The organism is Vibrio sp. 1751 (assembly GCF_033339895.1).
Lineage (GTDB): Bacteria > Pseudomonadota > Gammaproteobacteria > Enterobacterales > Vibrionaceae > Vibrio > Vibrio alginolyticus.
This window is the reverse complement of sequence record NZ_JAWOVM010000001.1, coordinates 173,014-230,684: the sequence shown is the minus strand read 5'-3', so window position 1 is coordinate 230,684 and position 57,671 is coordinate 173,014. Positions and strand designations below refer to the sequence as shown.

The following is a 57,671-nucleotide window of genomic DNA, read 5'->3' as shown; positions in this document are numbered from 1 at the left end:
GAACGAAGACGGTGAACTGGTTTACGGCTTTGAAGATCTCTACGGTGGCGGCGATGCCGATTATAGTGACTTCAACTTCACCATTGATGTAGGTGAAGTGAACAGCCAGATCTACAGCGGTGAAGTTACAGTCGGTCCAGATGGTTCTGTAACGCTTCCAACCACAGCAATTGAACAAGAGCTACAGATTCAATTGCCAGAAGACTTTAACCAACAGCTAGAAATCAATGTAACGGCAACGGCAACAGAGCTATCAAATAATGATTCTGAAACCGTTTCTCAAACCATCTACGTCAATGCAACAGGTGCCCACATTGAACATGCACCTGAAGCATTGCCTGTTTCAGCGATGGTTGAAGAAGATGGTTCAATCCTAATTACGCAAGAAGATTTGCTCGCTAATGCGCGTGACTTGGATGGAGACCAACTGATAGCGCTGAACTTAGCAACGGATGATGAAAACATCACCATCACAGACAATGGCGACGGTACTTACACCTTAACGCCAGATGCGGACTTTAATGGTGATATCACCTTTACGTTCGATGTGTCTGACGGCGATGATGTTGTCTCAACCAACCTTGAGTTATTGGTGTCACCAGTTAATGATGCGCCTGAACCACAAGATCAAGCGTTCACTGTTGGTGAAGATGGTGTGCTGACCTTTACTGATGCGGATCTGCTAACAGGCGCTACCGATATTGAAGGGGATGACCTATCTGTTGAGGGCGTCACTTACACAGGCGCAGACGGTGTTCTTACTGACAATGGTGATGGCACTTACAGCTTCGCACCAAACGAGAACTTCAATGGCGACGTGAACTTCACTTTCGATGTTTCCGATGGCACAGATACCGTGACGGCAAATATCGATGTAACAGTGACGCCAGAGAACGATCCACCGGTGGCAGGCAGCACGGCTTACACCGTTCATGAAGACAATTCGATTACCATCAGTGACGAACAGCTATTAGCGAACTCATCGGATATTGAAGGCGATGTGTTGATTGATAGCGTGAGCTACAGCGGTAACGATGGTGTGCTGGAAATCAACGGTGATGGTACTTACACCTTCTCACCAAACGAGAACTTCAGCGGCGAGGTGAGCCTAGATGTTGTCGTTGTCGATGAAGAGGGTGCAACGGACTCTACCACTGCTGGCATTACTGTGATTGAGGTAAATGACCCACCAATCGCAGGTCCTACTGCATACACTATCGATGAAGACCAAGTTCTGACCTTTAGTGAGTCGCAAGTGCTACTGAATGCTTCGGATGTTGAAGGTGATGTTGAGCTAGTAGGCATCAGCTACGACGGTCCAGATGGTATCTTCTCAGTAAACGGTGATGGTACTTGTAGCTTTGCACCGAATGAAAACTTCAACGGTCAAGTACAGTTGGATGTGACCATTCGTGATGAAGACGGCGCAGAGGTTGATACTTACATCACAGTCGATGTCTTACCAATCAATGATGCACCTGTATCGGGTAACTTGGCTTACAGCGTCGACGAAGACAACTCAATCACACTTAGCCAAGAGCAACTTCTTGCTCTAGCATCGGATGTAGAAGGTGATGCGCTGACTGCGTCTAACCTAGTGGTTGATGGCGATGCAACGGTTACGGCAAACGACGATGGTAGCTTCACTATCACGCCAGATGCGAACTTCAATGGCGACATTGATATCACGTTCGACATCAATGATGGCAGCGACACTATTGTTGCAACGGCGGACCTAACCGTTAACCCAGTTAATGACTTGCCGCAGCCAGAAGATCAAGCGTTCACCATTGGTGAAGATGGTGTGTTGACCTTCACTGATCAAGACCTGCTGGATGGTGCAACGGACATCGATGGCGATGACCTATCGGTAGAAGGTGTCACTTACACAGGCGCAGATGGTGTCCTAACTGACAATGGAGATGGTACGTATAGCTTCGCTCCGAATGAGAACTTCAATGGCGACGTGAACTTTACCTTCGATGTTTCCGATGGCACGGACACCGTGACCGCGAATATCGATGTGAGTGTGATGCCAGAGAACGATCTACCGGTGGCAGGCAGCACGTCTTACACAGTGCATGAAGATAACTCGATCACCACCAGTGACGAGCAGTTACTGGCGAATTCATCAGACGTCGAAGGAGATGTCGCGGTTGATAGCGTTAGCTACAGCGGCACAGATGGTGTGTTCCAAGACAATGGTGATGGTACGTACACCTTCTCGCCAAACGAAAACTTCAATGGCGAAGTGAGCCTAGATGTTGTCGTAGTCGATGAAGACGGTGCAACGGATTCAGCTACCGCAGGTATTACAGTACTTGAGGTGAACGATCCACCAATTGCAGGCGCGACCAGCTACTCAGTGAACGAAGACGAAGTCATCACCATTAGCTCTGAGCAGTTATTGGCGAACGCTTCTGACGTTGAAGGTGAAGTTGCGATTGATAGCGTCAGCTACAGCGGCTCTGACGGTATCTTTACTACTAACGGTGACGGCACATTCAGCTTCGCACCAAACGCCAACTTTGATGGCGATGTTAGCCTAGATGTTGTGGTTGTTGATGAAGACGGTGCAACTGCGGCAACTAACGCAAACATCGATGTATTGCCAATCAACGATGCGCCAGTATCGGGCAACTTGGCTTACAGTGTCGATGAAGACAATTCAATTACGCTAAGCCAAGAGCAGCTTCTTGCTCAAGCATCGGATGTAGAAGGCGACGCGCTAACCGCATCTAACCTAGTGGTTGACGGTGATGCAACGGTCACGGCAAACGATGATGGTAGCTTCACTATCACGCCAGATGCGAACTTTAATGGCGACATTGATATCACGTTCGATATCAACGACGGCAGCGACACTATTGTTGCAACAGCGGACCTAACCGTTAACCCAGTTAATGATTTGCCGCAGCCAGAAGATCAAGCGTTCACCATTGGCGAAGATGGCGTGTTGACCTTCACTGACCAAGATCTGCTTGATGGCGCAACGGACATCGATGGCGATGACCTCTCGATTGAAGGCGTCACTTACACAGGCGCAGATGGTGTCCTAACTGACAATGGCGATGGCACTTACAGCTTCGCGCCAAACGAGAACTTCAATGGCGACGTGAACTTTACCTTCGATGTTTCTGACGGCACGGATACCGTGACCGCGAATATCGATGTGACAGTCACACCAGAGAACGATCCACCGGTGGCAGGCAGCACGTCTTACACGGTGCATGAAGACAATTCGATCACCATCAGTAACGAGCAGTTATTGGCTAACTCGTCTGACGTCGAAGGCGAAGTAGCAATCGACAGCGTGAGCTACAGCGGCGCAGATGGCGTGTTCCAAGACAATGGTGATGGTACTTACACCTTCTCGCCAAACGAGAACTTCAATGGTGAAGTCAGCCTAGATGTTGTTGTGGTAGACGAAGACGGTGCTACGGATTCAACCACCGCAGGTATTACAGTACTTGAGGTGAACGATCCACCAATTGCCGGCGCAACTAGCTACTCAGTCAACGAAGATGAAGTCATCACCATTAGCTCTGAGCAGCTGTTGGCGAATGCTTCTGATGTTGACGGTGAAGTGGCGATTGATAGCGTCAGCTACAGCGGCTCCGACGGTATCTTTACTGACAACGGCGACGGTACATTCAGCTTCGCGCCAAACGAAAACTTCAACGGTGACGTCAGTCTTGATGTTGTTGTGACTGATGAAGATGGTGCAACGGTAGCAACCAATGCAAACATCGATGTTCTTCCAATCAATGATGCTCCGGTATCAGGTGATTTGGCTTACAGCGTGGATGAAGATGGTTCTATCACCCTCAGCCAAGAGCAGCTTCTTGCGCAAGCCGGCGACGTAGATGGCGATGACCTAACCGCAGCGAACCTCACTGTTGACGGCAATGCGACCGTTGTTGCGAACGATGACGGCAGCTTCACTATCACACCGGATGCAGACTTTAATGGCGACATTGATCTGAGCTTCGACATTACGGACGGTGATGCGACCATTCAAGCGACTGCCGATCTGACTGTGAATCCAGTGAACGACCTACCAACAGTTGGTCAACCACAGTTCGTCACGCAAGAAGACACCAGCTTCACATTTACCGAAGAGCAACTGCTGCAAAATGCAGGAGATATCGATGGTGATAACTTAACGGTTGAAAACGTTGCTTCTGACAGTGGTACGTTAGTCGATAACGGGGACGGCACGTACACCTTCGCACCAAACGAAAACTTCGATGGCAACGTCAACGTGACGTTTGATGTCAACGATGGCACCGCAACCGTGCCAGCAGAAGCGAACATTGATGTTCAATCTGTGGTTGATATGCCAGAGTTGTCGATTGCTTCAGACTTGGTGATTGCGTCTGATAACTTCGAGTCTGGCTCGAACGGTTGGAACGCGAACACCGAAAGTTCACAAGGCTTCGAAACGGGCGACATGTTGGGTCGTATTGGTGGCACTGGTGGTGATGAAGCGGTCAGCAAAACCTACGAGATCCCAAGCGATGTCAACGAAGTGAACATCTCGTTTAGCTTCTACGAAATCGATTCTTGGGATGGCGAGTCGTTCCAAATCTTTGTCGGCGGCGAACAGCTAACGACGTTAGAGAACTCAGCGTTCCGTACTCAAGATGGCACGACAACGCTTTACGACTCAGACGGTAACGAAGTGGGTGAAGTGATCCACGGAGCCTCTCAACGTGAAGGCTTCAGTGGCTGGAATGACCAAGCTCACCAAATCAATCTGACGGTTCCTGTCGAGGATGGCGAACTACAACTCGGCTTCGGTTCAACCTTGAATCAAGACGTTTGGGATGAATCATTTGGTATCGACAACATCGAAATCACGGTAGCGGACGCGGATTATCAAATTATTGGTACCGAAGATACACCAGTGCCGCTTGATATCGATGCAGCGTTAACCGATACCGATGGTTCAGAAAACCTCGCTATCTTGATTGAAGATGTGCCAGAAGGCAGCTCGCTATCAGCGGGTGTTGATAATGGTGATGGTACTTGGTCACTACAACCAGGCGAGCTAGAAGGGCTAGAGTTTATTCCTTCTGCGGACTTCAATGGCGATGTGACGCTAACCGTGAATGCAACCTCTACGGATGTGGATACCGGTACAACGGCGACAGCGACGCAAGATGTGACAATTCATATCTCGCCAACCAATGATGCACCAGAAGTAACGGGTGACATCACTGCAGTCACTGCCGAAGACAACAGCATTACGCTAACTCAAGAGCAGTTATTGGAGCACGCTGTTGATATCGATGGCGATGACTTAAGTGCAATCAACCTGAGCACCAATGATGAAAATGCAACGGTTGAAATGAACGAGGATGGCAGCTTTACCATCACTCCGAGCGAGAACTTCTACGGTGACATTGAGTTTAGTTACGATGTCACAGATGGCGAAGAAGTGGTTGCGGCTGGTCTCGACTTAACAGTAACACCAGTCAATGACGCGCCAGAGCCACAAGATCAAGCGTTCACCGTGGGTGAGGACGGTCTTCTTACCTTCACAGACGCAGACTTGTTAACAGGCGCGACGGATGTAGAAGGTGACAACCTAACCGTTGAAGGCGTGAGCTACAAAGGTGCTGATGGTGTCCTAACCGACAATGGTGATGGCACTTACAGCTTCGCGCCAAACGAAAACTTCAATGGCGACGTGAACTTTACCTTCGATGTTTCCGATGGCACGGATACCGTGACCGCAAATATCGATGTAAGCGTGACGCCAGAGAACGATCCACCGGTGGCAGGCAGCACGTCCTACACAGTACATGAAGATAATTCGATCACCATTAGTGACGAGCAACTACTGGCTAATTCGTCGGATATTGAAGGCGACGTAGACATCAGTAGTGTGACTTACAGTGGCAACGATGGCGTCTTCCAAGACAATGGCGATGGTACGTACACCTTCTCTCCAAACGAGAACTTCAATGGTGAGGTCAGCCTAGACGTTGTGGTTGTCGATGAAGAGGGCGCGACAGACTCAACCACTGCGGGTATCACAGTACTTGAGGTGAACGATCCACCAATCGCAGGTGCGACCAGTTACTCTGTCAATGAAGACGAAGTCATTATCTTCACGGAAGAGCAACTGCTAGCGCAGTCAAGCGATGTGGAAGGCGACGTGAGCTTAGAAAGCGTCTCTTACAGTGGTAGCGACGGCATTCTAACAGCGAATGACGATGGCACTTACAGCTTCGCGCCAAATGAAAACTTCAACGGTGGCGTAAGCCTAGACGTAGTCGTCGCTGATGAAGACGGTGCAACTGCGACAACCAACGCGAACATTGATGTATTGCCTGTCAACGATGCTCCGGTATCTGGCGATTTGGCTTACAGCGTCGATGAAGACGGTTCAATCACATTGAGTCAAGAGCAGTTACTGGCTCAAGCGGGTGACGTCGACAGCGATAATCTAGAAGCGGTGAACTTAACCGCGGTAGCCAATGCGACCGTTGTTGAGAACCAAGATGGGAGCTTCACGATTACGCCTGATGCGAACTTCAATGGCGATATCGACCTAAGTTTCGACTTGATTGATAACGATGGTGCGAGCGTGGAAGTGGGCGTCGACCTAACGGTGAACCCAATTAACGATGCGCCGCAATCAACGCCAGTGAATATTGCTGGCACCGAAGATACCACCATTCTTATTACGCAGGACATGTTGCTTGCTAACGCGACAGACATCGACAACACCTACGATGAACTGTCTGCTGTCGACCTAGTGATTGATGAGCAATACGGTGACTTGCTAGACAACGGCGATGGCACTTGGTCATTCACTCCAGCTGAGAACTTCAACGGCGATGTGCCAATGTCGTTCGGCGTCAGCGATGGTGATTTAGTGACGCCGGTTGAAGGCAATCTAAACATCGAAGCGGTTAATGATGCACCAGAAGCGCCAACCATCCAGATGCAAGGCGAAGAAGATGTGGTCATGGTGATTGACCCTGCTTACATCGCTGATCAAGTTACGGATCTTGATGGTGACGAAATCAGCGTAGAAAGCATCACGGTTCGTGCGCCTGCAAACGCGACATTAACCCAGCAACCAGATGGTATGTACCACTTGGTAACCACTCAAGACTTCAATGGTTTGGTGGAACTGGGCTACACCGCGACGGATGGTGAAGAAGTGGTTGAAGGCTCGTTGAATGTGGATGTCATTCCAGTCAACGATGCTCCATTCAATGTGGGTAATGCCTTTATGGCAACCGACGAGGATGGCGCATTCACCTTCGACGCTGGCGACCTGATGAACTTGTTCGGCGACATTGACACTGAAAACCTAGTCGTATCACGCATTATCACCGCAGAAGGTGAAGATGGTGGTGAGGTAACAGACAACGGTGACGGTACTTGGACGTTCACACCGACTGGCGATTTTGCAGGGGTTTCTGACTTGCAAGTTGTGGTAAGTGACGGTGAGTTTGAAACAGTACTTGATGTACCAGTGTTTGTTCGCCCTGTTGCGGATGGCGCGGTCATCACAACCGACCATGATGGTCCGTTAGTCTTCGGTGAGGACGAAACGGGTCACCTAGGCTTGAATGTTGGTCTGATCGACGATTCAGAAACACTGAGTAACCTAGTGATGACTGGTTTCCCTGTTGGCTTCGAAGTTACGGATGGTGTGAACACCATTACCATTACGGAACCGGGTCAATACATCGACTTGAACGAGTGGGATATTTCAGACCTGCAAATGACGCCTCCGGCTGACTTTAATGGCGAGTTCTTCGTAACCGTGACCGCAACAACGGTGGATTATGGTGACGAGCCAGAAGAGTTCGAAGATGGCATCGATTCAGGTGACTTCGAAACCCTAGCGGGTGAGCCCGTTATCCTAACCGCTGATGACCTAATCGGATTGGCAGAAAACGTAGACGCTGACGCGGGTGATGAAGTGAAATTTGTTCACCTAGCTGACCGCAGCCAAGGTGAGATTGTCGATAACGGTGATGGCACATGGACATTCAATCCAGCACCAGGCTTTACTGGTGAAGCGGATATCGCTTACGTGATTGATAAAGACGGTGTGCTTCATGATGAGCAAACGGGTGTGGTCGTGAAAGAAGACGCACCACAAGAGAATGCTTCTCCAGAAATCGACAGCATTTCTACCACAGAAATGGCAGCGGATGGCACCTTGTCGTTCACCAATGATGACATGCTGTCGACCTTGAGCGATGCAGAAGGCGACAGCTTGAGCATTGAGTCAGTGAGCCTAATGGAAGGTCAAGGTGTGATAGAGACCGATAACCAAGGTAACTACCAATTCACACCAGCAGAAGGCTACACCGGAGATGTTCAAGTTGGCTTCATTGCAACTGACGGTGAAAACCGCATTGAGAGCTTCTTTAATGTCGACATCCAAGGTGAAGGTGAAACCACTACCAGCGAAGGCTACGCACTGGCTGATGATGGTTCACTAACACTAACGGAAGCACAGTTGATTGATGAACTTGGCATTAGCCCTTCAGCAGAAGTGTTGGATGTCGCCGATGCAAACGATGCTGGTTTCTTTGCGAAATCAGGTGGTGAAGAGTGGACATACTGGCCGAACGATGACTTCGATGGCAATTTGGCTATGGATGTTCAGGTCAACGACAATGGTGAAGTATCGACTCAGAATCTGAGCATCCAAGTTGCGGACGATTCAGCGCAAAGCGACGAGCCACAAATCCAAACTGCTCAAGCATCAGCAGAGCAGCAAGTTGGCGAAGCGCAACAGCCTGAAGAGCAAGCAGCAAACGGTGCAGACAGTGAAGAGGAGAGCGCAGCTGATGTGACTGCAGCACCAGGCGATACCATTTCTATCTCGGTTCCAGATGAGGTCAGCGGTAACGAATCGGTGGATTATGCAGAAATGTCCGGTCTACCTGATGGCGCATCGGTAAGCAACGCACTGGATAATGGCGATGGCAGCTTCACATTAAGTGGCAACCTGAACCAACCAGTATCGGTTGACCTACCAGAAGGTTACGAAGGTACGAGCGAAATCCAATTCCAAGGTTACGACGAATTGGGCAGCGCAGTAGAAGGTGCGAGTGGCACAGTTGAAGTTGAAGTCGATGATCAATACACCATGCAAGGTTCTGCTCAAGATCAGCAACCAGATATGGCGGGTATGGAATCTGGCGGCAGCGACTGGACAAGTGCAGGAGGTCAAGATCAAGGTGTTGACTTCACGGATGACTCTGGCAGCTTCGACTCGGATACTCAAACAGGTACTGACCAAGGCAACGATTTCGATCAAAGCTCAATGTAACCAGTCCTAGACGAGGGCAGTGTCATTGCTTCCCGAACCAAAGCCATGCAGAGCCTACTTTGCATGGCTTTTTTGTTGGTCTTCTTTCTATGAGCTCTAGAAAAAACTTGGAAATTGAAAAAAGTATTCTTAGCTAGTTTATACCCAAGTAACCTCGAGATGTTAGGCTCAGCGAGAATGGCTTGGTTTGTAGACGCGGCGGCGATTTAAAGGTCTAGTGGGTCTAAATCAAGAATCGACAACAAAGTATACAAACCAAGACAGCTCGCCCTTCGGGAGCGTGTCATTGACTCGGTTTCTGTGTCAAACAACGTGGAAAGAGCTGACTATTACGCTGCGTTGTTTTCCTTGACCCCGAATCAATGACAACGCTCTGAATCCTGCATCTTGAAGTCACTTGGGTATAAGAGTCATTTACAAGGAGGAGCGACATGTACCGTTATGTTAGTTCACCAAAAGCGTCGAAGTACATAGTACCGCCGCCACTGCATCGCGAGTTGTCGAGTATCGATGTACCAGAGTCGGAACTTGAGATGCGTGAAATTCTGAACAATTGGTTTACCGATGGATTGGCGCCGATCATTCAAAATGAAGACAATTACATCTCTGCTAATGAGCAACAGCGCTTTAAGCAGCTCAGCCGCACGGTGGGTGTGCTACTGCGTAATAAAGATTACTACTTCGCCACTAAGCGGATTCTTTCGTTGTGGGATCAAGACTGCTTAGAAACGACTTACGTTAATTATCTGATTTTACGTAGTGAGCGCATACCATACTTCAAATAAGCCCTATTTATCGGCTTAAAATAGTGATTTACATGGTTTTCTTAGTAACTTTTGATACCAGTATTTAACATTTTTGTAAACATCGTTATATTTAAGGCTCATCGTTGTCAGGAGTTTATGGATGAACCTTACGATATCAGGGAAGTTGCAGCTCAGTTTTGTGCTGCTAGCCGTACTTTTTATGGCATCAGCGGTATTCACGTATCGCAACGTCACTACCGTAGAGCAATACGCCTCTTCGTTACTTAAATCCGATTTACCGACCGTCGACACCAGTCGCGGTATCCAACAGTCCGTTCAAGCGTCGCTGTCTTCTATTCGAGCCTACATGTTGCTAGGTGGCGATGAAGAGGCGAGCGCACGTCTGAGTGAGGACGTACGCAATATCATGGCTTCTACAGACGAGTCGCTTCCAACGTTGCAGGCTCTGATCTCTGAACAGGATTTTCAAGCGATTCAAAGCCAGTGGGACGCGGTAAAAGTCTCTTTGAACAAGCTGATTGAACTTAGCCACAGTGATGAGAACTTACCCGCGCACAACCTCTTTATTAACGAAGCGGCACCCATTGCAGAAGTGGCACTTGATCAGCTTCAAAGCTTAATCAATGAAGAGTCAGGAAACCCATTTGGTGGAGACAGAAAGCGTTTGTTTAAAGTTTACGCGGATAGCTATACCTCGCTCGCCAATGCACTGTCTGCTCTGCGAGATTTCCTGTTGTACGGGCAGCAAGATCATCTGGACAAATACTACGACTTGATTAAGTACCACAATCAGTCTGTGGCGGAAATCGACAGTAAACTCGACAGACTGACTGATAACGACCAATCATTGTGGTCACTGTTTAAAGAAATGCAGCAACTGTACTTTCCTTTAGCAGAGCAGGTAATTGCATTGCGTCAGTCGCCAGAGTGGAACGAATCAAACTTGCTGATGGCGAACGAACTGTTGCCAGCAGCGGATGCACTAGACCAAAGCTTAGAAACGATCGTATTGGCTCAGCAAAGTCGTGCTGATCAAAGTGGACAGGGTATTAATCAGTCGATCAAGAACGTACTCACCACTATGTTGATTGCTGCGGCATTGGTTTTGATTGCCGCAGTAGCGATTTCAAAATACATGGGCAATACCATTGGTCGCCGAGTGAAAAACTTATCGGAGCGAGCCAAGACGATCGCTTCAGGAGATGTTTCTCAGCCTCCGTTAACTGTTGTTGGGAAAGATGAATTGGCAGACCTTACCGATTCGATTAACCGCATGAACCAATCGTTAGCGAGCATCGTGGCAGGGGTGAGTGAAAAAGCGCACCAGGTGGATACCAGCATGGGGGCTTTGTTGGAATCGGCGCAAGTCACCTCATCGAATGTAGAACAGCAACAAACCAGCATTGTTGAAATGGGAAGCCAATTGGATGAAATCGCTTTAGCCGCGCGTAACACTCTAGATCAAGCCAATCAATCGGTGCAGAAGCTTTCTGATTCAAAAGGCGAGATTGAACAAGGTCGTGATGCTTTAGAGCAAAACAAAGTCACCATGGAAAGCTTGCATGGCAGCATTGAAACCGCGAGTACGCAAGTGACGCAGTTAAGCAAAGAGAGCGAAGCCATTGGTCGAGTGACGGAAGTAATTGAAGGTTTGGCAGAACAAACTAACTTACTGGCATTGAATGCCGCGATAGAAGCAGCGCGTGCGGGTGACCAAGGACGAGGCTTTGCGGTTGTGGCGGATGAAGTACGTATGTTAGCGACTCGCACTACTCAATCGACGACAGAAATCAACGGTATCATCAATGCGATTCAACGCTCGACCAATTCGGTGGTAGAGGAGATTGAACACAGCCAATCACTTGCGGAGCAGGGCGCTGAGCACATTGAAAAAGCGGTAACTCGTTTGCTTGTCACGACCGAGCAAATTGGTTCTTTGAATGAACAAATGGCAGAACTTGCGGCAGCGGCAGAGCAGCAATCTCATGCGACCAACTCGATCACTGGATTGATGTCCGGTATTACTCAATCAGTGGATGAGGTTTCGAATACTAGCCAACGTGCATCAGAGACATCATTGCAGGTAAAAGAGCAAGTTACCGAGCTGAATCAACAGATGGCAACTTTTAAAACGGCGTAGATAAGGTTTACGTCTGTTCATCTACTTTTGAACGTTAACCAAATAGTAAAAAAGCCCCAATCCTTTTTACACAAAAAGGGTTGGGGCTTTTTGTTGGATGATACGCCGATATTCGTCTGCTTGCTCATTGGATTTAGCTATTTAAATCATAGTTAAAACCAAATTTTCTTCACCGAGCCGGAGTCGTAATATGACTCCATCGGCAGCAAATACTGCAAAAGAATTTTTAAACTTTATACCAATCCCGGTAAGAGAATAGTTCGTTACTACGATTGGTATCATCCTTCTAGGAGCAAGATTATGAACAAACAAGTAAGCCTAATTGGTCTAGACAGCGAACAATCAGCACAACTAGCTCAACAGTTAAATCAACTGCTAGCGCATTACCAAGTGTTGTACATGAACTCTCGCGGTTACCACTGGAACATTAAAGGTGCGCAATTCTTCGAACTGCACGTAAAATTTGAAGAAATCTATACTGATCTACAAACAAAAATCGATGAGCTTGCAGAGCGTATTCTAACTTTGGGTCATACGCCAGCGCACGCATTCAGCAACTACTTGGAAGCAAGTGAAATTAAAGAACATCAAAACGCGACTTCTGGTGAGGAGTGTGTACAAGGTCTGGTTCAAGGCTTTAGCGTTCTACTTCTAAAACAGCGTGAGATTCTACAAAACGCGGGTGAAGCAGATGACGAAGGTACAGCGGCATTGATGGGTGACTACATCCGTGAGCAAGAAAAATTAATGTGGATGCTTAACGCTTACCTACAAGGCTAAGTGGCGCATCACCCAAGTAATCCTTGGGAACGCATGAAACAATCGGGAATAAGTCATAAGGGGCACGTTGGTGCCCCTTTTTTGTTTGCGTATTTTATATGTGCGCTTTATTTGCGTGGTAAGGATTCGAAACGGCTCAATAAATCACTGAGTTCATTAAGCGCCAATGAGGCTGAATCATTGAAGGTTTCTTGATTCCCATGGTGCACAAGGCAAGAGGGCATCTGCGCGTTATACGCTGCCTGCAAGTCGTAGAGGTAATCGCCGACATAAAGCACTTCATCAGGCATCAAACGCCACTCTTTCGCCAATACTTGCAGAGACAAAGGGTCTGGCTTGGGCGGGAAGCATTCACGAGTGATGACTCGTTCCACTGAGATTTGGTTGTGTTCTAGTTTGCGCTGCGTGGCGATTTGACAGTTGCGCGTCACGATAGCGGTTTTGATTTCATTTTGATGCAAGTGGGCGAGCAATTCATGGCAGCCAATCATTGGAGCAGACTGCTCAGCATCAGAAATCTCGTAATCAAATATCACGTTATGAGCGTGCTCTCGATGATGAGGGTGCTCAAGTGCGTCGACAAAATCCAATAGATCTTCACTCTGCGGACAACCTAGCTGTTGTCGCAATTCGCCGAAGTTCATATCAGAACTCACCAAGGTGTTGTCTAAATCAAACACCACGGCTTTAATTTTATCGAGCTGTAAAGGGAATGGAATCATAATGACCTCGTACAACTTAACCGAACTATCGTTTTAAAAAACAAAAGGTTATTGTTAAGTTTAGATTCTTCTGCTTAGATTGTACGAAAATAAATCACTAGTACGTCACAAATTAAATAGTCTTAACGATTTTAGTGTTTGATTACCTTTCCTCAAGACGAAATATTTTGCCGCTGTCGGTAGAAAAGTAGATATAACCATCGGGGCTGATGGTTATATCTCTTATTCGCTCACCAAGATTCTCCATTAATCTTTTTGATTCGGTAAGGTTGCCATTATCAATAGAAACCACGTTGATGTGCGCCAGTTTCAATGCGCCTGCGAGGATTTTCCCGTCCAATTCTGGGTATTTATCACCACGGTACAAAATCATATTACTGGGCGCGATAGAAGGGACGTATACCAGCTTGGGATCTTCCATTCCCGGTAACGACTTAGCTTCCCCAACGTCCAACGGTCCCCAATATTCTTTACCATGAGAGACTTTTGCCCAGCCGTAGTTCGCGCCTTTCTTGATTAGATTAATTTCATCGCCACCGCGTGGTCCATGTTCAATCGACCACAGCTGTTTTGTTGCTTCGTCGTAAAACATACCTTGTGGGTTGCGGTGCCCGTAACTCCATATCTCAGGAAGAGCTTGGGAAGGTTTGAATGGGTTGTCTTGCGGAACCGAACCATCAAGATTAAGGCGTAGAATACTGCCAGCATGGGTTTGAGTGTCTTGCCCATTATCACGTTCGCCACGGTCACCGATTGAGAAGTAAACTTTGTCGTCAACAAATGAAATTCGACTGCCGTAGTGACGCCCTGTGTCGGTGATGGCATCAGCAACAAAGAGATCGTTCCAACCCACAAGTTGATTGTTTTGCAATTGCGCCGTCGCTAACGCCACCGTATTGCCTTTACTTGTGCGCTTGCTGTAGGTAAAGAAGAGTTGCGGGTTTTGCGTATCGGCATTCGGTGCGAGCGCAACATCCAATAAGCCGGCTTGTCCACTGGTGTTCACATCGGGGACGTTAAACAGCTTTTGAGGTTTGCCTGTGGTGATATCCAGCAACGAAACCGTACCGTTCTTTTGATTGACGATAACGCGTTGATTATCTAAGAACTCGATCCCCCAAGGGATCTGAAATCCACTCGCCACTTCGTTGGCGCGGTATTCGGCAGTGTTGGCAGAAAAGGATAAACAAGCGAGTAGGGTAGCAGCAATCGTTCTCATGGTTCCTTCCAATATGAATCGTGTTAATACTTAAAAGCTAACACTAAAAGACTATGTTTGGCAGAGATTCACTTGTATATGAATGTAAAAAATCCCCGATACGAGATCGGGGATTGAATTAAGGCTAGAGAATTGTTTATGTAGCGAGATTACATCGCTTCTTCGAAGATCTTAGAGATTTCTTCGTGAGTTGCTTGTTTAGGGTTAGTGAAACCACAAGCGTCTTTCAGTGCGTTGTCTGCTAGTGTTGGGATGTCTTCTAGTTTCGCACCAAGCTCTTTAATACCTGCTGGGATACCCACATCTTTCGCTAGAGTAACGATAGCGTCGATTGCTGCCGCTGCACCTTCTTCAGCAGACATGCCTTCTACGTTTACGCCCATTGCTTTTGCTACGTCACGTAGACGCTCAGGACATACTTGCGCGTTGTAACGCTGTACGTGAGGTAGAAGAATCGCGTTACAAACACCGTGTGGAAGGTCGTAGAAACCACCTAGCTGGTGTGCCATTGCGTGTACGTAACCTAGAGAAGCGTTGTTGAACGCCATACCCGCCATGAACTGTGCGTATGCCATTTGTTCACGAGCTTCTAGATCTTCACCGTTTTTCACTGCTGTGCGTAGGTAAGCTTGGATAAGCTCAATCGCTTTGATTGCTACTGCATCAGTGATTGGTGTTGCCGCGATAGATACGTAAGCTTCAATCGCGTGAGTTAGGGCATCCATACCTGTTGCCGCAGTTAGCGAAGCAGGTTTAGCGAGCATTAGCTCTGGATCGTTTACCGAGATAAGCGGTGTTGTGTGCTTATCAACGATAGCCATCTTAATGTGACGCTCTTCGTCAGTGATGATGCAGAAACGCGTCATTTCAGATGCAGTACCCGCCGTCGTGTTGATCGCGATAAGTGGCATCATTGGTTTTGCAGATTGGTCTACGCCTTCGTAATCTGAGATTTTGCCGCCGTTAGAAGCAACAAGCGCGATACCTTTCGCACAGTCGTGTGGTGAACCGCCGCCTAGAGAGATAACGAAGTCACATTCGTTATCAGTAAGAAGTGCTAAGCCGTCGTTAACGTTGCTGATAGTTGGATTTGGTTGAGTGCCATCAAACACAACGGTTGCTACATCGCGCTCAGTGAGAAGGTCTTGAACTTGTTTGACTACACCGATTTGGTTAAGGATCTTATCCGTAACGATCAAACCTTTTTTAAAGCCTTGAGATTGGATGCTGTCTGCTGCGTCTTTCAAACAACCAGCGCCCATTAGGTTTACCGTAGGGATAAAAAATGCACTTGTCATATTGGATAGCTCCGTCGTTATTTTTAATAATCTTTCTTAATTTGCCATTTACTGTCGCACATTCGTTTCCAGATTGAAGTTGATCTAAAGCAAGTTTACCCACTTAGAGGTACTTGCAAGAGAAAAACTGTGACAGTGATCTTGTTGCACTGCGTATAAGTGCAACACTGATATAAAGTAGAACAAATATGAAACTATGGACGCAAACGATTGGCAGAAATTGACTTCTGACGCGGATATATCTCTAAATTCGACTAAAGTATAAAAAATCCCCATTAATAACTTAATTATCAATGGGGATAGGGAAGTGTTTTATAAGCTAACTACTAATAATTAAGCTATTTTAATCAGTTTTGATACTAACTTTTCGATACCTGAAGCCGCTTGAGAGATATTCTCTGCCAACATGTAAGCAGGGGTTGAAAGTACGAGGTGTTTTTCATCAAAAACGATGTCTTCGACAGGGCACGTGGTGTGTTCACCGCCCATTTGATTAAATGCTATTGAGACTGCCTCATCGTTGCCTACCGTTCCTTTCACGCCTTGCTCATAAATCATCGGAATAATGACAGGAGAAATACACGGATAGCCAGCTGGTTTTTTCGCATTAGCAAACGCGCGACAAGCTTGAGCTACGTGTGTGTTAATGGAGCACTCTGCACCTGAAACGGCGAAGTCGGTTAAGTTTTTCGCGGCACCAAACCCACCTGGAAGCAGTAGGGCATCGTATTCATCGACGTTAAGTTTGGCGACATCGTCAATATTTCCGCGTGCAATACGAGCTGATTCGATCAATACGTTACGTGTTTCATCCATTTCGTCACCAGTTAGGTGATTGATGACGTGGAGTTGGTCAATGTTAGGTGCAAAGCAGTGCCAAGTTGCACCTGCCTTCTCGATGGCGTAGAGCGCCAACACTGCTTCGTGGATCTCAGAACCGTCGTAAACGCCTGAACCACTTAAAATGACTGCGACTTTTTTCATGTTTGGATTCCTTTACTCTGAACGTTCCTTAGATTGCTCTTCGCTATCTAGACCATGCGTTTCCGAATGTGTTTTAACGTTTTCACTCTCGTTGTCATCTTCATCATAGTAGCGCACAACAAAGGGTGTAAGCATAACACTAGAGGGCAGAAAATGTTTCATATCGACTCCAACGGCTTAATAGAATGATTTTTATACTGATTTTTATAAAACAGTACGTTGAACCTGATCATTTTTGAGTTAAGCTGACGTTTCCTTTGGCATTCGTGAGTGGTAGGTCACATGAAATCAGTGCAATTTCGTTTCACACTTTATGGTTGTATCGCGATTCTCTCTTGGAGTTGTCTGCTTGGCATCGCGAGGTTGGTTACGGAGAGTTTAGGTCCTGTAGGCGGGGCAGCCATGTTGTACTCTCTTAGCTCTGTTTTCCTTCTTATCGTGGTCGGTATTCCAAAGTTGTCTTACTTTTCTCCCAAGTATCTTGCGCTTGGTGGTGCGATGTTCGTCTGTTATGAAATATTTCTCGCTCTATCTTTGGGATATTCCAACTCGCGCGCGCAGGCAATTGAGGTGTCGATTGTCAATTACCTTTGGCCCGCACTGACGGTTTTATTTGCGGTCCTTGGCAGCAATAAAAAAACAAACTGGTTGCTTTATCCCGCAGTTACGCTGGCGTTTGTTGGGGTTGCTTGGACTGTGAGCGGTGAGAATGGCTTATCCATAACTCAGATCATGTCCAATGTTAGTAGTAACCCTCTGGTGTATTTTATGGCTTTCGCTGGCGCGGTTATATGGGCTTTTTATTGCAACTTAACCCAAAGGCAGCAATCTAAACATAATGCGATTACCCTGTTTTTTATTGCAACAGCTGTTTCGCTTTGGGTCAAATACGCGTTTACGGATGAGCCACCAATGACATTCAGTTGGGAAGCGATGGGGTACTTAGTGGCCTCTGCGGCTTTAATGGCTGGTGGTTATGGTTTATGGAATATCGCGATCGTTGGCGGCAATATGGTTTTTCTCGCCACCTTGTCTTACTTCACACCCATTTTTTCCGCTTTATTTTCTTCCATTATTCTTGGCGTAACTCTGAGCCATAGCTTTTGGCAGGGCGTTGTGATGGTAACGGTGGGCTCGCTGATGTGTTGGTTAGTCACCAAAGAGAAGCGCGAAGCGGCTGGGTAAGTTACCAACGAGATCAGAGAATTTAAGTGAGCAACGAACAGATCTCCCTTGCGAGCTGTATTCGAATACGAAGAAACTAAATCGAAAAAATTAAAAAAGCTCCCGAGATTGGGAGCTTTTTATTGAGTTTTAACGGCTCTTTGGTGGCACTCTAATAAGCGACGTTCAAGTGTAGTTGAAGCTTGAATCTGTGCTTCGACAGTCGCTTGATAAGCTGCTTACGAGTGTGCTCTAGTGTATCAAGCTCCAATGTGTCGTCATCAATATGTACGTCCACATTTACTCGTAGCTCTTGGCCCACCTTCGTTACGCCAGCCAGTTTCAATTGATGCTCAGTTACTTTTTCAATCTCAAGAACATCTTTGCCAACGCTCTGACACAGCTCTTTGCTTGGTGCCATCATTAGTAGTTCACGTAAGGCACCTACTAGCATATCGAACGGTACTTTGAGGAAGTAAAAGCCCATTAAAACCATCATCATGGGGTCGGCATATACCGCATACTCAGAGAATGGCGTTAGTGAAACAGCCCAAGCCGAGATAAATCCTACGGTCACCGCCACACTCAACAAAGTATCCATTTGCCACTGTTTTTTCTCCGCTTCAATCAAGCCTGATGAGAAGCGGCGGCTGCGTTTCGCCATAAACCACCAAGCGTAACCACAACCGATAACATTCACGATGCCGAATAAGGTCGCAATAGAAGCATCGACCTCGCGACCTCCAGACATCAATGCTGATATCGCAGAGTAGAGAGAGAAGCTTACAACCACTAAAATGACGGCTGCTTTTATCGCAATAACGATTGGTTCTAAGACCGCTTTTCCAAATGGGAATACAGATTTTGAAGGCTTGTTAATATAGTAAGAAGCGGCCAGTGACAATAAAGTTAACAGTAAGCTGACCAAAGAGTAAACACCGTCAAACACGATGACAATTGATCCTACAAGCAAGCCAAGTACCATACCACCAGCAGCGAACCCAGATGCCAAAAGGGCTGAAATGGTTAGAATACGGTTTTCGTTTTTGCTTGTCCTGTCACACATAAAAGATGCCTTTGAATTTTAATACCTTACTATTCTTCGCTCATAAGGTAATTTAGGCAACCACAAAGTGACCAGTAACTAATCTAAAAAATTGCGTTTTTATTTATATTCCTATAAAACAATGGCTTACTGTTATTTTTTGGTGTCAGTAAAATTGACGCTCACTGATAAAATGTTTAGAAGTCAAATAAATACTCGCTCAATTTATCTGCTAACCACGTCATTGCTGGATGCTCAGTATGGCCGTTAGGTGAAAACATACAGTAGTCTTCTTGCGTCAATCCGTATGTGTGTTTGATAACGGCGAGCTTCTGCTGACGAAGGTAATGGCGGATTAATGGTTCTGGAAGCACGCCCCAAGCGTCTTCTTCTAAGATGGTGTTCAGCATGTAGTCAAAACTCGAAAAACCAATATATCGAGTCGAGAAAGGTTGCAGTTCAGGGTTGTCTTTCTCATTTAGGTACACCATTAGTGCTTGCATCTGACTACGTAGATCTTCGTCTGAGACACGGCGCATCTTACTTAGGCGGTGTTCTACACTGCATACTGACATCATACGTATCTTGCCTAATGGGTTATATACGATACGGGGATCGTCTACTCGCTCATAATCAACGCCGAAAGCAAAATCTACTTGGTGGGTACTGACCAAGTTGGCTAAGTCGCCACTGGATGCCAAGATTAAGTTGAAGGTTGTTGAAGGAAAGCGGTTATTCAATGTATGAGATAATTCTTGCCAGAGATCATCAGGTAAGGAGTCGTCACGTGCTACCCAAACTTCCGCGTTAAACCCTTCCGAGATTTGAGCGCAGGTCTTTCTGACCCGTTGTGCGATGATAAGTAGGTGTTCGCAATCTTTGTAAATGGCTTTCCCAGCTTCAGAGAGGGTGAGCTGGTTGCCAGTTCGGTTAAACAATTCAACGTCGAGATCTTTCTCTAATGCCTTAATCGACATACTGAGTTTGGTACGATTGCAGTCGAGTTGCCTTGCCGCTTCAGAAACAGAACCACACTCAGCGATGGTGCAGAAGGCTTCTACTTGAGTTAAGTTCATGATTTGACACAACCAATAAATGAATTCAAATAATTTGGGTATTATGCAGATGCGCTCCCAAAGCCATGAAAGATTATCGAAAAAAACGCGAATCCGCCAGATAAGTCTATGGTCTTTTAACGGTTTTGCGGTAATCTATGTGGGTTACAAAAAGTGAACATGGAGGCCACGATGGCACAAGATTGGGACGGCTTAGCAAAAAACTGGGAATCAAATCCAGCAACAGAGCAATTTGCGCAGTCGGTGTTTGAGCAGTTACAACAGCTAACTCAGCTTGATGGCATTAAAGTACTAGATTTTGGATGCGGAACAGGGCAGTTAAGTCAACGATTGTCACCGATGGTTAAAGACATCGTAGCATTAGACGCATCGGAAGCCATGATTGAGGAACTCGATAAAAAAGAGCTCGTCAACGTAGAACCTGTGGTAGATGCATTATCTCGCGGCTTGGTTGCTCAGCACCCTGCGTTTCGTGGACAGTTCGACTTGGTGGTTGCATCATCAGTTTTAGCGTTCGTGGAAGACTTAGACGCGTCATTAACGATCTCGCATTCTCTACTTAACCACGGCGGCTATTTTGTTCATTTTGATTGGATTGCAGAATGTGAACAAGACGGTTTTACCCTTGCGAAGTCTGAGCGTGCACTGAAAGAAGCAGGCTTTACTGAAGTTGAATCGCAACACGTTTTTGACATTGTATCTGACGGTAAAACAATGTCGGTATTAATGGGGCTTGGTCGCCGCTAATACTGCTGAATAAAGAACACAAAATGACAAAAGCGAGCTAACAAGCTCGCTTTTTTCTTATCTGCTGAGGGTATATGTAACTTCACTTGCTCTAAACAAGTCGTCGTGGTGCAGGCAAGGACATACTCGAACAACTAAGTCTTCGGAGGTTATTTTGAGACGACTATCCTGCGTATCTCCTCCAGCACTTCAGGGTTGGCTATTGCGCCGAAATTTTCGACGCTTCGGTTGTTAACGACTTGCTTAACGGCTAACTCGACCAGCTTTCCTGAGCGTGTCTTAGGTATATCGCTTATTGCGTAAATCGCACTAGGTACATGCCTTGGAGAACATGCAGACTTTAGCTGTGCTTTGATGGAAGCGATCATCTCGTCATTGAGCTCTACCCCTTTGACTAATTGGACAAACAGCCATATTTGTTCGTTGCGATCGGCTTCTTTTCCTACTGCGATCGAATCTAGAATACCGTCTATACAGTTCACTTGCTGATAGATTTCGGCCGTGCCGATTCTTACGCCACCGGGATTCAACGTGGTATCACTTCGACCATAAAACATGTATCCCCCAACGCTGGTCTGTTCAACATCATCGCCGTGGTGCCAAATATTGTCGAATTTATCCCAATAAGCGCGATGATATCTCTCACCGGTGTCGTTCCAAAAGCCAGCAGGGAAGTTGGGTAATGAATTGGCACAAACCAACTCGCCGCGCTCTCCCATTACGCTATTACCTTGTTGGTTAAAGACTCGGACATCGACCCCTAACCCTGCTGATTGGCACTCTCCCCGATAAACGGGAGAAATAGGGTTGCCTAATACAAAGCAGCCACAAATGTCTGTTCCGCCAGAAATCGAGGCGAGGTGTACATCTTCTTTAATGTGCTGATAGACATAATCAAACTGTTCTGGATACAGAACAGAGCCCGTTGAGCAAATGGTTTTCAGACTTGGAAATGCATCACTTTTCTGCGGAGAAAAAGATGCTTTTTCCAGCGCCTCTAGGTATTTTGCTGAGGTTCCAAACAGCGTCACTTCGGCTCGTTCTGCGAGGTCCCAGAGCACATCATGAGTGGGGTAAACAGGGCTACCATCAAAAATCACCAAACATGCACCGCTCGCGAGTGAAGAAACGTGCCAGTTCCACATCATCCAGCCGCAGGTTGTGTAGTAAAACACTCGGTCGTTCGGTTGAATATCGCAATGCAGTTGATGCTCTTTCAAGTGATTAAGCACCGTTCCGCCGACGGAATGAACGATGCATTTCGGTTTGCCTGTTGTGCCTGAAGAATAAAGAACAAATAGCGGATCGTTAAAATTCACACGAGTAAAAGTCAGCGCTTCGGGTGTGTATTGATTCAGGACGTTTTGCCAATCTTGGGTGCAGACATCGCATTCAAAAATGTGTGGTTTAAGGTAGCTAATTTGGCAAACTTGTTTAAGACCATCAAGATGATCCGCAATATGCTGGTTTTTCTCAGACATATCGAAAGTTTTGCCATTGAATGTATAGCCATCACAAGTAAACAGGATTTTGGGTTTCACTTGACCAAAGCGCTCCAAAACGCTTTCGACGCCAAAATCAGGTGAGGTGGAAGTCCAGGTTGCCCCTAAACTGGTGGTTGCTAGCATAGCTATCACCGTTTGAGGTAGGTGAGGTAAATAACCAGCGACGACATCACCTTGCTTAATTCCACATTCTTTCAACCATTGCTGCACACTCGAAACTTCTTCGCACAATTGTTTCCAGGTGTAGGTCTGTTTTTCTTCACGTTCATTTTCAAACCAAATCGCGAGATCATCGGGTTGGTGACACGCGTAGGTTAGCAAATTTTCGGCGTAGTTAATTTGCGCGTTTGGGAACCATTTTATATCCCTATTTTCAACAGGTTGCTGCCAGCGACTTTCTGCTCGCTCTTTTATGGTCTCTCCCTGAGTGCCAATGACGTCGCAGAATAGCCAAACTTCCTGCCAAAATTTTTCTACATGATCGAGTGACCATTGATGCAGATCAGCGAAGCTTTCAAGGGTATTTCCTTGTCGATTAATGTGTTCAATAAACTGTGTAATGTTGGCTTCTTCGATACGACTGTCGCTCGGTTGCCATACTTTGCTGCTCTCGCGCATAGGTCCCTCTATAACAAAGTGATAACAGGTTTTAGTGTGAGAGGAATACACGATAAAGTCAAACAAGCCAGATATTATATCGTGTCATAAAAATCATGCAGTTACGATGGGTTGTAAACAATATGTTACATCAGGATAATGCTGAGAAAATCGCGCAGGGATTGGAAGCTCTTAAGACTACAGATAGGCTTAATGTAAAGGATTTGTTAATGGAGATGAGCCATGACCCAGTATCGTTCTAAACCCGTAAACCAGGAAGGCAGGGTTGAATGGAGCCGTGAAGAAGACGCCATTTGGCGAGATTTGGTAACACGACAAATGGGTGTGATCCAAAACAGAGCTTGTGAGGCTTATTTACACGGTTTGACGCTGCTTGATTTACCTCAAGACCGCGTTCCTCAGTTGCCAGAAATTAATCGTGTCTTGATGGATACAACAGGTTGGCAAGTGGAGCCCGTTCCCGCGCTTATTGATTTCGACCGATTTTTTAATCTACTCGGTAATAAGCGCTTTCCAGTCGCCACATTCTTGCGTACAAGAGATGAGTTCGATTACTTACAGGAGCCAGATTTCTTCCACGAAATATTTGGTCATTGCGCGATGTTAACCAACCCAGACTTTGCTGCATTTACCGAGCATTATGGTCAACTAGGGCAAGCCGCTACCCCAAAACAAAGAGCCTATCTCGCTCGCCTCTACTGGTTTACCGTAGAGTTTGGCTTGGTGAAAGAAGGGGACAAAACCAAAATTTACGGTGGTGGTATTCTTTCATCTCCTGGCGAAACCCTCTACGCATTAGAGAGTGATGTAGCAATTCGCGACCCATTTGAATTACAAACTGTGCTGAGAACGCCTTATCGTATCGACATCATGCAACCGAAGTACTACGTGATTGATGACTTTTCTCAGCTTTTTAAAATCAGTCAGTTAAATTTATTGAAACAAGCCGATCTAGCGATTGAAGCTGGACTGCTTCCTCCACTTTTTGAACCAAAGGAACCTGCTCATGTTGAATGAACAAAAATGCGAAGCTTGTAGTATCGATGCCATTGCACTAAGCAAAGAAGAACAACAATCTCTGCTGCTGCAATTGTCTGATTGGCAGATCATTGAAAGAGAAGATATACCTCAACTAGAAAAGGTGTATAAATTTAAGAACTTCAAACAAGCATGGGCTTTCAGTAACAAAATCGCGGAACTGGCAGAAGATGAGTTCCACCATCCTTCTATTTTGTTGGAGTGGGGTAAGGTTACCGTAACGTGGTGGAGTCACTCTATCAAAGGTCTGCATAAAAACGATTTTATCTGCGCATCAAAGTGTGACGCGCTAGCATCGGCAGAGTAGGACATTACCTCATACAAAAAAACGCCCGGCTTACGTCGGGCGTTTTGGTTCTAAATGACTTTTACATTACTTTATAGATTGATTCGGAAGACGGATGTCGTGCCCGATACCTCATTGCCAACGGCGATAAAATGACCACCATTACGGGTAAAGTAATTAATGGATTCTGGACCTAAATCGCCTGCTTTTGGATTGTATGTGTCGTTCATGCATTCGCCATCTTCGACTTCTGTACATACTGGCTGATTGTAATCACGGCGGTTTACGTAATGCATAAACTGCGCTTGTTTCGGGTCTGTGATGTCATAAATCATGATACCGCCTTGACGCTCCAAGCCGATAAACGCGTAATGACGACCGTTAATTTGTGCTACTTCAATCGCCTCTGGCTCAATACCTTTATCATCACTTCGGTCATTGCCACTATTATTGTTATCGTTGGTGCTGTTGAAGTTCTTGCCTTCATTCAGCAGCGCGATAGTCGCGAAATCGTCACCACTATCGAAGACCAACTTGCCGTTTTCATCCCAAATCGAGAATGAACGCGCGCCAAATGATTGAACATTCTCTTGTGCAGAAAGCGTTTGTTCCGGCTTAATCACTTTTAAACGCGCGAGTTGTTTGTTGTCTTTTAGTGCCTCTGCCAATGGGTGTTCTGCTGCTACTTTCAGCTTCTTACCGCGCACTTCATCAATATGGCTTAAACAGGTTCCTTGCTCAGATGTATATTCATCTGTACCGAGGTAATCGTCTTCATCCCACATAAAGCCAGCTTTGTCGCACAGTTCTTGAATGGTTTTGAATCCGTACTCACGCCCGTCGCCTTCATTTGCAGATACGATGTAAGTACTCCCATTCACTGAGTAGCTGTCGATAGTGTCAGGCATAAATAAGCCAACCAGTTGTGGGTAGCTTTTCAAGTTCCCAATGATTTTGTCTTTGTTGGATGCATCGAGTTTAGCGCCCGACCAAGACTTCTCACCTAAGCCAACAATTTTTTCTACCGATTTGCTCTCTGGATTGACGATTGCCATGGCGTTATTTTCTTGTAGCGCGACATAGATTTTACCGTTATCTGCAAAAGTGAGGTATTCAGGCTCTAGATCTTGTGCGACGGTGGCGTTTGGCCCCGAAATACGCACATTCATTGGGAGCTCTGCTTTTCGTGAACCATCAAATTCGTTAAAGCCAATTTGTGTCACTTCTGCTTGAGTAACACCAAGGCTCAGATCGATCAAAGTGATACTACCTTCAGGGTCAATGCTGTAATCGCTGTTTGGTTCTCCTTCATTAGCGGTTGCGATGTATCGGCCATCTTTTGAGAAGCCAACCATGTCTGGCAATGCGCCTGTTGGGAAAGTCGTGACTAATGACAAATCGTCGGAGCGGTACAAGCCAACAATACCATTCGCTTGTTTATTACTGTTTTCAATCGCAACTGCTACCAAACCATTGAATACAGCGACACTGTTTGCTGCGCCAATTTCAATGCCTGCTGCTTCGCCAGCGCTGTTGAGATCGATGAATGCGCTTTGCGTTGGTACGCCGTTGTCATCCATAGACATTACATCGACACGTTTTGCTTGAGCATTAACCACATAGAGCTTATCTGTACAGGCGTCATAACTGACGATTTCAGCTGCCGATGTGTCGAATGGAGCATCAGCAACGGATGTCCCGATAAACGTTAACCCTTGAATCGAAGTTTCCCCAGTAACGGGCGCAGTGGTAGGTTTGCATTGTGTAACGAATGAAGCCACGGTATCTTCGGGTTGTGATGAACACGCGATGGCAAGTGATGACAATGCGAGTGCACCGATTGCCTTTAAAGGGGTGATCATGATATCTCCTTATCAATCCGATAGGTTGTCAATCAGCATGGGTTTTATGCTGCTGTCCATTTCCGCAACTGGAATGATAGAGCGCTGAATGACGTGTGATTTGGTAAGGCTCTGAATATATGTATGATTGATGACTCTTATATTGGCTTTTTATGAAACTAATGTGTCATCAATATGATGAAGTAGGGATAGAGGAATAATGGAATTAAAATCGTTTTTAGATTTATTGGCAGCGTCACCAGAGCAGGTCGAATTTGAAGCAACGATGGCGGTGATCGAAGATAACTATACGTTTGAGCCAACCGCTTTTGTAAATGGTGAGACACAAAACAATGCAGGCGAGAACAACGGTTCGTGTAAGATCTTCGCTTTCGGTTTGCTAAACAACCTAGACAAAGAAGCGACGCTAGACTGCTTTGGCCGTTTTTATCGTGAAGATGTATTGCAGTATCCAGAGAACAGCGATCACCAGAATATTCGTAATTTTATGGTGACAGGGTGGGAAGGCATTAAGTTTGAAGCGTCCGCTTTAACCGCTAAATAAACACCAGTCAGAAAACGATGATCAGTAAGCCAGTCGTATTACGCGACTGGCTTTTTTTCTAGACATTTTCGGCACAAACACAGCTGGTTGGCGCTTGGCTTGGGTAAATCACGGGTTTCTATAGTAAAGCACCAGCATGTCTCTTTGCCTGCGGCGATATCACAATGGGCTTGAGTCCCGCACTCAGGACAACTGTGCGTTGAATCTTCTCCTGCGATTTGTTCGATAATCGCATCTCGTTGGAGATCGGTTTTGTCTTTCCATTGGATGATTTCATCCATCGTTCGGTGACAACCAGAGCATATTCCGGCGTTATTTTTACATGCAGCTCGACAAGGTGACTTCATTGCTTTCTCGTTCTCATTTTTTATGCCGCGTACTCTAGCATAAAGCGAGTCAAGGCCGCCAAAAATAAACGTGACTGCGATTTGCTGGTGAGGAGGGAGAACCAGTGTTACCCTTGGACGAGTTACCTTAACTCTCTGTCACTTATGTTAGAAAAAGAAAACCTCATTAAACTCGCTAGAATGCAAATGCCATTTGGGAAATATGCAGGGCGAGTGTTAATCGACCTGCCTGAAGAATACTTACTGTGGTTTGATAAAAAGGGCTGGCCAAGCGGCGAGCTAGGGGATTTGCTCAAGCTATGTTTAGCGCTCAAAATTGAAGGCTTAGATAGTGTCGTGAAGCCTTTGAAGCGTATGTAACTAGCCACAGAAACTCCCACTCTTAATGAAAAGACTTATTATGAATTTTGATATCGATGCACTGAAACATCACCAATTGGTCGAAGATGGTAAACTAGAGGGATGTTACATTCATCAGCCAGCTCAAGGTAGCCAACACAATGACAAAGCTGTTTTGGCAGAGCGCCAAGCGTTGGAAAAGTTGGGATATAAGGTAATACAGCTTAAAGCTAAAGGCGGGACAACAACGTTTGCCGAGGCGATGCAAAAGCTTGCGAAGGAAACTGGTCACCTGCCTAAGGAGTAAGTGAGTGTAACCTGCCACAGCCTTACAAGTTCTCCCACCAGACTATTTTTTCATTCAAAAGAGCCAGACCGTTAGGCTAACTCTTTATTGCCCCAAAAAAGAACTGGAATAAATACTCTACAAAATTTGGTTCGTACGTTTTACCCTACGAAAAGTTATCCGATTGAATGTAACTCAACACTATTGAGCCTTCATTGTGCTTGTTTGATTAGTCAAACTGCCTATTTAATTGGTTAAATCATCATGCAATCTTGTTGGGGATGATAAATCACTGAAAATATTGTTATTATCCTTTTTATTTATCAGTAAAACCGACTCCCATGAGATATGAATCCTCTCCTGTAGCCCCAGAAGAAAGACAAGAAACCACTAGAGAACGAGCAGCACGTCAACGCTGAGAACGTCAGGAAGAGCTGAGATCTACCGCGAGCGATGAGAAACGATGGGCTGAAAATAGAGAGCGCGTTCTTGCTGAACGCAAAGCGGTCCAACAAGCTTACGACCTAACAGAAAAAGAATGGAACGATGATTTACAAAAGCAAGCTAAAGAATATCAGTGGGACACCTCTCAACAAGAGAACGTGAGTATTGCGGTACTGACTGTTGAAGAAGGTAACGAGTATTTAGACTTGCTCATCAAAGACTCGCATGGACAACTTTCGAACGGCAAGGACTACACTGGCGTAGGCATGGGGCTTAAAGGCGCTTATGAGGTCGCTAAAGAGCTTGGCGGTTGGGGGCAACCGCTAAAGCTGTCAATATCAATGGTGTAATGAATATTGTGGTTGAGAACTACAAGCCTAAATATTTAGACCTAGGTATCCGTTGGCAAGAAGCAACACCACAAATGCTTAAAATTGGTCATGCTCTAAATACTGTTCAAGGCAATGTCAGTTTCTTGAAAGGCAACATCTATGTTGAACTTGTGTTTAGTGGTGCGGTTAATGCGGTTGACTACATTCTACATGATGAAAAAACGCTAGGTGAAGTGGTCGGCCAATTTACAGCGGATATATCTAAGGGCATTGCCGCAGGAGTTATCGCTCAAGGAATAACTATTCTGGGAGTCGCAACATTAAGTACGGTACTTGTTGTGCCAACCGCTCTAACACTTGGTATTTTCGCTGTTACTGCGTTTATTGTAGGAAAGGAAATATCTAAACTAGATGACCAATTTAAATTTACGGAACCGATGAAGAATCAAGTAGAGAAAACTATTAATGATTTCTAATGAAAAATTTAACCGAAGACTAAAGATAAAGCGTTGGCTTAAAGTGATGGCTAGTTGGCCTCTTATGGTTTTTATGGTGTGGTTGAGCTACAGCTCAATTAATGAGTTAATTAGCATTAACAACTCAATCGGTATCATTCCTAAAGTAAAACTAGCAGGTTTAGTGAACAATGTTGCTTCTTTTGTAGGCCTTCTAATATTTGGTTTTATAGCGATCATTCCCATAGCTATGCTACACAGGTCAACAGAACTATTACTAAAAGTACCATTTTCGACAAAAACAGGGCTATATTCTATAGCGATAATAGTATTAAGTTCTATTGCCTCTGCCATATGGTTAGATAACAACACGAGAGAAAAAATAAAGCAATATGACTATATTGAATGTACTTCTGAACAAGAACTTACATTAAAATCCTCAAGTCGGACGTATGTTTTAGACCCTAGTTCGTGCGATTAAATCATCTTTCAAGCTCTTGGCACAAGCACCCTGCTAGCGTATGTACATGTCATGCGCTAGCTCTCAATACTTGAAGTTATCCATTAGTTGCTAATATTCTATTTGTCGTAACGCATTTTTGTCCAATTATAAGCTATAGGGTTTTCTCAAGCTGTATTTTGCTTTACAGGAGTCAGAGTGCCTGGCTCCTTTTCCCTTTGCTTGTCGCGAACGCTACCATCTTGGTCGTAGAGTATTGGTTATCGAAACCATTAACTCATGTTAGTGAAAGGAAATTCCTGAACTCTATAGTGCTTCTTTCACCAATCTTCTGTTTGGGCCATTATCTCTAACATCCAGACGCGAAATAGCATAAGATACACGGCCTTTACTAGCACTGAGCCACTCATCGTAATGACAGATAAAACACAGCAAGCGACATTTGCCGATCTTGGCCTGATTCCAACATTAGTCGAGCGACTAGAAGCGTTGGAATACAGCCAACCGACGCCTATTCAATCCCGTTCTATTCCTGATATCCTTGAAGGGAAAGATATTATTGGTGGTGCCAATACGGGTTCTGGTAAAACCGCTGCTTTTTCGCTGCCAATCCTGCAAAAAATTGTTCAGCAAGACGAATCAAACAATCGCCGTGGCAACTTCGTTTCCCACCTGATTTTAGTACCAACTCGTGAGTTGGCATCACAGGTGGCATATAACGTCAAATCTTACTCATACCATCTCAGAGATAAGATCAAAACGGTTGCCGTATTTGGTGGTGTATCGGTGAACCCACAAATGCTGGCGCTTCGTGGTGGCTGTGACATCATTGTTGCAACGCCGGGTCGATTACTTGATCTGGTATCCAGTAACGCGATTAAGTTGGACCAAGTAAAAACGCTTGTTCTTGACGAAGCCGACCGTATGTTGAGCCTCGGATTTACCGAAGAACTGAATAAGATTCTTGCGTTACTCCCAGAGAAGAAACAGACGCTGTTATTTTCTGCAACTTTCCCTGATAAAGTGACGACGTTGGCTCAGCAGTTGCTCCGCGACCCTGTTGAAGTTCAGTTGCAGAGCGCAGAAGCCAGCACTTTGGTGCAGCGCGTGTTTAGTGTAAATAAAGGTGAGAAGACGGCGGTACTCGCGCACTTAATCAAACAGCATCAGTGGCGACAGACTCTGATTTTTGTGAACGCTAAGAATGCCTGTAACCATTTAGCTCAAAAGTTGTCAAAACGCGGTATTACCGCTGAAGTTTTCCATGGTGATAAAGGGCAGGGCGCTCGTACTCGTGTCCTTGACGGTTTTAAGTCTGGCGAGATTCAAGTTCTTATTGCCACCGATATCGCAGCACGCGGCCTTGATATTGAAAAACTTCCAGTGGTGATTAACTTCGATCTTCCGCGTAGCCCTGCTGATTATATGCATCGAATCGGTCGTAGTGGTCGTGCTGGTGAAGTAGGTTTAGGGTTATCTCTTATCGATTACGACGACTACCACCATTTCAAAGTGATAGAAAAGAAAAATAAGTTCCAACTTGAACGCGAGCAGGTAGTCGGTTTTGAAGTGGAAGACGATCAGAGTGAAGCCTACTTTTTACCAATGAAGCCGCGAGCGAAGCCAGCAGGTACGGGTAAAAAGAAGAAAAAGCGTAATCAATAGAAAACGTAAACTACATGTGAGTTTACTTACGGGAGTTGCTGGAGAAAGGGAATGCTCACTAGCTTGAGTCTTCGCTTCTAGCCATTCCTTTAAAGAACAATAGAGCCCTGCTGGAGCTACCAGTAGGGCTCTATTGCTTTTCAAGATAGTGTTATTGGCGACGAGCAGGGCGTCCGCGAGGTGAACGCTTTTTAAATGCAGACGCTGCTTTGGCTTGTGACTTAAGAATAGAGTCAACGGTTAGCGGCATTGGCTCTTTAGGTTCAAGGCCATGAGGGAAGGTACGAGCTCTTGGTGGTAAGTTGTATTCTTCTTCGCTCGCGCGTGGCATGCGCTTAAAGCGATAAAGGTAAAAGTTTTCTAATTTTTCTCTCGCCCATTCGGTTTTCTTTAAATACTTCACGCTACTTGCAATCGAAGGCTTAGTGTTAAAGCAATTAAAACGCATTGCTGTATCTAGAATGTCCCAGCCGTAAAAATCCACTAACTCTTGCAACATAGTCTCTAGCTTTAATCCGTGCAGTGGATTGTTCTGTTGCAGCTCGATTCTCTCTTCGTCAGTCATCATTTTTAAGGGCCTTACTCATTAAAGGGCGGAGTTTAACAAAGTATACAATGTAGAGATATCTATAGTTACTTTGCGATGGATGCGAGCACAGTGCTCTCTACCTTGAAAGTATAAATCGGAATTGGCCGCTCTACTTGGCTCTCTGCTCAAAAATGACTCTTAAAAGTTCAAGCGTTCCAGCTCGATGTTAAATTATTGTGTAATAAGTGAGATTTTTGTTGTTCTTTTACTAATGTCTAATATTCCTACCCATAACAACACATGCTTAATAAGCTCAAAATCAAAATTGGTTCATGCCGCTTTCTTAGTATGGCCTAGAAGTTTGATGTGGGTGTTGTCTCGTATTGGTCTGTCTACCAAGCGAAACTCTAGTTGACGTAGTTCAACGTTGAAACATAAAAGGATGACTCAATGTCTGACAAAAGTAAGACTTTTTACAGGGATGTGCGCAAAAAACCGCATGAATTTGAAAACCGAGAAGACTTTCTAAATCATGATTTAACCGTCATGAGTTTCCGTCGTTGGGGAATTCATTTGCCCTCACGTGATTACAGTATTGAAATCGAAGACTGGGTACCTGCATTAGCAGCAACCATTGGTAAAGTGGTTATGGTCACTGCCATGGTTTCCGCTTTTGCTGCTCAGTTTGGTTTATCTCCGGAATTCATTGCAGAAAACGTGCGTTACGAATTACTTATCGCTGGAGCCCTGTTCGTCATCTTGTTTTCTGCCATCCTAAACCCGAATGCAAACTTAGCGGGAACCCATGGCCCAATGATACCGCTGATTCCTATGATCGCAGCTGCAGGAGGGCACCCTCTCGCGCTAGGTTTGATGGTATGTGTTTTTGGTTTAATTCTCGCTTTAACCAAAGGTGGCTCTAAACTCATGACTCTGACTGGTATCGGGGTTCGAGGAGGGTTGTTGATCTACCTTGGTGCCGTTGGGTTGCTCGGGCAAATTAATAAGACGGAAGCGTGGGCTGCAAGTACGGACCAAGGTTACATTTCGTTTGTGGTCATAGGCCTAACCGTTATGGTTTACGCTTACTTAGCCAAGATCAATAAACGTTGGCTCGCTATCCCATTGTGCTCTGCACTCGCGGGTATTGTTGCTTATTTGATGGGCGCTGAGTTTGCTTTTACCACAGAGCCGGGCCTGCCTAATTTCAGTCCATTCTACTGGTGGGGGGAAGATACAGGCTGGCAGCTAGGCTGGCCAACCCTAGAGCACTTTATTGCCGTGACTCCATTTGCTCTACTGGCAGTCGCTATGTGGTCCCCTGATTATCTCGGCCATCGTGTGTTTCAAGAACTTAACTACCCAAAAGAAGCGAAAGGTGTACTCATGGATGTCGATGACACGATGGTCGGAGCATCTGTTCGTCAGGGGGTTGGCTCACTCTTAGGGGGCGGAAACCTAGCTTCTTCTTGGGGAACGTACATGATTCCAGCCGCAATTGCCAAACGTCCTATTCCAGGTGGCGCACTGTTAACGGGTTTCATGTGTATTGCGGCGGCGGTAATTGGCTACCCAATGGATCTAGCAATGTGGGAACCTGTTCTGCGCGTTGCTTTGATTGTGGGTGTATTCTTACCACTTCTTGAAGCCGGTATGCAGATGATCCATAAACATAAAGATTCACTCAGTGCAGGTATCTGTATTTTTGCCTGTGCATTCGTTAATCCTGTCTTCGGTTGGGCAATCACGATGCTGTTGGATAACCTCGGGCTTATCGGCGACCATGAGCGTGCTAACGAACTATCGCGCAAAGATAAATATCTGATTCCTGGCACTGCGTTTATCGTTTGTGCAGGCTCCCTTGCTGTTGTTGGTCAGCTTCCAGGCATTCCAGCTCTTATCGGTTAATCGAATTATGCTTTTAAGGCATAGTGGGATTGGTGAATAAAAGGACTTGCTTCTTAAAATACAAGACACAAACAAAAAGCTACCTAGTACCAGGTAGCTTTTTGTATATAGGGTTAGGCTACGGAGTTAGGCTATATGAGTGATTCAATGCCGTATTTTGCGCCGTAGTGTTCAACGACAAAATCAATGTCTTTGTCACCACGGCCTGATAAGTTGATCAAAATCGAGCCGGTTTCTCCTTGCTGCGCGAGTTTAATTGCGTAAGCGACAGCGTGTGAGGATTCAATAGCAGGGATTATTCCCTCTTCACGAGACAGCTCAAAGAAGGCATCAATCGCTTCGTCATCGGTGATTGAGCCGTAATTGACACGGCCAATGTCTTTTAAGTAACTATGCTGAGGTCCAACCGATGGGTAATCCAAGCCACTTGCTACAGAGTACACTTCCTGAGGTTCACCTTGTGCATCTTTAAGCATGTAAGACTTAAATCCGTGCATGATACCTGGCTCACCGAGTGTGAGTGTTGCAGCATGCTCGCCAACCTTTTGCAAAGAGCGGCCCGCAGGTTCAACGCCGTGAATGGCGACTTGTTCATCCTCTAAGAAAGCAGTAAATAGCCCCATCGCGTTAGAACCACCTCCAACGCATGCGACGAGATTATTGGGTAACTTGCCGGTCATTTCTTTGAATTGAACTCGTGCTTCGTTACCGATAATTGATTGGAAATCTCTCACCATTTTAGGGAATGGGTGAGGGCCAACGACAGAGCCTATCGCATAAAGTTGTGTATCAGGATCTTTCAGATAAGCTTCGAATGCAGAATCTACCGCTTCTTTGAGAGTCTTGCGCCCATGAGTGGCAGGAATGACATTAGCACCAAGGATTCTCATGCGGACGACATTCGGATGCTCTTTGGCGATATCAACTTCACCCATGTAAATATCGCATTTCAAGCCAACCAATGCCGCGGCTGTAGCAAGCGCAACACCGTGTTGCCCTGCGCCAGTTTCAGCAATCAGTTTCTTCTTACCCATCTTTTTAGCGAGAATGGCTTCCCCTAAGCAGTGGTTAATTTTATGTGCGCCTGTATGGTTTAAGTCTTCGCGCTTTAGGTAGATGTCTGCTCCGTATTTTTTAGACAAGTTTTCCGCATGGAAGATTGGGCTAGGTCGTCCAACAAAGTGCTTATATAGGCGAGCGAGTTCCGCTTTAAATTCAGGATCTTTGCTGCATTCCTCATAAGCTGCGTTGATGTCATGCATGATTTGTTCAAGCTCAGGTGGAACAAAGCTACCACCGTATTCACCAAAGTATCCTTCTTCGTTGGGCATAGTGAGATCAAACGAGTTTTTCATTATTTACATCCTAGTTAACGAAAGTATTGATACTTTATACCCAAAATTTGGAAGAGGTTGTGTGATCAGTTGCTTAAATAACAATTGTAGATCTAGTGAACTAGTTAAAAAGTACAGCTTGGGTAGGGGATAATAGTTGGGATGTAGAATCAGGTGGTTTGAATAGGTGCAAAAAAGCCTCGAGAGATCCTAGGCTGTCATAAGAACCTCTCGAGGCAAACAGAGTGCTGGAAATACACTCTGCGATGGTGTCTGGAAACAAAAATTAGATTCGTTTCCTTTGTCAGATATTAGGGTTTTAGAATGAGTCGATGTCAGCGAAATGTCACAAGTTAATTGCGGTATTAAAAGCTTATTTTTTATTTTTGATTAATGGATTAGAAAGTAACCTAAAACAGGCTAACCTACCGCGTGTTCCGCATTTTTTAAGTTGAACATGATCTTTCTTTGTTTCGAATCGACGTCTTTAACCAACACGTGCACTTTGGTCCCTAAAGTAAACGTGGCGCTCTGGATGGAAATTTTTTGTTTGACTGCATCAAATTCGAACTCACCATTTTGGAAAGTTGATAAAGGAATGAGACCTTCGATTCGGTTTTCCTCTAACTCAACAAATGCTCCGAAGTGTGTGAATCCAGACGCTGTCCCTATGAAGTGTTGTCCGATAAATGGCTTCATGTAATGGCATTTCAGTGCAAACTCAATCTCTTAGCTAGGGATAATGTGCTCGTAATTATTAGAATTTATTTATTGAGCAGATATATTTAATTTCATTTTTTCTCTTATATTCGCCAATCGCTTTTATTTTATAAACTTTATTTTTATGAGCAAAGCATGAGGCGAAGTGATTCAGATATGAATGAGATTAATTTAGTTCCAAACTGGAATTGCAAGGTAGACTGTGTGGTTACCTAAAGATGTATACCAAAGTGACTTTATTGAAAGTGATTAATGATGGTGTGGGAGAGGTAAGTGATTTGGGTATATAAACTTAGATAGAGAATAGTAAGGACAGTAATAAGTGGAAGGGGATTGTGGCACCAACAACATTGATGCCACACAAAGAATTACAGTGCAGTTACTTCAGCTGCTTGTAAACCTTTGTTACCTTGTTCAACAACGAACGATACTTTTTGGCCTTCAGTAAGAGTTTTGAAGCCTTCAGAAACAATAGAACGGAAGTGAACGAATACGTCATCACCGCCATTGTCTTGAGAAATAAAACCAAAACCTTTAGTTTCGTTGAACCATTTTACTGAACCAGTTAATTTATTAGACATAGATACCTCTATATTTGATTGTTTTAAATATTGAATTTTTAGCTAATATCAAGTGCTACTATATGATTTTAGAGATAACTATTTTGTCGCAGGAACGTAAACGAGGAATTCGATGTGGAACTGAGAGAAACTTTGATCTTTAATTACATTAATAGCTCTTTCCGTAAGAGCTGATGTGCAGTATACCGACAAAATTAATAAAGGCTAGCCTTTTCTTTTTTATTTTTTGAGTACACCAAGCGCATTGCTTTCAAAGCATACGCTTGGTGTATAAGACGGCGTGATGTTATAGGTGGCGTCGAGCGCTTAGTGTTTTCTGGTTGGGCCGTTACGAACGATGTCTTTACCATTGTCATATACGTGCTGCGAAACCCAGCGACCGAGGAGCAATTGGTGCTTTTCTCCTAATACGGCAACAAATGGACGGCCATCGGTATTAGAGGTGGCTAGCGCAACGCCAGTGACACCTTCAAGACCCAGAGCGCCGCTTTCTACTAAATGCAGAAATGCCTCCAACTCTTCAATCGTTTCGATTACATGGTTATCAATATTCATTGTATTCAATCTCTTCGAATTGCATTGCGGTCGCGTACTCTACCTAAGTTAAGCGTGGAAACCAAGCTTCTACGTGCGTCATGTAATGAGAGAACCTTGCCCTGCAACTAATCATCAATAAGTTAGTCTCGATAGTCCGGAACTTGCCTAGATTCAATGAGGCAGAAAACACTCTCTGGTTAGACATGAGTCACATAATGTTGTCTGGTTTATCTCATCAATACTTTTGCTATTGGATGGGGTGAAGGGGAGTGCAATAATTTGTAAAACTCTTTTCCTAAAGGCTGTTATGAAGAAAGTCCTGATTACCGGTTTTGAACCTTTTGGTGGTGACGCCATTAACCCCGCCTTAGAAGCGGTCAAGCAATTAGAGGCTGCGGCCATAGAAGGCGGTGTGATAGTTACTTGCCCAGTCCCCGTAGTTCGATATGACTCGGTGAAAGTCGTTATTGAAGCAATAGAAGCGCACCAGCCAGACTGTGTGATTACTGTAGGGCAAGCGGCCGGGCGTAGCGCGATAACCCCAGAGCGTGTCGCAATTAATGTCGATGATTTTCGTATTCCAGATAACGTTGGTTATCAACCGATTGATGAACCCGTGGTGGCTGATGGGCCTGATGCTTACTTCTCGACACTACCGATAAAGCGTGTTGTGCAAACATTGCAAACGCAGGGTATACCTAGCCAGATTTCCAACAGTGCCGGAACATTTGTATGTAACCACCTTTTTTATGGCATCCAACATTACTTGAAAGACAATCCGATTCGTCACGGGTTTGTTCATATTCCATTATTGCCAGAACAAGCAGCAGATGGCAGTCAGCCTTCTATGTCTTTGGACATGATAGTCGAAGGGCTAAGGCTGGTGGCGCAAGTTTGTATTGCCAATGATAGCGATATCCTGGTAAGCGGTGGAACGATTTGCTAGTAAGTGTTTTAAGATCCAGTAAGTATCTGAAAGATAATAATAAGCTCGTCGTTTGATGTTGTAGTAAATGTTAGCTTTGTCAAATTTCACAAGTAGCGAAAGGAGTAGCATTGAATAGTCAGGTTGGATGTTGTTCAAACTGACATTCCTCTAGTACAGGAGGTGTTAGGGGGCTAACTTTACGAAAGGCGAGTTATTATGAAAAGCAACAAAAGTAAGTCAATCGCACTTATCTCTGTCGTTGTTTTCGCGTTGGCTATTGCTGCGCTTAAATTCGAAAACACGCTCGGAGTTCTTCCCATCGTAGTCGCTGTTATCGCGTTTTTTACTTGCGTTATTTATACCAGTAGATACCTGTCTGATATGAAGCGTTCAGAGTTGATAAGTCAACCCAAACAAGCTCGAAAAATGTGTGCCAACGCATCACGCAATGAGCTTGATGAGCGCGATAAAAAGCGTTGAAGCGAGTCACATTCTCCGTATACTTTGCTGGAGCATTAATGCACTAACGTGTCGGAGATAAGCATGTCAAATCGAGTACCAACCAACATACTGACCGGATTTTTGGGTGTCGGTAAAACGACCACGATTTTAAATCTACTGAAGAACAAACCGGAAAACGAAAACTGGGCGGTTTTGGTCAATGAATTTGGTGAGATTGGCATCGACGGTGCATTGATGACCGACCAAGGTGCGCTGATTAAAGAAGTGCCGGGTGGCTGTATGTGTTGTACGGCGGGCGTGCCAATGTCGGTCGGTATTACCGCGTTACTGCGCCAAAAACCGGACCGTTTATTGATTGAGCCGACAGGCCTTGGTCATCCAAAACAGGTTATCGCGACGCTTACCTCAGAACAGTATGAACCTTACGTTGATCTAAAAGCGACGATCGCTCTGGTTGATCCGCGTAACTTAAGTGATGAAAAATATCTTTCTAACCAAAATTTCGTGGACCAGTTAGACAGCGCAGATGTGGTTATAGGCAGTAAGGTTGACCTTTGTACCAGTCACGACATTGATGTGTTTAATGACTGGGTGACGGACCAATCTCCCTCAAAAGTATTCAGTAAGCTTATTCATGATGGTGAGTTACCGATAGAAGTCTTGGATATCGAACGGGTTTACGGCAGCGCTTCTTCCCATATCGAGTCACATCATCATGACCATGCTCACCAAGAGCCTCAATTCCAGTTGCCGCCAGGTGAAGCCTTTGTGCGTAAAGAGAACAAAGGGCAAGGGTATTTTAGTTGCGGGTGGTTGTTTGGGGCAGAGTACACGTTTGATTTTGATAAACTCTTCTCAATGCTTTCGGACTTAACGGCTGAACGTGTTAAAGCGGTGGTCAACACGGATCAGGGGTGTTACGCGTTTAATGTTGCCAACCGAGTCGTGTCGGTGAATGAAATCAGCTTAGAAGGGTTTGAATCACGATTAGAAGTGATAGATTCTCAGCTGTTGCCATGGGATGAACTTGAGCAAATTCTCCTTCAGTTGTCTGGCATCAAGCGTTAAATCGAACAAATGTTAAACGGAAACGGTGAGCCAGCAATCTGTCTGTGTTCGCCGTTTTTGCTTTTGTAGCGTTTCAATGAGAAAAGTGAGATAAATCACTCAAATTCGGGTATAGTGCACGGCTAAATTTTTAAAGCTATTTTTAGTGGTTTGTTTAAGGAATACGCTCAATGTCATTTTCATCTCAAGGTTTTGCGCCAGAAGTGGTTAAAGCACTGGCAGAATGCGGTTATGAAAAGTTAACGCCAATTCAACAGAAGGCGATTCCAATGGCTCGCAAAGGCCATGATATTTTCGCTACAGCACAAACAGGTACTGGTAAAACGGCTGCGTTTTCTCTGCCTATGATTCAGCAGTTGCTAGACAGTAACCGTAGCGCTTCTCGTAAGACTGCTCGCGCACTTATCTTGGCTCCAACTCGTGAGCTTGCTGAACAAATTGCTGACAACATCAAAGCTTACACGAAGTACACGAACCTGTCGGTGGCCGCGATTTTCGGTGGCCGTAAAATGTCTTCTCAAGTAACGGCATTAGAAAACGGTGTAGATATCCTAGTGGCTACACCTGGTCGATTGGAAGAGCACATTGAACAAGGTAATGTCTCGGTTGCACACTTAGAGTTTTTAGTGTTTGATGAAGCAGACCGTATCTTGGACATGGGCTTTATTCACGCAGTACGTAAGATCATGCTAGATGTGGATACTGATCCGCAAATTATGATGTTTTCTGCAACGACTTCGAGCCAACTAAATCTGTTAGCAAAAGATATCCTGCGTAAGCCTAAGCGTATTGAAGTTGAGCGAGCGAATACGACAGCACAGACAGTTGCTCACGTGTTATATCCAGTTGATCAAGAGCGAAAAACGGAACTGCTTTCGGAGCTGATTGGTCGTAAGAACTGGAAACAAGTGTTGGTATTTGTGAACTACAAAGAGACCGCAAACGACGTTGTAAAAGAGTTGAAACTTGATGGTATCAAAGCGGTGGTTTGTCATGGTGACCGTGCTCAAAGTGCTCGTCGTCGTGCGCTAGAAGAGTTTAAGTCCGGTAAAGCACGTGTCATGGTGGCTACCGATGTCGCTGCTCGAGGTCTAGATATTGAAGACTTACCTCACGTTGTGAACTATGACATGCCTTTCCTAGCGGAAGATTACGTTCACCGAATTGGTCGTACGGGCCGTGCAGGTAAACAAGGTCATGCTGTTTCATTTGTAAACCGAGATGAAGAGCTCACGGTGGTTCAGGTTGAAAATCTAATCCAGCAACGCATTCGCCGTATTGAGCTTGCAGGCTATGAACCAAAACAGCGTGAATCTTACATTGAAAAGCTGCACTCAAAACCAGCATTCAAGAATCGTCAAGGTCGTCGTAATAATCCGAACCAGTCGGCAACAGACCAAGGGTCGGCAGAGCGTCGTCTTGCTATGGTGAAGCGCCTGAAAGCGCGTCGTGGCGCAAAGTAAATTACACAGTCTGTGTGAAAAGAGCCCCTCAATTGAGGGGCTTTTTTTGTTTTGTCGTTTCGCGTTAATTTAGGCCAAGCATATTTGGCTCACCACGATAAATAATGCGATCGTTTCCTCGGTGAATACCAAACATAACTGTAACAGGTGGATTTTCCTCTTCACTTGTCGTGTTATCCCAATCGTATTTCAGCCAAGGGATGCGATTACCTGAGCCGTCTAAATCCAGGTGGAATTGTATTTGCTCGCGTGCTGAGTCAATTTGGCTTGCAACGATATCGGTCATCCTGCCAACATGCATTGTCCCAACTCCAGAAAGCATGGCGTTGTTTGCAGGCGCATTCGACCAAATTGGCGTGCTGAAGTAATATTCACCATTCGCCGTCGTTGAACTGTCATCGAAGTTAGTCGTAAATCGACCGTTTTGCCAAGTTTCTACAGCAAGTGGCACTTTGAACACCATGCCTTGGTTGCCACCTACATCTTGAAAGTTCAAACGACCGAATCGAATGTCCGGTTGTTGAGTGAGCATTTCGCTGTTATCAAAGAAATTTACCTCATCAACGGCTTTAGTCGTGACTATACCTATTTTGCTGCTGTCACTGTTAGTCCCTTTATTAAATGGGCCATCAGGATATTGCTTATCTGTCGTGTTCTTTTTCCAGCATGGGCTATTGTTACAAGTCGCATTGGTCGAGGGCTTCTCTATAACAAACGTTCCAACACTCGCGCTACCCAGTAGTTTCCAGTCTACCTTCTTAGGCTTAGGCGGCAAAAACCGATCGGAGTATGAGCTTAGCTCGCCTAAATCGAAATGTTGTTGAAGGTTAGACGAAAAGTGGACGTAATTCTTCACGTTTTCCTTATTCGCATTGAGTGCGACAACATCGTAAGTGACTTTCTCAAAAGGTTGATTCATGTAAGCAAAAGTTTGGCCATGTGGGTAGTGCCATTCTTGGTCTTGCACTTGAAAATATTTTGGGTAAAAACGACCAACGTAACGATAGCCTTCGTTCACAGTCATACCTAGATATTTACTTTCTAGGTTTGCTTTTACTCTCAAGCTCCCGACTTCTTCCCAATATAATCCATTAAAGACGAATTGATCATTCTTGGCTGAATTATGCGCCTGAGCCAGTGGGTCACTACTTTTTAGCAATTTTGAGGTTTGGTTCGCTGTCTCTGATGGCGTATGTTGCTCACTCGACAAGACAACCGATGCTGCTGGAGCGTCATCAAGCGTAAAATTACGGGTGATAGAAGCATCACAATAGCGTGCTGATTCAACAGACCCACTTACAGAGCCGTCAGGTTGCCAAATGATTGGTTTCACTGTTAGAGAGAAAAGTTCTCCAGCAGCGATAAACCCATCTCCTTGTTCAGAGGTACCAGAAGGCAAAGCACGTTGGTTGTCACAGATAGCGAGTGTCCATGGTCGCGAGTACACATTAAATGTTCCTCTCACTTCCACTTTGCCTTCTTCTGGGCACTCTTCAAATCCCTCACATTCAAAATGATCGGACAATGTCACTTCAAATATGCCGGACTCGTTCGTGATAAGACCATGTTCAGACAAGCCGTCTTTAAATTCCGCTGAATAGCTAAAGCTTCCTTCACTTCCACCTAATGGTTGAACCAATGGATGAAAAACCTTAGGAGTACCATTGTAGTTGCTTGCCACTACAGGTTCGCCGGTGGAAGCACAAGCAAGCAATCGCGTATGCACGTTTTCTGGTTTACCTGCAATAACGTGTATTTCATTTAAAGTGGCGCTTTTCGTCTTTGAGTAGGCCTCAAACATAAATGGCGTAAACATAAAGCGAATAGTTTGATGCTTGCTGGTGTCTTCTGCCATAGTGAAAGTCAGCGTGTAGTTAGTACCTAACGCGATGGTATCAATATCGTTCGGGACCACTCGAACAACGAGCTCACCATTGTCGTCAGACATAAATTGGTTTGCTTTTAATGTATGCTGACCTTTGATCACCTCTAAAGTGAACAAGTCAGGGTGTGATAGGACGGCACTGACTTCTGCGCTTACAACTTCTCCATTATTGGTTGTCATTGCTGTAAATTGCGGAAGATCGTCGCCGCACATCAGTGCCATGTCGTCCGATGGTGTGACGCTTAGGTTTAAGTCGTTCTCCGATGGAGGCGTAATTTTACATTCAGGGATATAAGAAGGAATAGGGCAAGTTGTTGGTGTTTGATTTGCGTAACTACAATTGGGTTCATCAATGCCACAATAGTGGTTGAAATTTGAACTTGATTCTAGGGTGGCTGTCACACTACCACAAATAGAAGTATTGGAGTTATTAATTGAAAAATGCATTGCCGAAATAGCTTGCTTATTCGCATATATTTTGGTCGTGCCAAAACCTGTATCTACAGTATGTCCCTGAGATGTCAAAGAACCAAAAACTGTCGTATTATTAAGATTTATTCCCGATAGAGCATTAATGTTGCCCACAACTATTGGTGTATTAGAAAGCGACGATTCCAGTTGATTAATTTCTACTTTTGTTCCTTTTGATTTGATATCACCGCAGAACATACCAGATTCGATGTACACGTCACTTTGAGCAATGATGTTGCCATTAAGGACGTTGTGCTCTCCGTAAAACTCGACAGAACGGCCATTTCCACCAACACCATTGGTTTCTATATCTCCTTCGATTTCACTATCAGTTATTTTTATAGAACCTAAAGCAGAGACATTACCTAGTACGTAGCTATTACCATTAATTTTTAACCAAGTTCCTTTAGCTTTGATGTTTATAGGGCTTTCCTTTGAGCCTATGACATTCTGCCCACGGAGTGTTATGGAACCATGAGCGGTTAAAGACGATGAGCTTTGACTACTATTTATAATTTGATCGCCTTTCGGGAGAACAATATTTGTAGTGCAATCGTAAGTAGAACCCGTTACATGAATGGTTCCGTTTTTACAAAAGGCAACATTAGTGTTTGACTTGATATCTGCTAAGTCATAAGTGGTGGCGTGTGAGGTTAGCGGTAAAAAAAGAACCGCAGTGAAAATACTGCAAAGACGCATCATCAAATGTCCTAATGAGTGGAACAAGATGGCATCAAGCGAGCGTGAGCAAATGCTCACTGAAATTGGAATAGCTGCGGTACTTTTTTGTTTTGAAGCCGCTTAGTTATTGAACTTTGGTTAATTTTTATTTCGTATGTCATACCAAAGTTTAGCGGCCTTATTACAACGTAAGTGTCAGGTTAGTTCAAGAGGTAAGTGTGATGTGTGTCGCTTTATATGTGTAACTATTTGTTAGTTAAGGATAATGAGTAAGCATGTTGGTTCAGAATCAGGAAGGACGCGATCCTGATTCTGAATGTTTATAACGCTAGGCAGCGTGAACGATGAGTGGGGCCATCTGATATAACTCTTCTAGTATGGCTTTCGTTTGTCTCGAATACACCAGACAATCTCGATCGCCAACGAGCTGAATTGCTCGCACTTTACCTGCAACCAAACATTGCCTAATCGTGCGTAGAACCATTTGGATATCAATTTCTGACGCGCCATCAAGGCTGTTTTTGGTTTTTAGAGATCCAAGGTCGATGCTAATGATTATTTGGTCGCAGTGGTCTAGGTAATTGCCGATCTGTTGCTTAACGTTATTGCGATGACGAAAAGAAAACTCTTTCTCGGTCACCCAATCACAACCTTGATCTTCCGCGTATTCCCACGTTTCCTGCTTCGTCTCTTGCTCACTGACGCCAGCAAAAAACAATCGTACGTTTTGATAGCGAGAAAGAGCAAAATGGAATGCAGAGCCTAAGCGTGGCTCAAGTGTCGGCTTCAAGTTCATGTTATGCCCGATATTTACGACACCCACTTCGTCTCGATAGGATACGACCACAGGTAACATGGACAAGATTGCCTCGGTACAGTTAGTGACTAAAACAGGAATTGAGTGGCGAGAAAGCGAAAGGCTTAATGCTTCCTGAAACTCGCCATTTTCCAGCTTGTCGTGGTTGAAGTGACCAAAGTTTTCAGCGGTTTCATGATCATGCTGTTGGTATAGCCAATCGCTAGCATTTTCCAAACTTTGATCAGCTAATTCAAACGCGCCCTTAGACATGGGTGGCAAATACTCACACACTGTCATAAAAGAAAAAGGGTAATGCTGCGGCTGTTTCACGGTGTGGTGGAGTTTATAGCGTTTGAAAAAGCTTAACATGATGAATTACCTTTCTGGTGGTAGTGCCCTTGCCGCTTGCAGTACATGTAAAATAATGCGCTGCTTATCCTTTTCGACTCGGTGGGCCGGAGCCATCACCGAGACTGCGCCAATCAGTTTGCTTCCTTTCATTACCGGTGCGCTAATACCTGAAACACCAGGGTCAATCTCAGAAGTACTGACGGCATATCCGTGTTTACGGATGGTTGTGAGCTCTTTTTCCCACTCGTCACGTCGGTGATCTTGATTAAAATATCTCAAGATTTTCTCGCATCGACTTTGAGGCATAAAAGCAAGCATCACTTTAGATGAGGCACCGCGCAGCAGAGGTTGACTTTGACCCTGGACGAAGCTGCAACGCAGCGCCTGCATACTTTCTTTCTGTCTGACACAAAGCGCACGATAACCCGCTGGTACCATATAAGCGGCCATTTCCCCGGTTTGTTGTACCAACCTAGCCAGTATGGTTTCGACCATGTCGAGCCCATGTTGCGCGGTCTCATAGCTGTGCATGAGTAATAATGCCGCCGGACCAACGACAAATGTCTTGTCGTGAACGCTTTCTTCGATCAAGTTCCACTCTTTAAGCAGTTTTAAGTGTCGGTAAAGGCTGCTTAAAGGAACGTTCAATTGCTCGCTTAGCGTTTTCGCAGAAACTGGGAACGGACTAACTGCAACTTGCATTAACAACTGCAGTGATTTTTCGTTTACCTGGTTAGCATTAGCTTTGTTTGTCGTCATGAGAGTGTTGTAACGTGTTGTAGGAGTTACGACAAATATAATTCTTAATCACTGAGAAAAGAAAAATAATTTTAATGGGTAATTCTTACATGATGAGAAACAGACAGGTAAAGACTTTCGCAAGTACCGATAGACATAACATGGTGTCGAATTAAAGTCTCAGGTTTGAGGCGCTTGATACTAAATTGGAACAGGAGTGAATAAGACATTGTTTAGTTTGCGGTATTACTCAGCGTTTCGCATACTGAGTTAATCCAAACAAATAATGTTAAAAAACGTGAGTTGCTAGCGGGTATCGGAATCGAGGTACCATCTCAGTAAATCGGTTTTATAAAAGGTTACTTTTATATGCTGAATAAGGCGATTTTTAAAAAAGCCATCATTTTTCTTCTGCCTATTCCCTTGGTTATTGGAGAGGTTTTGTATTTAGCTCGTGAAAGCGTGCAAAACAATCTCAATCATTTATTAGAAAAAAATGTGCAAATTGCAGATGAAATTTTATTCCAAATAGAGACAGAAAACCGCACGGCGTTGCTACACCCTGAACGATGTGAAGAGCTCCAGCAAAGCTTAATGTTTGAACGAGATATTGAAGAAATGCTCATTGTGAAAGAGGGAGTCATTACTTGTTCTTCGAAATTGGGAAGTATCTCTAAACCGTTAGCTGAGCACATCACCTTTCCTAAGGGACAAACGCTAGCGTTTGGTAGTGTTGATAGCTTGTACGATCAGTTCTTGCTTGTGGTAACGGAGGGAGAGCGCGGTTATCAAGCCGTAACGATTATCGATCATGACTACTTTAATGCAACAATAGGGTTTAACAACGATTTACGCCTAAAACGCTCTGCGCTGTTTATCCATGATCAAGTTTCACCTGAAGGAGCATTAAGAGCGGGAAGTAATCCTATCGGTATCAAATCGTCGCAAATGTTTGAGTATGAAGCTTTGAGCGAAGCCAGCGATCTTTTCGTCAAACAGAGAACACTTTCCTATTTTTTGTACTCAATTCCAATTATTTTCGTTATCTACCTTTGCTTGTATGCGTTGAATAAGTTTATTGATCCCCATCGCAATTTGATACTGGATCTTAAAAGAGCGATAAAAAGAGGAGAGTTGACCCTGTATTACCAACCGCAAGTTAACGTTGATACCGGCCAGTTATTCGGGTTTGAAGCGCTAGTGCGATGGGAGCATCAAAGTAAGGGGTTCATTTCTCCGGATGAGTTTGTCCCTGCGGCAGAGCAAAGTGGATTGGTTTTTTTACTTACTGATTTCGTTCTGGATAAAGCGGCAGAGGACTTCAGTAAATTAGGCTTTGATCAGCCTGTCCACCTTGGTATTAACGTGCCGCCTGGTTATTTAGTCGGACCAAACGCGATCAGAAAAATTCAATTGCTCGACAGACAGTTGAGCCGAAACAAAGTCTCATTAGGGGTAGAGATAACGGAGCGTCAGCTCATTGATTCAGAGGCGAGAAAATGCATTGCAGCGCTGCGAGTGCATGGTATTGATGTGCTGATCGATGATTTTGGAACTGGCCAAACCTCGTTAGCATTTCTACAGCACATGCGCATAGATTACTTAAAAATCGATAAGTGCTTTGTCGAAACTATTGGTATTCCTAGCCTTAGTGCTTCTGTCTTAAAAGCGATGGTTCACTTCGCGGAAGAATTACAAGTACAATTGATCGCTGAAGGCGTGGAAACCATAGCGCAAGCTGAACACTTAAAGAAGATGGGAGTGAGATATCATCAGGGATACCTGTACTCCAAACCATTACCTTATGAGCAGCTTGCGCAGCGAAGTCATTATGATTGGTAGACGTTAGCTCTATAACACTGAGCATTTTCATCAAACACAAACTCTAACTCATTTTTGATGCTATCTAAGCGGTCTTCTTGGTAGTGAGACACATACAATAGTTGGCTTAAATTCTCTCTAGCGATGAGCTCAAGTGTGTTCTTAACTAACCGTCTACCCAAAAAATCTAACCCTTGATACGGCTCGTCCAAAATCAATAATGTGGGTTGTTTCACGATGGCTCTTGCAATCAGTAATAGTCGCTGCTGACCGTACTCTAATTGCTTGAATGAGGTTTTTTTGTACTGGCTCATATGTAAGATATCGAGCCACTCGTTTGCAATATTCATCTCTTTGCGAGTTGGCTGGTTATACAACCCAATCGAATCGTAAAATCCTGACAAAATGACTTCTAATGCGCTGCAATTGACTCGATATTGGAGGTGTAGCGCTGAAGACACCATACCGATATGCTGCTTAATTTCCCAGATTGTCTCGCCAGTACCACGCTTTTTACCAAAAATATCAATGTCATTGCTGTAGCATTGCGGATGATCGCCAAAGATCAATCCAAGTAAGGTACTCTTTCCACAACCATTTGGACCTTTGACCTGCCAATGTTGGCCCTTGTCTATGCGCCAGTTCAAGCCAGTAAAAATCTTCTTATCGGTATATTCAACAGCCCCATTCTTTAGTTCAAATATTGGGTTGTTGAATGGTGTCGAGTGCTGATGCTGACGTATCAAGCTCATCATTTCTTCACTCTGTTGTTCTGACTGAGATTTAATTTGTCCAATGATTGGATGATTATCCCAACTGGACTTATCCATTGTACTATCAAGCTTTCCTGCACTGAAAAGCGCGATGCTATTGATCCACTCAGGCATGTCAGATTCGCGAGAGAAGGTTATGAGTAGTTGCACATTTTGAGAAAGCGAGTGTAAATAGCGAGCGAGAGCAGCTCGGTGCGCAATATCTAAGCCAGTAAATGGATTATCGAGTAATACTAAGTCAGGTTGTGTGGCTAAAGCTCGGGCGAGCATTACTCTTCTGGTTTCTCCGGTAGAGAGAACACGGAAGCCACTATCTCTAAGATGACTTAGGTCGAGGTCATTAACTAGCTGTTCAGTTAAGTTAGTGTCTTGGCTTTGTTCTAGGATTAATGAATAAACAGTGCTTCCTTGGTCGATACGATCAAGAAAATCCGTATCATCTTTTTCTAATTCTCTTTCCAGTAATCGCTGTTGCTCTGATAACGACACTTGCGCAACGGACAGCCCATTTAGCTCAATTTCCCCACTATTTGGTGATATTTCATCACAAATAAGGTCTCCAAGCAGAGAGCCAATATCTCCATCCGCGCTGAATATCCCCCAAGACTGCTGAGTGTTAATTTTCCAATCGTCAATAAACAAGTGTGTCGTGTTTCTCTTAGCTGCAAGCTGACGAAAGTGAATAGTCATTGTGTTTGTCTTCCTTGTTTTCGTTTTAGTGGATTACTTATAACAATTTACGAACTCAGTACGGAAGCGCTTTTGTGTATTAATTTTGAACAGTGCTCAGTCTTGTGCATATCAACGAAGCCTTGTATTAGAGGATAAAAATGCGACTAGAGTCATTAAGTAACAAGTAAGCTTGTCAATAATTTTGTTTTATTTTTGAATCAATCTATCATTATGCATGTAAATGCTATGCTGATAAATTCATATTTGCCGTTTGTTAATTAATCAATGTAAGGACACATGTTTATGAGTGAAACGGAATACGATTACCCTTCGAGTTACAGCCTAGTTTCCATTACCGATACCTCCAGTTACATCAAATATGCCAGTGAAAACTTTAATGAAGTAGCGGGGTTTGATGAAGGGGAGCTTATCGGTAAACCCCACAATGTTGTGCGTCATCCTGATATGCCAAAACAGGCTTTTAAAGATTTATGGACTCACCTGAAAACTGGCAAACACTGGATGGGAATGGTCAAAAATCGACGTAAAAACGGCGGCTATTATTGGGTTGACGCGTTTGCTTCTCCTATAAAATCTAATGGTGAAGTTGTGGAATACCAATCAGTGAGATTTAAACCTGAGCGTATACACATCCAGCGAGCGGAAAAAGCGTATTCGAAGCTTCGAAATAATCGTAAGCCGTGGAAAATGTATCTTCCTCGTACACGTTTGTGGATGAGATCGGCCTTCTTCCTTTTAATTTCAAACCTTCTTGGCTTACTCATTCTACAAATGAATCAATCACCAGTGATAGCGTTTGGCGTTGTTGCGTTACTTTCCGTTTTCTCTATTTATGTATTAACCAGACCAGTTGAGAAGCTCGCTAAACAGGCTAGGCAAGACTTCAACAATCCACTCATGGAATATATTTATTGCGGAAGAATCAACGATCTGGCTGAGATTGAGCTGGGTATGAAGATGCGTAAGCAATTTGCCAATGCGCTATTGGGGCGCGTTGGCGTGTCTGTAAAAGACTCTTGCGAAAAAACGCGCGCAAGTGCTAACAGTGCTGCGACAAATAGCCAGCAAGTGACGGAGAACTTAAGCGCACAGAAAGTGGAGATTGACTCGGTCGCAACAGCGGTCAACGAGATGCAAGCCTCTTCATCTGAGATATCAAATAATGCTCAAGCGACCGCCGAGGCTACGTTAGAAGCGCAAAATACGATGATAGACAGCCGTAGCGTTATCGATAATGTTAACCAATCGGTACTAGAGCTGGTGGGTGAGCTCGGCGAAATATCTAAAGTGGTCATACGTTTGAACCAACAAACCGAGCAAATTGGAACCGTTGTTGAAGTCATCAATGGTATTGCCGAACAAACTAATTTATTAGCGTTGAACGCTGCAATTGAAGCCGCGAGGGCAGGCGAACAAGGCAGAGGGTTTGCCGTTGTAGCAGATGAAGTGAGAACCTTAGCTAAAAGAACTCAGGAATCGACAACAGAGATTAAATCGGCCATTGAAGGGATTCAAAATGGGAGCAAATCAGCGGTTTCTGCGTTAGAGAAAGGTAATGAAATGTCGACCGGAACGGTAACATTGCTAGGTACTGCTTTGGATAGCATTCAACAACTGGAGTCCCTTGTTCAGGACGTCGTCGAACGAAACCAACAAATTGCGGTCGCGATAGAAGAGCAGGTTTATGTAACGGATGAAATAAATGAAAACATCCAGTCGCTTAATTTAAAGTACAGTGAATCGTATGAACTGATGACTGAAACGAATCATATGAACACCAAAGTGCAAAATTGCACCAATGACCTGTCTGAAATGATTAAGAAGTTTGCTTAAACTTTAGAAAATCGAAGTTAAAAGCCCGCTAAACATTAGCGGGCTTTTAACTGGAATATAGTGAAGTGCTGGATTCGCTTACGAGCGAGGATTTCTAAATCTCGTTTTTGTAAGAGCTAAAACGACGAGAGCTCGCAATAAATGCGAGCTCTCTAAATAAGTGGCGGAGAGATAGGGATTTGAACCCTAGATACGCTATTAACGTATGCCGGTTTTCAAGACCGGTGCTTTCAACCACTCAGCCATCTCTCCGTTGTGGGCGGTATAATAAGGAGCATAGTCCGACTTGTAAAGTGCTGAATTATAATAGAAGTACTGTTTGCTTGTTTTATGATCACTGATGTGATGTTGGACAGTTTGAAAACGGAGTGAAAAAGGGACAAAAAGTACCAATTTATAGAGTTTTTACTTTATATTGGCGCACGTCAATAAAATGGTGTTTTATTGTTATCTTGCTGATATATAAGACATAACATGCTTTTAGGGTACATGTGTTCGCCCGAAAGTATTTGCAAGACTTTGTGAACTAATTCAAAATTAACTGGTATAGCCAGTTGTGCTTAGAATTCTTAAGGGTGTTTATGAAGGTCACAAATCTATTTAAAGACAAAGTTGATGCGATTTCTGCTCATCAATCCGAGTTTATGAATTGGATGTCTCCAACGTTACGCGATTATTGGAGTGACTTTTTGGGGAAAGCTCAAAATAGCTTTCTTTTCTCAAAAGTTCGTGATCATCAGCAGCCAGCCGTCAACGAAGAAGTTGCACCTCAACCTGCACCGATCGTAATGGCACCTGAGGCTCAAAAGCTTTATGACGAGTTAAGTGAAAAAATTGGCGAAGTTATTCACACTGGTGATTGGGTTCATGTGTCTCAAGAACGTATTAACCAATTTGGTGCGGTAACGGAAGACATGCAATGGATTCATACTGATCCAGAGCGTGCTTCAACTGAATCTCCATTTAAGACAACTATCGCTCATGGCTTTTTAACATTAGCATTGCTGCCTAAACTGACGGATTCAGTCGATCCAGACAAGCCAATGTTCCCAACAGCTAAGATGGTAGTTAACTTGGGTTTAAACCAAGTCCGTTTCCCTTACCCTGTCAAAGCAGGCAATAATGTTCGTGCAGTCAGCACGTTAACAAAAGTAACGCCAATCAAAAAAGGTTTGGAGATTGAGCGCGAAATTAAAGTGGAAATTGAAGGTATTCGTCGACCTGGTGCGGTTGTGGTCTCTGTAATTCAACTGCATTTCTAATTCCGAAACCGGATAGAACACGACATAGTAAAAGAGAGCATCAAGGTGCTCTCTTTTTCATTTTTACTGATTAAAGTTTTTTACTGGCGTATAACCGTAACCTGCAATCGCTTTTTGTCCCTGCTCTGAACGAAGGAAAGCGATAAAACCTTTACCTGCATCGCTAATCTTATCTACTTTGTATAGCACTAGGAATGGTCGCGCCAACTTGTACTTATGATTGCTAATGTTTGTCGAGGTTGGGTCAATACCATCTAACTGAATCGCCTTGATCGAGCGATCTACTGACCCTACAGAGATAAAACCAATGGCGCGAGTGTTATGGTTAACAATGGTTTTTACCATGCTGTTGCTGTTTACAACCAAGTTGTTTGGGCTGATATCCGAGACAAGGCGATCATTAACGATTTTGGTCAGTCCCAGCAAGCTTTCGAAGCTGTAACGTGAACCTGAAGACGCTTCTCTAGTAACCACCGCGATAGGCTGATCTGCGCCCCCGACCTCTTTCCAATTCTTAATTTTACCTTTGTAAATATCAAATAGTTGTTGCTGAGAAAGGTTTTCTACAGAGTTGGTACGGTTTACAACAACAGCGAGGCCATCATAAGCGATAGGGTATACATTGAGATCTTCACCTTTTTCGCTTTCAGTCAGATAGCGAGAGCTCATGCCTATTTCGGCTACTCCTTTATTGACCATGGTGATACCAGCACTCGAACCAATGCCCTGAACAGCAACGTAATCGTCTGGGTGTGTTTTGTTGTATTCCTCAGCAAGTACATCCATCACACGAGCAACCGACGTTGAACCTGAGATGTTGATTTCTTTTGCAATGGTAGGGAGGGAGACTGCTATGGCCAATAACGTCGCCACAGTAAAACGTAACATATTAAACTCCATATACGGGATAAAGCAGAGTTTATGATATTGCGTTCAGGTTACACTTTTGTGAACTGTTAGCGCTAAACAAAGGAATTGTTTCTAGTCAAGAGGTGATGGAGCTAGCGTTTCCAAGTGGATTGAGATGATAATCTGGGCAAATGATAATATAGCTATCTTATACTTGAGTTAGGTAGATAACTACCATCGGTGATGATGTAAAGGTTATATACTAGGATCGACAGCTCTAACTATCATCCATCGGGAGAACGTTGATGTCAGTGTCCCAAATGGCGACAAGTCGTTTATACAAATCAGTTCAATCGCTCTGTTCTGCGCGTAATGCTAACTTGCCTGTCGAACAGGGCAAGTGCCTCTATGAGCTAGTAGAAAATGGCGTTGAGCTTCATCGGGCGCATTTTCTCCTCGACTCCCAGCATAGCGAGTATACTTCTCCCGTCGCGAAGATCATGTTTGATGAGGACAACCAACTTTGGTATTTCTATGTTCCCACATATCACAACGAGCTGTTAAGGTGGGTGCCTTATAAGCTACTTCCATTTAGCCGAATGCTTGAGGACTTACTCAACGAGTTGGAGCGCGATCCTCAAGCGTGTTTTTGGGAATAGGGCGAGCCCAACGGATGCGAATGCCGACATGATTTATACTTTAGGCCTAACAACTTGGTTTCTAAAGTCTTTGGGGGTCATGTTGTAAACGGATTTAAATGCTGTACTGAAATGCGCTGCACTTTTAAAACCAGACTCAAACGCTATTTCTGTTATTGATTTTTCTGACTTGCGCAGTTGGGTTGCTGCGAAGTTTATCCGTTTCACCTTTAATATCTGAGAAAACGAAAGATCATCTGCGGCGAGGCGACGTTTTAAGGTCGCGATGGACATGCTCATATGAGCCGCTAAGCCTTCTAGCGTGATGTCTTTTTCAATATTACCCTCAATGTACTTAATGGCTTTTTGAGAGTCGCTCAGGCTACTTGCATCATCTATGATAGATAGGATGTTTGGCTCTACCTCAACCATCAACGACAGCAATGCCATTGCGATATGGCTTTGTGTGTAGTCTGGAGCATTGCGACTCGCTAACTTAACCAACATGTCCTTCAATTGTGCTACTTCGCTACTGGATTGCGTTGAAAAAGGATAGAAGCGCCTTTCTTCCGTTTTGGAACGTAGCATCGGGTGCGCTTTCTTAAAGTCACAGAATATATTTGGATTGAAGACTAAAGCCAGTGCTTTAAAGCTTCCGTCACTAGAGACGGCTTCTGCACTGCTCAGATCTGCGGAGTTATAGAGTGTGAAATCTCCGGCTTTAAGTTCAAATTGCTCGCCATTAGGTTGATGAACTAATAGGGCACCTTCTTCAACAATATATAACCCATTATGTGTTGCAGTGTAACGCTCACTTTTGCGCGCAGTGAAGTGATTAAAGCGAATGATCTCAATGTTCGGCATACTCGTTCTTATCGTTTTACATAACAAATAAAAAAGGCGCTCAATAGAGCGCCTTTTAACTTCATTCGGTATTATTCACTTACAGTCTGTTCTGTTTGTGCTGCTGGTTGTTCAGCGAATACCTGGGTTGGCTTTGCAACTAAACTGCGGTTTTCTTGGTTTACGTCCGTAAGGACAATTTCCAATGTATCCCCAAGTTTGTATACGACCTCTTTATCGATAGAGATGGTACCGTTGTCGCCATTGCACTCAATTCTTTCTTTATTATCAAGAATTAGTGCACCAGGAATAAAGGCTGCTGCGCCATTTTCGAGAAGTCGGACACGTGCGCCTGCACGATTAATATCGAAAATCTCACCTGTGAAACAAGTTTTCTTGCTCGGCTCATCAGCAAGCGTGCGTGCATATAGCCAATCTGAGACATTTCGCTCAGCGATTTTATGATGTTTACGATGTAGAGCTAGCTCTTCGCCTACTTGGTCATCTGGTTTTTGTACGGGTTCTTTACCAAGGATGACGGCCTTCAACATACGGTGGTTGATCATATCACCGTATTTACGAATTGGTGATGTCCAAGTTGCATAGATGTCTAAACCCATTGCGTAATGAGGCAGAGGCTGATTACCCACTTCACTGTATGCTTGGAACTTACGAATACGGTTATCTAGATAAGACGTTTCTTGAGCTGCCAACCAGCGGCGCAACGCAGCAAAGCCTTCTAGTGTAGCAATAGACTCCGCTGTGAACTCCAACTGGCCTTCTGGATTGACAAGTTGAACCACTTCTTCAATCTTCTCGTTCTTGATACCTGCATGCGTATTGAAGACACCTGTTTCAAATTTATCGCGTAATGTACGACCTGCACAGATGTTTGCGGTAATCATGGATTCTTCAACAAGACGGTTTGCACTGCGGCGCATGTCTGCGTGGATAGCAATTACATCGTTATCTTCACTGAGCTCAAAACGGTAGTCAGGACGATCAGGGAAGACCACTGCGTTTTTCTCACGCCATTCAGCGCGAGCAAGAGAGAACTCATAAAGATCACGAACGATGGTCGCGATCTCTTCAGATGGCGTCCATGCTTCAGAGCTGCCGTTTTCTAACCAATCAGACACGTGATCGTATGCTAGGCGTGCATGTGATTTGATGTTTGCTGCGAAGAATTTAATATTGTCGCCAATCACACCATCTTTACTTACCGTTACGGTACAGCAAATAGCAGGGCGGGTTTCTCCTTCAATCAGAGAACATAGGTTGTCCGCTAAATCGCGAGGTAGCATCGGGATGTTGCGGCCTGGAAGATAAATAGTATAGCCACGCTCACGCGCTACTTTATCCATTTCATCTTCAGGTGTGATGTAAGCGGTTGGGTCCGCAATAGCGATGGTGAGTTCGAAATCGCCAGATACGGTTTTCTTCGCGTACAGCGCATCGTCCATATCTTTAGTCGATTCACCGTCGATAGTGACGAATGGAACATGAGTCATGTCTACGCGTTCTAGCTCCGCGTCGTCTTTTAGTTCCCAGTTATCGATGCCTGCTGGCTCAGAGTTTGGTAGATCGTTTTGAGCAAGCGTTACCCACCAAGGCGCAATTTTATCATTCGCGTCAGTGATTTTTTCAGAAATTTCTACGAAGAAAGAGTTATCGCCTTTTAGAGGGTGGCGAATAAGATGTGCGACAACCCAATCACCTTCGGCGAACTCGTCAGGTTTAAGACCTTTCTTTAGTTTCGCTTTAAGAGATAGCTTTTTAAGCTGTGGGTGATCAGGTGCTACGTTGAGCTTGCCTTTGAACATTTTTACTCGACCAATAAAGCGAGTCACGGCTTGTTCCAGCAGCTCTTGTGGCTCTGCAACTTCGCGTTCATTTTCGGTGCGGATAATGGCGACGACTTTGTCACCGTGCATGCACTTTTTCATGTACGCAGGCGGGATGAAGAAGCTAGTCTTACTGTCCACTTCCAAAAAGCCAAAGCCTTTATCTGTGGCTTTTATTGAGCCTTCTTTTTTAGGCAGGTTTTCTTGGATTTGCTGCTTAAGCTGAGCGAGTAGTGGGTTATCTTGAAACATCTTTTCTTAAATTACCTATGGAGTTGGGCACACTATAATCATTGCGAGCTATTATTACTACCTGTGGAGCGTAATTTCGCCGTGAATTTTGCCAATTTAACCACGAGAAATTGGCTTAAATATTGATGAAATTCTCATCTGTGAATTACGCGAATCTACGGGGAATGGTAGGGTTGGTGGAAAAATATGCTAAAAATACCATTGTTGAGAATAAATTGTGATGTAATTCAATTTTTTCTGGATTTTTTTATGCTTTTAAGGAATAATCCGCCTCCCTTAGTCGTCCCTAATGGCTTATCGCGGTTGTGTACTGTGCTGTGTTCCCGTCTGAATGGAATCAGTATCTGGATGGATCAGTATCGAATTGGAAGAGCATATGGGACTGTTTTTTTGTTTAATTAAGTAGGATCCCAATGCAAGATTCTGTTATTCAATTCAGTGATTTATCTCTGAATGATTCTATCCTTTCTGCTCTAGACGGAATGGGTTTCGTGTCACCAACTCCAATTCAGGCTGCGGCAATCCCACACCTATTGGAAGGTGCTGACGCGCTGGGTAAAGCTCAAACAGGTACAGGTAAAACAGCAGCGTTCTCTCTGCCTCTTCTCAACAAACTCGATCTAAACCAACGCAAACCGCAAGCGATTGTACTTGCTCCGACTCGTGAGCTGGCAATTCAGGTTGCAGCGGAAATGAAAAACCTTGGTAAAAATATCAAGGGTTTGAAAGTTCTAGAGATTTACGGTGGCGCATCTATTGTCGACCAAATGCGTGCTCTTAAAAGTGGCGCTCATGTAGTTGTTGGTACTCCAGGCCGTGTTCAAGATCTTATCAATCGCGAACGTCTACACCTAGACGAAGTTAGTACTTTCGTTCTTGATGAAGCAGACGAAATGCTAAACATGGGTTTCGTAGATGACGTAACTGCGATCATGGAGCACGCTCCAGAGTCAGCACAACGCGTTCTGT

The 57,671-nt window shown here is 44.6% G+C and carries 44 protein-coding genes, 1 tRNA gene and 2 pseudogenes (2 of these 47 only partly in view); 24 read left to right on the top strand and 23 right to left on the bottom strand.

The features are described 5' to 3' along the window. The 4 genes from R7041_RS01005 to R7041_RS00990 form a co-directional block, all read left to right on the top strand. On the top strand, positions 1-9,316 hold the 3' end of the coding sequence (locus tag R7041_RS01005; protein ID WP_258512344.1) for a tandem-95 repeat protein. 9,359 nt of this gene lie to the left of the window's left edge; only the last 9,316 of its 18,675 coding nucleotides appear in the window; the start codon falls outside the window, past its left edge; it ends in the stop codon at positions 9,314-9,316. Positions 9,317-9,747: 431 nt separating this feature from the next. Then, positions 9,748-10,101, top strand: coding sequence for a hypothetical protein (locus R7041_RS01000; protein ID WP_064369168.1), 354 nt, complete (start codon positions 9,748-9,750; stop codon positions 10,099-10,101). A gap of 121 nt (positions 10,102-10,222) precedes the next feature. Then, positions 10,223-12,223 carry a methyl-accepting chemotaxis protein gene (locus tag R7041_RS00995; protein ID WP_064369169.1) on the top strand — a complete coding sequence of 667 codons (2,001 nt, stop codon included), beginning with the start codon at positions 10,223-10,225 and terminating at the stop codon, positions 12,221-12,223. A gap of 300 nt (positions 12,224-12,523) precedes the next feature. Beyond that, on the top strand, positions 12,524-13,003 hold the full coding sequence (locus R7041_RS00990; RefSeq protein ID WP_005388254.1) for a Dps family protein: 480 nt from the start codon (positions 12,524-12,526) through the stop codon (positions 13,001-13,003). A 107-nt stretch (positions 13,004-13,110) separates the two neighbouring features. Here the strand turns inward: R7041_RS00990 and R7041_RS00985 are convergent, their stop codons facing one another. The 5 genes from R7041_RS00985 to R7041_RS00965 form a co-directional block, all read right to left on the bottom strand. Next, positions 13,111-13,725 carry an HAD family hydrolase gene (locus tag R7041_RS00985; protein WP_005388252.1) on the bottom strand — a complete coding sequence of 205 codons (615 nt, stop codon included), beginning with the start codon at positions 13,723-13,725 and terminating at the stop codon, positions 13,111-13,113. A 142-nt stretch (positions 13,726-13,867) separates the two neighbouring features. Beyond that, entirely contained in the window at positions 13,868-14,944 is a 1,077-nt protein-coding gene (locus R7041_RS00980; RefSeq protein ID WP_064369170.1) for a PQQ-dependent sugar dehydrogenase, read from the bottom strand. 149 nt (positions 14,945-15,093) lie between these two features. Continuing rightward, the gene (gene yiaY / locus R7041_RS00975) at positions 15,094-16,242 is read right to left on the bottom strand and encodes an L-threonine dehydrogenase (protein ID WP_064369171.1); all 1,149 of its coding nucleotides are present in this window, start codon (positions 16,240-16,242) and stop codon (positions 15,094-15,096) included. Positions 16,243-16,575: 333 nt separating this feature from the next. Further along, the gene (elbB, locus tag R7041_RS00970; RefSeq protein ID WP_318114814.1) at positions 16,576-17,226 is read right to left on the bottom strand and encodes an isoprenoid biosynthesis glyoxalase ElbB; all 651 of its coding nucleotides are present in this window, start codon (positions 17,224-17,226) and stop codon (positions 16,576-16,578) included. Between the two features lie 12 nt (positions 17,227-17,238). Then, a complete protein-coding gene (locus R7041_RS00965; protein WP_017634379.1) occupies positions 17,239-17,388 on the bottom strand; it encodes a hypothetical protein in 150 nt (49 codons plus the stop codon). 120 nt (positions 17,389-17,508) lie between these two features. Here R7041_RS00965 and yddG point away from each other — a divergent pair, with 120 nt between their 5' ends. Next, a complete protein-coding gene (gene yddG / locus R7041_RS00960; RefSeq protein ID WP_005389394.1) occupies positions 17,509-18,411 on the top strand; it encodes an aromatic amino acid DMT transporter YddG in 903 nt (300 codons plus the stop codon). A gap of 151 nt (positions 18,412-18,562) precedes the next feature. Here yddG and R7041_RS00955 read toward each other — a convergent pair whose 3' ends face one another. After that, positions 18,563-19,456: a cation diffusion facilitator family transporter gene (locus tag R7041_RS00955; RefSeq protein WP_053303754.1), complete on the bottom strand. Its 894-nt coding sequence runs from the start codon at positions 19,454-19,456 to the stop codon at positions 18,563-18,565. 176 nt (positions 19,457-19,632) lie between these two features. Further along, positions 19,633-20,511: a LysR family transcriptional regulator gene (locus R7041_RS00950; protein WP_005375568.1), complete on the bottom strand. Its 879-nt coding sequence runs from the start codon at positions 20,509-20,511 to the stop codon at positions 19,633-19,635. A 171-nt stretch (positions 20,512-20,682) separates the two neighbouring features. On the opposite strand from R7041_RS00950, the gene R7041_RS00945 reads away from it, so the two are divergent. Further along, complete coding sequence (locus R7041_RS00945; RefSeq protein ID WP_005375567.1) at positions 20,683-21,258, top strand: class I SAM-dependent DNA methyltransferase; 576 nt, start codon at positions 20,683-20,685, stop codon at positions 21,256-21,258. A gap of 149 nt (positions 21,259-21,407) precedes the next feature. Here the strand turns inward: R7041_RS00945 and R7041_RS00940 are convergent, their stop codons facing one another. Beyond that, entirely contained in the window at positions 21,408-23,381 is a 1,974-nt protein-coding gene (locus R7041_RS00940; RefSeq protein WP_064369172.1) for an acetoacetate--CoA ligase, read from the bottom strand. Between the two features lie 222 nt (positions 23,382-23,603). Between R7041_RS00940 and phhA the strand changes: the two genes are divergently transcribed. Both phhA and R7041_RS00930 read left to right on the top strand, forming a co-directional pair. Then, positions 23,604-24,398 carry a phenylalanine 4-monooxygenase gene (gene phhA, locus R7041_RS00935; protein ID WP_064369173.1) on the top strand — a complete coding sequence of 265 codons (795 nt, stop codon included), beginning with the start codon at positions 23,604-23,606 and terminating at the stop codon, positions 24,396-24,398. Further along, positions 24,388-24,726, top strand: a complete 339-nt coding sequence (locus R7041_RS00930; RefSeq protein WP_005375563.1) for a 4a-hydroxytetrahydrobiopterin dehydratase — start codon at positions 24,388-24,390, stop codon at positions 24,724-24,726. The genes phhA and R7041_RS00930 overlap by 11 nt, the downstream gene beginning before the upstream one ends. 71 nt (positions 24,727-24,797) lie before the next feature. Here the strand turns inward: R7041_RS00930 and R7041_RS00925 are convergent, their stop codons facing one another. Then, on the bottom strand, positions 24,798-26,567 hold the full coding sequence (locus tag R7041_RS00925) for a choice-of-anchor I family protein (RefSeq protein ID WP_064369174.1): 1,770 nt from the start codon (positions 26,565-26,567) through the stop codon (positions 24,798-24,800). A gap of 199 nt (positions 26,568-26,766) precedes the next feature. On the opposite strand from R7041_RS00925, the gene R7041_RS00920 reads away from it, so the two are divergent. Beyond that, complete coding sequence (locus R7041_RS00920) at positions 26,767-27,111, top strand: HopJ type III effector protein (RefSeq protein WP_318114812.1); 345 nt, start codon at positions 26,767-26,769, stop codon at positions 27,109-27,111. Positions 27,112-27,149: 38 nt separating this feature from the next. Here R7041_RS00920 and R7041_RS00915 read toward each other — a convergent pair whose 3' ends face one another. Further along, entirely contained in the window at positions 27,150-27,458 is a 309-nt protein-coding gene (locus tag R7041_RS00915; protein WP_080276966.1) for a cysteine-rich CWC family protein, read from the bottom strand. 144 nt (positions 27,459-27,602) lie between these two features. Between R7041_RS00915 and R7041_RS00910 the strand changes: the two genes are divergently transcribed. The 5 genes and pseudogenes from R7041_RS00910 (at position 27,603) to R7041_RS00885 (ending at position 31,439) form a co-directional block, all read left to right on the top strand. After that, positions 27,603-27,818: a DUF3820 family protein gene (locus tag R7041_RS00910; RefSeq protein ID WP_005375557.1), complete on the top strand. Its 216-nt coding sequence runs from the start codon at positions 27,603-27,605 to the stop codon at positions 27,816-27,818. Between the two features lie 40 nt (positions 27,819-27,858). Next, positions 27,859-28,104, top strand: coding sequence for a hypothetical protein (locus R7041_RS00905; RefSeq protein WP_033906842.1), 246 nt, complete (start codon positions 27,859-27,861; stop codon positions 28,102-28,104). Between the two features lie 320 nt (positions 28,105-28,424). After that, positions 28,425-29,335 (top strand): annotated as a pseudogene (locus R7041_RS22705) (hypothetical protein). After that, the gene (locus R7041_RS00890) at positions 29,325-29,795 is read left to right on the top strand and encodes a hypothetical protein (RefSeq protein WP_017821094.1); all 471 of its coding nucleotides are present in this window, start codon (positions 29,325-29,327) and stop codon (positions 29,793-29,795) included. Before R7041_RS22705 ends, R7041_RS00890 begins: the two are co-directional and overlap by 11 nt. Positions 29,796-30,188: 393 nt before the next feature. Continuing rightward, a complete protein-coding gene (locus R7041_RS00885) occupies positions 30,189-31,439 on the top strand; it encodes a DEAD/DEAH box helicase (protein WP_005375545.1) in 1,251 nt (416 codons plus the stop codon). A 151-nt stretch (positions 31,440-31,590) separates the two neighbouring features. On the opposite strand, the gene R7041_RS00880 is transcribed toward R7041_RS00885, so the two are convergent. Next, entirely contained in the window at positions 31,591-32,007 is a 417-nt protein-coding gene (locus R7041_RS00880) for a VF530 family DNA-binding protein (protein WP_005375544.1), read from the bottom strand. Positions 32,008-32,418: 411 nt separating this feature from the next. On the opposite strand from R7041_RS00880, the gene R7041_RS00875 reads away from it, so the two are divergent. Next, on the top strand, positions 32,419-33,876 hold the full coding sequence (locus tag R7041_RS00875) for a DUF3360 domain-containing protein (protein ID WP_054576803.1): 1,458 nt from the start codon (positions 32,419-32,421) through the stop codon (positions 33,874-33,876). Positions 33,877-34,007: 131 nt separating this feature from the next. On the opposite strand, the gene trpB is transcribed toward R7041_RS00875, so the two are convergent. The 4 genes and pseudogenes from trpB to R7041_RS00855 form a co-directional block, all read right to left on the bottom strand. Next, on the bottom strand, positions 34,008-35,231 hold the full coding sequence (gene trpB, locus R7041_RS00870) for a tryptophan synthase subunit beta (protein ID WP_064369175.1): 1,224 nt from the start codon (positions 35,229-35,231) through the stop codon (positions 34,008-34,010). A gap of 399 nt (positions 35,232-35,630) precedes the next feature. Beyond that, positions 35,631-35,939, bottom strand: a pseudogene (locus tag R7041_RS00865) (S1 RNA-binding domain-containing protein); the annotation flags it as partial. 359 nt (positions 35,940-36,298) lie between these two features. Beyond that, positions 36,299-36,511, bottom strand: a complete 213-nt coding sequence (locus tag R7041_RS00860; protein ID WP_005375644.1) for a cold-shock protein — start codon at positions 36,509-36,511, stop codon at positions 36,299-36,301. A 306-nt stretch (positions 36,512-36,817) separates the two neighbouring features. Then, positions 36,818-37,066, bottom strand: a complete 249-nt coding sequence (locus tag R7041_RS00855) for a hypothetical protein (protein ID WP_005375646.1) — start codon at positions 37,064-37,066, stop codon at positions 36,818-36,820. A gap of 289 nt (positions 37,067-37,355) precedes the next feature. Here R7041_RS00855 and pcp point away from each other — a divergent pair, with 289 nt between their 5' ends. The 4 genes from pcp to R7041_RS00835 all read left to right on the top strand — a co-directional run bounded on the left by pcp (position 37,356) and on the right by R7041_RS00835 (position 40,969). Beyond that, entirely contained in the window at positions 37,356-37,994 is a 639-nt protein-coding gene (gene pcp / locus R7041_RS00850) for a pyroglutamyl-peptidase I (protein WP_064369177.1), read from the top strand. Between the two features lie 198 nt (positions 37,995-38,192). Next, complete coding sequence (locus R7041_RS00845; protein WP_064369178.1) at positions 38,193-38,456, top strand: hypothetical protein; 264 nt, start codon at positions 38,193-38,195, stop codon at positions 38,454-38,456. A gap of 63 nt (positions 38,457-38,519) precedes the next feature. After that, positions 38,520-39,506, top strand: coding sequence for a CobW family GTP-binding protein (locus tag R7041_RS00840; protein ID WP_017635758.1), 987 nt, complete (start codon positions 38,520-38,522; stop codon positions 39,504-39,506). Positions 39,507-39,676: 170 nt separating this feature from the next. Further along, positions 39,677-40,969 carry a DEAD/DEAH box helicase gene (locus R7041_RS00835; RefSeq protein WP_025768979.1) on the top strand — a complete coding sequence of 431 codons (1,293 nt, stop codon included), beginning with the start codon at positions 39,677-39,679 and terminating at the stop codon, positions 40,967-40,969. Between the two features lie 64 nt (positions 40,970-41,033). Here the strand turns inward: R7041_RS00835 and R7041_RS00830 are convergent, their stop codons facing one another. The 3 genes from R7041_RS00830 to R7041_RS00820 all read right to left on the bottom strand — a co-directional run bounded on the left by R7041_RS00830 (position 41,034) and on the right by R7041_RS00820 (position 45,915). Then, entirely contained in the window at positions 41,034-44,024 is a 2,991-nt protein-coding gene (locus tag R7041_RS00830; protein WP_064369674.1) for a DUF6701 domain-containing protein, read from the bottom strand. Between the two features lie 310 nt (positions 44,025-44,334). Next, positions 44,335-45,174 carry an arginase gene (locus R7041_RS00825; RefSeq protein ID WP_033907142.1) on the bottom strand — a complete coding sequence of 280 codons (840 nt, stop codon included), beginning with the start codon at positions 45,172-45,174 and terminating at the stop codon, positions 44,335-44,337. Positions 45,175-45,180: 6 nt separating this feature from the next. After that, complete coding sequence (locus R7041_RS00820) at positions 45,181-45,915, bottom strand: IclR family transcriptional regulator (RefSeq protein ID WP_005386192.1); 735 nt, start codon at positions 45,913-45,915, stop codon at positions 45,181-45,183. Between the two features lie 348 nt (positions 45,916-46,263). Between R7041_RS00820 and R7041_RS00815 the strand changes: the two genes are divergently transcribed. After that, positions 46,264-47,736: an EAL domain-containing protein gene (locus R7041_RS00815; protein WP_005375659.1), complete on the top strand. Its 1,473-nt coding sequence runs from the start codon at positions 46,264-46,266 to the stop codon at positions 47,734-47,736. Here the strand turns inward: R7041_RS00815 and modF are convergent. Continuing rightward, complete coding sequence (modF, locus tag R7041_RS00810) at positions 47,724-49,178, bottom strand: molybdate ABC transporter ATP-binding protein ModF (RefSeq protein WP_064369179.1); 1,455 nt, start codon at positions 49,176-49,178, stop codon at positions 47,724-47,726. The genes R7041_RS00815 and modF overlap by 13 nt on opposite strands. Before the next feature lie 285 nt (positions 49,179-49,463). Between modF and R7041_RS00805 the strand changes: the two genes are divergently transcribed. Beyond that, positions 49,464-51,014, top strand: coding sequence for a PAS domain-containing methyl-accepting chemotaxis protein (locus R7041_RS00805; RefSeq protein WP_025768974.1), 1,551 nt, complete (start codon positions 49,464-49,466; stop codon positions 51,012-51,014). A gap of 161 nt (positions 51,015-51,175) precedes the next feature. Here the strand turns inward: R7041_RS00805 and R7041_RS00800 are convergent. After that, positions 51,176-51,266, bottom strand: a tRNA-Ser gene (locus R7041_RS00800). A 329-nt stretch (positions 51,267-51,595) separates the two neighbouring features. Here R7041_RS00800 and R7041_RS00795 point away from each other — a divergent pair. Then, entirely contained in the window at positions 51,596-52,276 is a 681-nt protein-coding gene (locus tag R7041_RS00795) for a MaoC family dehydratase (protein WP_005375670.1), read from the top strand. A gap of 63 nt (positions 52,277-52,339) precedes the next feature. On the opposite strand, the gene R7041_RS00790 is transcribed toward R7041_RS00795, so the two are convergent. Next, the gene (locus R7041_RS00790) at positions 52,340-53,164 is read right to left on the bottom strand and encodes a phosphate ABC transporter substrate-binding protein (protein WP_064354614.1); all 825 of its coding nucleotides are present in this window, start codon (positions 53,162-53,164) and stop codon (positions 52,340-52,342) included. A gap of 266 nt (positions 53,165-53,430) precedes the next feature. On the opposite strand from R7041_RS00790, the gene R7041_RS00785 reads away from it, so the two are divergent. After that, on the top strand, positions 53,431-53,784 hold the full coding sequence (locus R7041_RS00785; protein WP_064369180.1) for a DUF3024 domain-containing protein: 354 nt from the start codon (positions 53,431-53,433) through the stop codon (positions 53,782-53,784). Between the two features lie 33 nt (positions 53,785-53,817). Here R7041_RS00785 and R7041_RS00780 read toward each other — a convergent pair whose 3' ends face one another. Then, entirely contained in the window at positions 53,818-54,627 is an 810-nt protein-coding gene (locus R7041_RS00780) for a helix-turn-helix transcriptional regulator (RefSeq protein WP_064369181.1), read from the bottom strand. A 71-nt stretch (positions 54,628-54,698) separates the two neighbouring features. Continuing rightward, positions 54,699-56,702, bottom strand: coding sequence for an exoribonuclease II (gene rnb / locus R7041_RS00775; RefSeq protein WP_064369182.1), 2,004 nt, complete (start codon positions 56,700-56,702; stop codon positions 54,699-54,701). Between the two features lie 413 nt (positions 56,703-57,115). Between rnb and R7041_RS00770 the strand changes: the two genes are divergently transcribed. After that, on the top strand, positions 57,116-57,671 hold the start of the coding sequence (locus R7041_RS00770; RefSeq protein ID WP_005375680.1) for a DEAD/DEAH box helicase. It continues 1,376 nt past the right edge of the window; the window shows 556 of its 1,932 coding nt (coding positions 1-556); its start codon is at positions 57,116-57,118; its stop codon lies beyond the right edge, outside the window.

Bases quoted from the DNA above. Each gene is read 5' to 3' on its own strand.
- R7041_RS01000 (WP_064369168.1), top strand. From the start codon at position 9,748: ATGTACCGTTATGTTAGTTCACCAAAAGCGTCGAAGTACATAGTACCG.
- R7041_RS00995 (WP_064369169.1), top strand. From the start codon at position 10,223: ATGAACCTTACGATATCAGGGAAGTTGCAGCTCAGTTTTGTGCTGCTA.
- R7041_RS00990 (WP_005388254.1), top strand. From the start codon at position 12,524: ATGAACAAACAAGTAAGCCTAATTGGTCTAGACAGCGAACAATCAGCA.
- R7041_RS00985 (WP_005388252.1), bottom strand. From the start codon at position 13,725: ATGATTCCATTCCCTTTACAGCTCGATAAAATTAAAGCCGTGGTGTTT.
- R7041_RS00980 (WP_064369170.1), bottom strand. From the start codon at position 14,944: ATGAGAACGATTGCTGCTACCCTACTCGCTTGTTTATCCTTTTCTGCC.
- yiaY (WP_064369171.1), bottom strand. From the start codon at position 16,242: ATGACAAGTGCATTTTTTATCCCTACGGTAAACCTAATGGGCGCTGGT.
- elbB (WP_318114814.1), bottom strand. From the start codon at position 17,226: ATGAAAAAAGTCGCAGTCATTTTAAGTGGTTCAGGCGTTTACGACGGT.
- R7041_RS00965 (WP_017634379.1), bottom strand. From the start codon at position 17,388: ATGAAACATTTTCTGCCCTCTAGTGTTATGCTTACACCCTTTGTTGTG.
- yddG (WP_005389394.1), top strand. From the start codon at position 17,509: ATGAAATCAGTGCAATTTCGTTTCACACTTTATGGTTGTATCGCGATT.
- R7041_RS00955 (WP_053303754.1), bottom strand. From the start codon at position 19,456: ATGTGTGACAGGACAAGCAAAAACGAAAACCGTATTCTAACCATTTCA.
- R7041_RS00950 (WP_005375568.1), bottom strand. From the start codon at position 20,511: ATGAACTTAACTCAAGTAGAAGCCTTCTGCACCATCGCTGAGTGTGGT.
- R7041_RS00945 (WP_005375567.1), top strand. From the start codon at position 20,683: ATGGCACAAGATTGGGACGGCTTAGCAAAAAACTGGGAATCAAATCCA.
- R7041_RS00940 (WP_064369172.1), bottom strand. From the start codon at position 23,381: ATGCGCGAGAGCAGCAAAGTATGGCAACCGAGCGACAGTCGTATCGAA.
- phhA (WP_064369173.1), top strand. From the start codon at position 23,604: ATGACCCAGTATCGTTCTAAACCCGTAAACCAGGAAGGCAGGGTTGAA.
- R7041_RS00930 (WP_005375563.1), top strand. From the start codon at position 24,388: ATGTTGAATGAACAAAAATGCGAAGCTTGTAGTATCGATGCCATTGCA.
- R7041_RS00925 (WP_064369174.1), bottom strand. From the start codon at position 26,567: ATGATCACCCCTTTAAAGGCAATCGGTGCACTCGCATTGTCATCACTT.
- R7041_RS00920 (WP_318114812.1), top strand. From the start codon at position 26,767: ATGGAATTAAAATCGTTTTTAGATTTATTGGCAGCGTCACCAGAGCAG.
- R7041_RS00915 (WP_080276966.1), bottom strand. From the start codon at position 27,458: ATGAAGTCACCTTGTCGAGCTGCATGTAAAAATAACGCCGGAATATGC.
- R7041_RS00910 (WP_005375557.1), top strand. From the start codon at position 27,603: ATGTTAGAAAAAGAAAACCTCATTAAACTCGCTAGAATGCAAATGCCA.
- R7041_RS00905 (WP_033906842.1), top strand. From the start codon at position 27,859: ATGAATTTTGATATCGATGCACTGAAACATCACCAATTGGTCGAAGAT.
- R7041_RS00890 (WP_017821094.1), top strand. From the start codon at position 29,325: ATGATTTCTAATGAAAAATTTAACCGAAGACTAAAGATAAAGCGTTGG.
- R7041_RS00885 (WP_005375545.1), top strand. From the start codon at position 30,189: ATGACAGATAAAACACAGCAAGCGACATTTGCCGATCTTGGCCTGATT.
- R7041_RS00880 (WP_005375544.1), bottom strand. From the start codon at position 32,007: ATGATGACTGACGAAGAGAGAATCGAGCTGCAACAGAACAATCCACTG.
- R7041_RS00875 (WP_054576803.1), top strand. From the start codon at position 32,419: ATGTCTGACAAAAGTAAGACTTTTTACAGGGATGTGCGCAAAAAACCG.
- trpB (WP_064369175.1), bottom strand. From the start codon at position 35,231: ATGAAAAACTCGTTTGATCTCACTATGCCCAACGAAGAAGGATACTTT.
- R7041_RS00860 (WP_005375644.1), bottom strand. From the start codon at position 36,511: ATGTCTAATAAATTAACTGGTTCAGTAAAATGGTTCAACGAAACTAAA.
- R7041_RS00855 (WP_005375646.1), bottom strand. From the start codon at position 37,066: ATGAATATTGATAACCATGTAATCGAAACGATTGAAGAGTTGGAGGCA.
- pcp (WP_064369177.1), top strand. From the start codon at position 37,356: ATGAAGAAAGTCCTGATTACCGGTTTTGAACCTTTTGGTGGTGACGCC.
- R7041_RS00845 (WP_064369178.1), top strand. From the start codon at position 38,193: ATGAAAAGCAACAAAAGTAAGTCAATCGCACTTATCTCTGTCGTTGTT.
- R7041_RS00840 (WP_017635758.1), top strand. From the start codon at position 38,520: ATGTCAAATCGAGTACCAACCAACATACTGACCGGATTTTTGGGTGTC.
- R7041_RS00835 (WP_025768979.1), top strand. From the start codon at position 39,677: ATGTCATTTTCATCTCAAGGTTTTGCGCCAGAAGTGGTTAAAGCACTG.
- R7041_RS00830 (WP_064369674.1), bottom strand. From the start codon at position 44,024: ATGCGTCTTTGCAGTATTTTCACTGCGGTTCTTTTTTTACCGCTAACC.
- R7041_RS00825 (WP_033907142.1), bottom strand. From the start codon at position 45,174: ATGTTAAGCTTTTTCAAACGCTATAAACTCCACCACACCGTGAAACAG.
- R7041_RS00820 (WP_005386192.1), bottom strand. From the start codon at position 45,915: ATGACGACAAACAAAGCTAATGCTAACCAGGTAAACGAAAAATCACTG.
- R7041_RS00815 (WP_005375659.1), top strand. From the start codon at position 46,264: ATGCTGAATAAGGCGATTTTTAAAAAAGCCATCATTTTTCTTCTGCCT.
- modF (WP_064369179.1), bottom strand. From the start codon at position 49,178: ATGACTATTCACTTTCGTCAGCTTGCAGCTAAGAGAAACACGACACAC.
- R7041_RS00805 (WP_025768974.1), top strand. From the start codon at position 49,464: ATGAGTGAAACGGAATACGATTACCCTTCGAGTTACAGCCTAGTTTCC.
- R7041_RS00795 (WP_005375670.1), top strand. From the start codon at position 51,596: ATGAAGGTCACAAATCTATTTAAAGACAAAGTTGATGCGATTTCTGCT.
- R7041_RS00790 (WP_064354614.1), bottom strand. From the start codon at position 53,164: ATGTTACGTTTTACTGTGGCGACGTTATTGGCCATAGCAGTCTCCCTC.
- R7041_RS00785 (WP_064369180.1), top strand. From the start codon at position 53,431: ATGTCAGTGTCCCAAATGGCGACAAGTCGTTTATACAAATCAGTTCAA.
- R7041_RS00780 (WP_064369181.1), bottom strand. From the start codon at position 54,627: ATGCCGAACATTGAGATCATTCGCTTTAATCACTTCACTGCGCGCAAA.
- rnb (WP_064369182.1), bottom strand. From the start codon at position 56,702: ATGTTTCAAGATAACCCACTACTCGCTCAGCTTAAGCAGCAAATCCAA.